This window comes from Abiotrophia sp. HMSC24B09, from assembly GCF_001815865.1.
GTDB lineage: Bacteria > Bacillota > Bacilli > Lactobacillales > Aerococcaceae > Abiotrophia.
Genome location: NZ_KV822203.1, coordinates 69,773 through 125,314, shown reverse-complemented (window position 1 = coordinate 125,314; position 55,542 = coordinate 69,773). Strand labels below are relative to the sequence as shown.

Here is a 55,542-nt window from a genome sequence, read left to right as displayed (position 1 = left end):
CTGTATTGGAAATTACTCACTACACCGGATAAGATGGATGTTAAGGATTATGAGGTTTTGCTTTCTCTAGGTACGTATTTTGTTGGACGAGAGAATGAACATATTCGTAAATTGGGATATAGACTTTTTCTTTTATATAGTAAACAGACTAAAGACTATAAGCCACTTTATGAATTGAGCCTAAATAAAGGTCTTATCCCAATCTCGCAGTTTATTTATGAGAATATGCGATATGGTGAAGACTTTGGTAACTTGCATACTGAGATTAATACCGCAGTTAATAAAGAATATAAAGTTGGAGATCAATACAAAACAGTGGGTCAAAGTGAATTGCAAGGAGCGGTTATGGCTTGTAGGCATAGTTCTTATATCGTAGTAGCACCAACCTCTTACGGTAAAACTGAATTAATCTTGTCATTTCTCGATACCTCTAAGCATCAAAATATTTGCATAGTAACACCAACTAAATCACTTTTAGCTCAAACTAAGAAACGTATTCTAAACCATATAGGCACTCGGAAAATAATCACGCAACCTGAAATGTATTCAGAAGGCGAGACTAATATTATAGCTGTGTTAACACAAGAAAGGCTTTTGAGATTGTTGCAAAACAATCCAAATTTAAAATTTGACATTCTAGTAATTGATGAGGCGCATAATTTACTGGATAAATTCTCTAAAAGTAGTTCTCGTAGCATCTTGCTTGCTTCTGTTATTATAATATGTCATACAAGAAATGATCATCTATCTTGTAGATATCTAACCCCTTTTTTGAGTTCGAGAGATAGCATTATTTTAAAGTATATAGCTGAACAACCGGAATGGTTTACTGTATCTGAGACTATGAAATCTGAAATGTTCTATGTACATGATCTTGATGACAGCACATTTGGTGTACTTGATCAATTCTCAGGGGACAAAGAGAAAATAGTATATAAAGAGAAAAAGAGAATATACTCAAAAGATGCCGAAATAGTTATTGATTATGCAGATAAAAAGAATATTATATATTTAAATACGCCTAAAAAGATTGAGAGTTTTGCGAATGAGTTAACTAGTAATCTAGATATTTCTATGAACGACAAAATAAAGAAAGCTGTCTCTGATTTAAGGGAATTTATCCATGAAGATTATGAGTTGGCAAACAACTTAGAACGAGGGGTTATTTATCACCACGGATCAGTGCCAGAATTCGTTAGATATTACATAGAGAATTTATATTCTTATGTGCCAGAAATTCGTTATATTATAGCTAACTCTACTTTACTGGAGGGAGTAAATATTCCTGCTACTAAGATGTTTATTTTAGATCCTAAAAGAGGTAATGGAAACTTAAAATCTTCTGATTTTAAGAACTTAATTGGGCGAGTTTGTCGTTTTGGTGATATTTTTAATCCTGAAACAGGGAGTTTAGATTACTTACTTCCGGAAATCCATATAATTAAAGGGAGGTATTGTAGTAAGAACTTCAATGTATTGAAATTCTTTAAAAGTAGACATGTTTTAGCCGAAAATGAAGATGATATAAAAGATGAGATTTTCAATCCTTTATTAAAGAATCACATGCAGATTGATAAAGATGTTATCGAGCAGGCAGAAGTAATGCTCGAGAATTTCTCAGATGATAATATTTTAACGGAGAAAACAGTTGCAACGCCGAAGAGTCTAATAGGAAGGCTGTGTTTTCAAAATAATGTGAGGATATTCAATGTTTTACTTGTTGAAGAAAAACTAAATGCTCAGCTTGCAGGAATGCAACAAGCGCACAAACTAGAAAATGTTTTTAGTCTAATGAAGTCTCTTTTCTTTGATTATATAACAGAAGATGAGAACTCATCGAACAACATAAAACGTTTAAAAGAACAACGTGCTCAACAATTTTATATGATGCTTATCAATTGGCGCATGAGCGGAATAACTTTAAAGGAAATGATTACTCGAATCGTGGCCTACTGGAATAGGCTAAATAAGCAGCAATCTAAATTTGTCTATGTTGGAAATTGGGGAGACAAAACTAGAGGAACAAACAGTCACCAAAAATACTGGACGGACATAGGCGAAAAAAGTAATCAGGAAAAAGTAAATTTAGCGATAGTGAGACTCAAAGAGGAATTTGATTTTATTGATAATGAAATTATCAAGTACATAGAAATACTATATTCTCTTGAATTGATTGAGGGAAAGCTATACCTTAAACTCAAATATGGGACGAGTAATAAAGATAAAATAGCATTGCTAAACTGTGGAATTAGTAATACCTTGACGAATATTCTTTTTGATAAATACAAGGAGTTTTATGAGGTAAATACCCTAAATAATGAAGTATTTTTTAAAAAGAAACTAATCGAGACTATGGAAAGCAATGGTGAAAATGGTATTCTAATATCAGAACTTTCTATAAATTTGCCAATTAACTAGCGCTGTTTGTTATAAAATATAGTGAAATCATAGGTGAATTTGAGTTTTGTATTCTCAATGACTAGCATATAAGAGGTTAGGAATAAATGGTGTCACCTTATGAGCATAAGCTCAGATGTAGAGAGGAAAATAGTTGCTGATAAATCACTTGCATTCCCCGCCAAGTAAGCGTATACTAAAGGTAATTCACCAAGGAGGTACTTGTGCCGATGAAAGTTAACTAAAATTGTCAATTACTAAATAAAGGATCAAGATGGTTTTATTTAGTGCGGTCAATTTTAGTGAAGAGGTACAAGCAGCTAGGGCAGGCGCCCCTTATATGAGGGCGCAGACTCTTTCTTTGGCTTATTCCATTTGCTTCCAACAGGGACCGACGCTAGATAGGGCATCGGTCCCTCTTTATATAGGAGGTAGCAGATGTTACACGTTGAAAATTTTACCATGACCCATCAACAAGACCTCAAGGTCTTAATTCCTTCCCTGTCCTTTGACTTGAAGCCAGGCGACAAGCTAGCCCTGATTGGCGAAGAAGGCTGCGGCAAGTCCTCGCTCTTGAACTGGCTCAGGCAGCCGGATGCGCCCCTGCCTTATGTCGAGGTGACGGGCACTTGTTCTAATTCCTTTGGCCGGACGGTCTGGATTGGCCAGACTTTCCCAGCCCAAGATGAAGGTTTGACCATCGAGGCTTATTGCTTTGATCCGGTCTTGGCCGAGCAAATAGACTATGGTTACTTCTATCAGCTAGTCAGCCAATTAGGCTTTGACCCCGATCGTCTCACCAGCCAGCAGCTCATGGGGACGCTGTCAGGGGGAGAAAAGCTCAAATTGCAGTTGGCACGGACCCTGGCCTTGGAGCCGGACTGTCTGCTCTTGGATGAGCCTTCCAATGACTTGGACTTGGCCACACTGGACTGGCTCAGTCGGACCCTGGCTAGTTTGCCGGCAGCGGTCCTCTTTATTTCCCATGATGAGGCCTTCCTGACTCAAGTGGCCAATCGCATTCTGCATATTGAGACAATTCATAACCACAAGGCCAGCCGGGTTCATCTGGTCAATCTGGACTATGAGACCTATCGCAGTCAACGGGAGGCCCAGTTCCAGCGTCAGGGCCAGCTGGCCCGCAAGCAGCAGGAGGAGCAGGCCAAGCAGGAGGCCCGACATCGGCAAATGCACGACAAGGTCCAACACCAATTACGTCAGGCCCATGATTCTAGCCTGGGTCGTCTCTTGGCTAAGAAAATGCGCAACGTTAAGTCTGTTGGCCGGCGCTTGGAGCGTCAGGCTGAGGACATGCTGGAGATTCCCATTCAAGAGGATGCCATCTTGGTCAAAGTGCCCTGCCCCCATCCCTTGCCCGCCAGCAAATGGCTAATCAACGAGCCGGACTATGTGGTCCGCCTAGAGGGGCGCGCTCTGACTCAACCCCTGACCCTGGAGTGGCGAGGCCAGGAGAAAATTGGACTGGTGGGCCCCAATGGGGTGGGCAAATCCACCTTGTTGAAGCAAGTCCGTGACTGGCTGACCGACCGGCCGGGCATTCGTCTGGGCTATATGCCCCAAGATTATCGCCAGGTCCTGCCTCAGGATCAGACGCCCTTGGACTTTCTCCAGGAATCGGGTAGCCAGGAGGAGAAGACTAAGCTCATGACCTATCTGGGTAGCCTACGCTTCGACCCTGATGAGATGCGTCACCCCATTAGCCAACTGTCTGGGGGCCAGCAGGCCAAGTTGCTCCTGCTCAAGTTGAATCTGATGGAGGTCAATGTCTTGTTACTGGACGAGCCTAGCCGTAATTTCTCGCCCTTGTCTCAGGCTGAAGTAAGGCAAATTTTTAGCGACTTCCTCGGGGCCATTCTGGCGGTTTCCCATGACCAACTCTTCCTGGATCAAGTCTGTGACCGGCGTTTGGCTTTGGAACCGGCTGAGAAGCAATAGCGGGCTTGCCTTGTTGAGGGCTAGGTCTTTGTGATAAAATGAATAGGCATTGAACTTGAGAGGAGTAAAGCAATGAAAGAGCCTAAAGGAATCCTGCTAGCCATTTGGATTGGCTTACTCAGTAGCCTGGCGGGGGCAGTCAATGTGACCACTCTGTGGCTGGTAGCCACGCCATCGACCCACATGACGGGCAACCTGTCCCAACTAGTCCTAGCCTTAGTGCGGGGTGATGGGGAAACGACCAGCCGTCTGGCCTTGACCTTGCTGGCCTTTATGGCTGGGAGCATTTTAAGCGGCCTCTTATTCTCTGATAAATCCTTTCGCCTGGCCAACCGTTACGGCGTTTTGCTGATTAGCTTTGGCCTCTTATTGGGCTTAAGCTATGCCCTCAACTGGCAGGCTAGCTGGCTCTATCTCCTGGCCTTCGGTATGGGGACCCAAAACGGTATGTTCATCTACTATCGCGGCATGATTGTCCGCAGTTCGCATTTTACGGGTTACTTGACAGATACGGGCTTTGCGCTAGGACGTTACTTGCGGGGCTATAAGGAAGATGGCCACAAGATTATCTTCTACATGGCAAGCATTGCCTGCTTCCTAGTAGGAGGGCTCCTGACCTATATCTGGCTTAATCATTCTGCTATCAGTATGATTTTGGTCTTGGCCATGGCCTATCTGGTGACGGGGACCTATTACTTTATCCTCCGCCACTGTTATCAAGCAGCCTAAGCAAAATCCCCTTATATCATATAGGATATAAGGGGATTTTTTATGTGGTGAAAAAAGAAGCTGAGACTATGTCTCAGCTTTTTGCTTCTAGTTGAACTTTTTTCTGGGCCTTGGCCTTGAGTAGATAGACTAGAATCAGAATGGCTAGGACTTCGATGATCAGGCAGTAGAGACCACCTTCTAGTCCAAAGTCGCCACCAGTCCAGAGCTTAGGGCCTTGTAGGCGGGTGTGCCAGATAGGATAAGGCAGGCTCATGCCTGATACCTGGATGCCCAGAACAGGGCCTTGCACGAAGTTCCAAGCCGAATGGGCCGCTCCCACAAACCAGATATTTTCCGTATAGGCGAAGAGGAGGGAGAAGGTCAGGCCTGCTAGGGTCAGGTTGACTAGGGCTAGGGATGAGACATTAGGGTTGCCCAGATGCATGGCCGCGAAAATCAGGGAGTTGGCCAGGACTGCTAGCCGGGTTGGAAAGCGTAAGGCCAGGCCATTCATGAGATAGCCCCGGCAGATAACTTCTTCGCTCAGGCCCTGAACCAGGAAGCCGGCTAGGTAGAGTAGGGTAACTAAGGCGGGCGTCTGGCTAATGCGCTCTAGCGATAAGTGGCCTAGCAGGGCGGGGATGATGAGACAGGCCAGCAATTGTAGTCCACCTAGGATAAAGCCCAGCAGATAAGGTCTTATCAAGGGGCGCTTGAAGCCCATGGATTGCCAGGACCGTCGGCCCAGGGTCCAACCGTAGAGGGCGAAGCCCAAGAGAGGAATCAAGGTCGAAAAGAGAGCCATGACGTTTACGAGTGGGGCCACCAAGTCGGGGTGGGTCCAATTGAGGATTTGGAAGCGGGGGTGTGTGATGCCCCATAGGGTGGCCTTGGTCTGCCAGTCCTGAAGGTAGTGAAACAAGAGGGGGAAGGCCAGCATGGAAAGCATCCAGCCCCAACCGGATGCTTGGCTTGATTTAGCTTTGATAAATGGCATTGAGCCACCTCCTTTTCTTCTAGTATAAGGCTATTGGCAGGTCAAGGCAAATGTAAAAAATCAGCCAATCTCGGAATCAGTTCCATACTTTTCTTGATTTTTCGGCCATTTCCTAAGCTTAGGAAATAACTTTAGCGATTAGATGGCACATAAAATGTTATAATAGAATTGAGAGAAAGCGATGTCACAGCCTAGGAGGAGGGCGCTTATGCAGACACGACAGGAACAGCTCATGGTCATTTTGGCCCAGTCACAAGGCTGGCTCAAGGGACGGGACCTAGCGGCTTTGTTGGGCGTCTCCGACCGGACCATTCGCTCTGATATGAACAAGTTAAAGCAAGACTATCCAGGGGCCATCCAGACTCATCACCACAAGGGTTATCGGCTAGTGGCCCAAGCCCTGGAAGACTCCAATCAGCCCAGCCCTCTGGGCCTGCCACAGAGTCAGGAAGAAAGGCTACATTATATACTCAAACTCCTATTGGCTGACAGTCAGCCTCAGACCCTCAAGGAGCTGAGCCAAGACCTCTATGTCAGCCCCCAAACCCTAACCATGGATTTGCATCAAGTCGGTCAGTTGGTGGGGGCCTACCCGGACTTAGACCTAGAACATGATGCCAAGGGCTGGCAGCTTAAGGGCCCTGAATTCCAGAAGCGCCGGTTCTATCGGGAGCTCCTGACCTCAGAGCTTCAGGGTGATTTCTTGAATCTGGATAAGGTCTTAGCTATTTATGAAGAATTCGATATGGTCTGGGTGGCCCACTACTTTCAAGGCCTGCTTAAGCAGGCAGACTATCAGCTTCGGCCTGCCAGTTTACCGATCTTACTCCTACACGTCGGGATCGCGGTTCAGCGTATGCTGGCCGGTCAATTTCTCTATCATCGTCAGGATCTACCGCCTTTGGCGGCTAAGGAAGAAGCCTTAGCTCGCAAGTTCTTGCAGGGGGTGGGTAAGCAATATAAGTGTCGGATTCCAGCCTCTGAAGCCTATAGTATTGGCCGCCTGCTAGAAGCTTATCAGGCCATGCATGAGCTAGCCTCACAGGTCATCTATCAGGGCCGGCCCCTGGATTTGACCCGCTTGGTCCAAGACTTGGGCCAGCACCTACAAGACTTGGTGGGCTTGGATTTTCTTAGTGATGCCGACTTTAAGGATCGCTTCCATCTCCACCTACAAGGCTTGATTGAACGGCTCCATTATCAGGTGGAGCTGCCCAATCTCTTCCTACAAGATATGAAACGCCAGTATCCCCTGGTCTTCGACCTGGCGGTAACGGTCAGTACCTGGTTGGGCGCCCGCCTAGGGGTCGTCTTATCCGAAGCCGAAATCGGGCTGATTGCCGTCCATATCGGTAGCTCCTATTCTCGCCTGGAGCGACCATGGAAGGCGCGAGCCATTTTGTTGGCGCCCCAGCACTATCCCCTTATGCAATCCTCAATCAACCGGCTCAAGGCTAGCTTCGGCCACCGGCTGGAAATTCTAGCCCAATATGATTATGTCAGTGAAGCCCAGCTCCTGCATCAGCCTGTCGACTTAGTCATTAGTTTTATGCCTCTGGCTCAGAGTTTGGGCCTCCCGACCTTGCAGGTCTCTACCTTCTTCAATGAGGAAGATGAGCTAGCCTTGGTCAGTCTGCTCAACCAAGTAGAACAGCGTCAAACAGCCATCCAGCTGGCCCTACAATTGGGGGACTTTCTGGAGTCACGCTTCTTCTATCAAGACTTGCAGGCCAGCAGCCCCGAGCAAGTCCTGACCCTCATGGCCCAGGATTTGGCTCAAGCCGGTTATGTGACGCCGGACTTTCTGCCTTCGGTCTTGGAGCGCGAAGCCCTGTCGTCGACGGATTTTGACTATGCCTTGGCCATTCCCCATCCCCTGCAAGCCCACAGTCACCAGTCGGTCCTGGCCATTGCTAATCTAGCCAGTCCCATTGAGTGGGGCCGCTACCCTGTTAAACTGGTCATTCTCTTGGCGCTTAAAGACAGCGACTGGGCCTTCACCCAAGTCTTCTTCAAATGGCTAGGCCAGTGCCTAGCCCATCCGCGTCAGCTCAAGTCCCTCTTAGCCGCTAGCAGTCGCGACGACTTCTTGGCCGCTATTGTGGGCGAATTTCCCCATCCATCTCGTTAGCAAGTTTATTTTATAGGAAAGGAGGTAATGGTATGGATGACTTAGAGTTGGTATTCTTCAAGATGATTTCTTCCTTGGGATCCGCCCGATCTTCCTTCATGGAAGCCATGGCGCTAGCCCGGACAGGCGACTTCGCCCAAGCCCAGGCGGCCATTGAGCAAGGGGAGAGCCAACGGATTGCCGGTCATGATCAGCATTTCGACCTCTTGCAGGCGGATGCGGCAGGGGACCATCCACCTTTCTCGCTCTTGTTAGTTCATGCCGAAGATCAACTCATGAGTGCTGAACTGCTTAAGGTGACAGCCGAAGAAGTTCTGGCCCTCTATCAACGTTTGGACCAGCTCACCACCTAGATTAGGAGGAAATACCATGAAACGTGTCTATTTATTCTGTAGTGCCGGCATGTCGACCAGCCTGGTTGCCAGCCGTATGCAGGCCGTGGCGGACGACCACAACCTGCCCATTGAAGTCAAGGCCTTCTCAGATTCTAAGCTCGATATCATCGTGGAACAGTATCATCCTGATGTCATCTTGTTAGGGCCTCAAGTCAAATACAAATTCAATGCCACCCGGGACAAATACGAGCCCCAGGGCATTCCTGTTGAAGTTATGAACCTAGACGATTATGGTAACGTCAATGGCGAACGCATTCTCAAGCGCGCCATTCAATTACTCAAGCAGAACAAGCAAGGCTAAGTACAGATCTCATTATAAGAAAAGAGGTAAGTCACATGTTTGCAAATCTTGAAAAAGTCATGGGCGGGACAGCCGAGAAACTCAGCAATAATAAGGTATTAATTGCTATTCGTGATGGTTTCTTGGTGACCACGCCACTCATTATTGTCGCTTCCTTCTTCATTTTGGCCGGTAACTTCCCAATTGAAGGTTATACCGACTTTATGGCCCAATTCTTCGGCCAAGGTTGGGAAAACCACATGGATGCTGTGATTGATTCCACCTTTAGTGTCATCGCCCTCTTAGGGGCTATCGGGATTGGTTATGCCTATGCCCGTCAACTGGAATCAGACCCTATTGCTGGGGCAGCCATTTCCGTCGTCTGCTTCTTGATTCTGACACCTAAATCCCACCCAGCCTTCACCAACGAAGCCGGCAAGGTCTTCAATGGTTTGGCTAATGCTAATATGGGGTCCGCCGGCATGTTCGTGGCCATGATTACAGCCATTGTTTCGGTCCGCATCTTCGTAGCCATTGAACGTAAGGGTTGGGTCATCAAGATGCCTGACGGGGTGCCACCAGCAGTTTCTCAATCCTTCGCGGCTTTGATTCCTTCGCTCTTTGCCATGTTAACCTTCTTCTTGGTTTACCTTGGCTTCTCGCTCACAGATTATCACTATGCTCATACCTTTATCTATACCAACCTGCAAGCACCTCTCTTAGGGATTGGACGCAGCGTCTTTCTAGAACCTCTGACCCAGTTCCTGTCCACCTTCTTCTGGTTCTTCGGGATTAATGGGCCAGCCGTTACCAATACGGTCTTCGCGCCAATTGGTCTGGCTCTGACCACTGAAAACTTGGAAGCCTTCAAGAATGGCTTGCCATTGCCTAACATCTTCACCAACGGTTTCAGTAACTTCTTCACCAACTTCGGGGGTGGGGGTTCTACCTTGGCTTTGGTCTTCCTCATGGTGGGGATTGCCAAGTCCAAACGTATGAAGACCTTGGGTCGTTTGGCCATTGTACCTGGGATTTTCGGGATTAACGAAATGATTATCTTCGGGCTACCAGTCGTACTCAACCCAATTATGTTGGTGCCATTCCTTGCAACACCACTGGTTAACACCATTTTATCCATTATCGCAACAGTTATCGGTATTCTGCCACGAACTACCGGGGTCAGCATCCCATGGACAACCCCATTCTTCTTCTCTGGTTGGTTGGCCACTGGGCACCTGATTGCCGGCTTCTGGCAAATTATCTTAATTGTCATCGACTGCCTAATCTACTATCCATTCTTCAAGGTAATGGACCGTCAATTCTTGGCTGAAGAAGAGAAACCAGTTCAAGACCTTAAAGACGATTTAGATGATATTTCCTTGGACGACTTGTCCTTCGATGATTTATAGACAACTGAAGAGTTCAGCCCTATCCTGCTGAACTCTTTTTGCTGAGGAGGGAATAAGGATGAAAGTAATCCTATTATTCGACCAAATTCAGGCCGGTTATGGGGGCAAGGAACGCCCCAACACGCCACTGGGATTGGAAAAGGGCGGGATTGGCTCTTATCTCATGTTTAAGGACGTCTTCGCGGCCCACGACCTCAAGGTCCTGGCGACCGTCTACTGCGGGCCTGATTATTTTCAGGCTAATAAGGAAGAAGTCTTACACAAGATTGCCAATCTCATGAAGAAGGCGCAACCTGATGTCCTCTTGTGTGGCCCTTGCTTCAACTACGACACCTACGCTCAAATGGCGGCCGAAGTCGCGGCCAATATTCAAGACCAGACGCCTGTCCGCACCTATGTGGCTTGCTCCGCCGAAAATGAGGCCGTGGTCGACCGCTACAAGGACCAGGTTAAAATGATCCAGATGCCTAAGAAGGGCGGGGTAGGGCTGACGGATGCCCTGCACCATATTGCTGAAATTCTCAGTGGCCCAGCAGAGGCCGATTGGCCTTACTTCTTCCACTAGGAGGTGCCTTATGGATTGGAAAGCCTTCTATGATTTACCCGCCTTGTCGGGAGATGAATTCGACCTGCATCAAGCCCTGGCCCAAGCCCTGACCGACCAAGGGCTCAGTCTCTATCGGGATCAACTGGGCTCTGTCTTGGGCCTCAAGCCAAGGGAGCAGGCGCCCTTTCGGGTCATGCTGACCACTAATCTGGATGAAAATGGCGGTCTGATTCAAGCCGTTCGTCCGGATGGGCTCTTGGACTTTGTGGCCCTAGGCCGCTATCAGAAGACCGACTATGTCAACCAAGTGGTCCGCCTCTTAAGCCGGGACCATGTGCCTCATGTGGGCTATGGGGTCCTGGTAGAGGGCCAACCCTATCTAGCGCTAGGCGCGGCCTCAGCCCAGCAAGTGGCTGACTTGGGCATCCAGGTGGGCGACAGCTTTGTCTTAGACTTTTCCCGTCGGCAAATAGGTGGGGGTGCCTGGCTAGGTCGTAACTTGGCCAATCGGGCCAGCCTCGAGCTGATACTGGATATGAGTCGCCAACTTCAAGATAAGATTAGCTATGAGTTGGCTGTGGGTGGCATTAGCCAGTCCCTAGTGGGGACCCGGGGGGCCATTACCGCCACCAATCTTATTCAACCAGACTTGGCCCTGGTGCTGGATGCCAGTCCGGTTCCTGCTTCTGACTATGACCCTAAGTGTCTCTATTTGCGTTATTTTGATAAGACCCTCTTACCTAACACGGCCTTGTTGGAAGCCATTCGCCAAGTGGCCCAGGAGCTGGGTTACCAAGTCAAGGGCCAGGTTCAAGAGGCCGGGACCGATGGGGCCTTTATCCATAAGACAGGGGTGGGGGCACCGACCTTGGTTATTGCCCTGCCACTCCTCCAGTCGCCAGGCCTTTATCAGTGTCTAGATCCAGCTAGTTTCGAGCCCGTGCGAGACACCCTGGTGGCCTTCTTGAGCCAACTGACCCCAGCCCAAGTCCGAGACTTTGGCTTTGGCAGTCGGGGAGGTGGCCCTCATGACCACTGAAGCTCAAGGTCAGGTGGACTGGCAAGTCCTGTCAGATTTATGCTGCTTACCCGGAGTGTCGGGCCATGAGGCCGGCATTCGGGCCTACTTGGACCGGCAGCTGACCATGTGCCAGCAAGGCACCGACTCCTTGGGGTCTGGCCTCTACAGCCTAGCAGGTCAGTCCCAGTCACCCTTGTCCTTGCTCTTTTCCACCCACATGGATGAAATCGGATGGGTGGTGCGGGCCATTGATGAGGCCGGCTATGTCTTCATTCAGGAAGTGGGGCGCTCCTGGTCCCATACCCTCTTGCAACAAGAGGCCCAGGTCTTCACCCAGGACGGCCGGGTCTACACGGGGATTCTGGCTGGACCGCAGGTTCATAGTCTTAGCCCTGAGCAGCGCCAGCAAGTGGTGCCCATGGACCGGGTCTATCTGGATCTGGGGGTGGACGATCGCGACCAAGTCCGAGCTCTGGGCATTGAGGTGGGCGACTGGGTTTGCCCGGTGACCACTTTCCAGGCCTTAGCCAATCCTGACTATTTGGCCGCCAAGGCCTTCGATAATCGGGTCAGTGTGGCTCTGGGAGTCTGGACCATGCAGGCCCTAGCCCAGGGTTCTTGTCCCAACAAGGTGACCCTGGGGGCGACCGTTCAAGAAGAAGTGGGCTTGCGGGGGGCGCGAACCGTGGCCCAAGCCGTCAAGCCGCACATTGCCCTAGCAGTGGATACCTGCCTAGCAGGCGATACGCCAGCTGACCACAATCCTATTAAGCTAGGCAAGGGTGTCTCCCTAACGGTGGCCGATAATATGACTGTAACCCACCGGGGCCTCTTGCGTTACTTGGAAGGCATCTGCCAGCGGGAGGGGATTCCTTACCAACTGGGCTGCTTCCTAGACGGGGGGACAGATGCGGGCAATATCCATAAATCCCAAACCGGGATTTTAGCGACGACCCTGTCCATTCCTATGCGCTATATGCATACCCACCGGGGTATCTTGCATCGGGCTGATGTCCTAGCGGCCTACCGCCTCATGGTGGCCGTGGCGCGGGACTTGACGCCGGCTATCTACCAGCAGCTGCTGGACCAAAATTATCATTATCAAGTATAGAATCAATGACAGAAAGAAGGTGACAGCCATGTGGGGAATCATTGCGACCTGGCGCATGGCCCTAGAAGGAGTCCAGGCCACCCTGCCTAGCTTGGCAGGCGGTGGCTCTGCGGGTGACGCCATTGAGCAAGCCATCAAGGCCGTCGAAGACTTTCCTTATTATAAATCCGTCGGTTACGGCGGTCTGCCTAACCGCCAAGGCCAGGTAGAATTAGATGCCGCCTATATGGACGGCAGTCGCCTAGACTTTGGGGCCGTTTGCGGGATTCAGGATATTGCCAACCCTATTGGGGTGGCGCGCCGCCTCAGCCAGGAACCGGTCAATAATGTCTTGGTCGCCCAAGGTGCCTGCCAATATGCCCTAGACCATGGCTTTGAAGCCAAAGGAATGCTGACAGACCGGGCTCAAATCCACTACCACAATCGCCAGGTGGAGCTAGCTCAAGAACAAGGCCTAGCTGCCTACGACGGCCATGACACCGTGGGCATGGTGGCCCTAGATGCACATAATCACATGGTGGCTGGGACCTCGACCAGTGGCCTCTTCATGAAGCATCCCGGTCGAGTAGGCGACTCGCCTATTATTGGCTCGGGTCTCTATGTGGACTCCCAGATTGGGGGCGCCACCGCTACTGGCCTAGGGGAAGATTTGATGAAAGGGGTCCTGTCTTACGTCATCGTTGGTCTGATGGCTGCGGGTTACCATCCCCAAGAGGCCTGCGAAAAGGCTGTTCATGACCTGGACAGACGTCTGAGAGCTCAACGCGGCCAAGCCGGCGATTTGTCGGTAGTGGCCATGAACGCCAAGGGCCAGTGGGGGGCCGCAACCAATATTGACAACTTCTCCTTCGTGGTGGCCAGCAAGACCACCCCTTTGACCGTCTACCGTCTTCATCCGCTGGCTTCTGGCCAGATGGAATTGGAACGGGCGAGTCAGGAATGGCTAGACGACTATGTGCGTCAACGCATGCGGCCCCTGGAGGTGAAGTAGGCATGACCCTCAAGCAAATTCAAGCACTCAATGCCTTGCTGGAAGACTTGCTACCCCAATACTGGCAGGACCTAGCCCAACTGGTAGCCATTCCCAGTGTGCAGGGCCCGGCGGAGCAAGACGCTCCCTATGGTCCTGGACCTAAGGCTGCCCTGGACTGGGTGCTAGACCGGGCCAAAGCTATGGGCTTTGAGACGGTCAATCTAGACCATAAGGTTGGCTATGCCCAGTGGTCGCCTGACCCTAACCAGGCGACCTCAGGTGCTGGCTATTATGGGATTTTCGGGCATGTGGATGTGGTGCCGGCCGGTCAAGGCTGGCGGCAGGATCCCTGGACCCTAACCAAGAATCAAGCACAAGGTCGCTACCAAGGGCGTGGCGTCCTAGACAATAAGGGGCCCATTCTGGCCAATCTCTATGCCCTTTATGCTCTCAAATGCCTAGGCTATCACTTCCGTCATCCCATTCGGGTGGTATTTGGGACCAATGAGGAGACAGGCTTTGGCTGCATCCAGCATTATCTGTCCCAGGAAGCAGCACCCCTCTTCGGTTGGACGCCAGATTGCAAATGGCCGGTCGTCTATGGCGAGCGAGGGCGTTTGCGGGTAGCCCTTAGCGTGGATTCGGATCAAGTGGCCAGCCTCTTTGACTTTGTTAATGCCTATCTGCTGACCGGCACCAAGGATGGTCGGGAGCTGGGCATTGCTTATGAGGACCAGGACTTTGGCCGCATGATGCTAAGGGGCTACCAGCTGGGGCTAACTCAGGGACGGCCTTGGGTGGCTTGGTCCATGGCCTATCCAGGAACCTGCAGTCAGGAAGAGATTCTGGCCCAAATTAAGTCGCGCCTGCCGGAAACAGGCCAAATAGAGGTCCTCAGCCATTGGGCGCCTGTCCTCAAGGACAAGCAGTCGCCTTATATTGAGGCCTTGCAGCAGGTCTACAACCAGGTGGCCGGCCAAGCCCTTGAGCCCGTCACAACCACTGGGGGTACCTATGCCAAGTTTGTGCCTAATATCGTCGCTTACGGGCCTTCTTTCCCGGGCCAACGGGACATCGCCCATTTGCCTCATGAATGGCTAGGCATTGAGGATTTAGAGACGGATCTAAAAATTTATAGCCAGGCCTTACTGGCCTTATGGCAGCTAGAACAAGAAGTGGAGGAGGCAAGTCCATGACCCTAATTGAGTTGTGTGCCGGCAGTGTCAGAGATTGTCTGATTGCCCAAGAAGCTGGCCTGGACCGGATTGAGCTCAACAGTGGCCTGGCCCTGGGGGGGCTGACGCCAACGGTGGCCTGTCTGGAATTAGCCAAAGCTAATGGCGTGACCCTGCCAATCATCTGCATGGTCCGACCACGTGGCGGTGGCTTCGCCTATGATAAGCTGGAAATCAGGCAAATGTTGGCAGAAGGCCAAGCCTTGTTGAGAGCAGGTGCCCGTGGCTTGGCCTTTGGCTGTCTAACTGAGACTGGTCAGCTTAATTGGGAGGCAAACCAGGCCCTGATTGAGCTCTGTCAGACCTATGGCGCCCAATCAGTCTTCCACCGGGCCATTGATGTGGTGGCCCAGCCTGACCAAGCCATTGAAGGCTTGATTAAGCTAGGTTGCCAGCGGATTTTGACCAGTGGGGGAGCCAAGAGCATCGAGGAAGGGCGAGAACGACTGGCTCATTATCAAGCCCAATATGGGGCAGACATTGAATTTGTCATGGGGGCCGGTCTGAATTTGGCTAATGCGGAGGACCTGGTGGCCTATACAGGCATTCAACAAGTCCACGGCAGCTTCAAGACCTGGTACCAAGACCCTACGACCCAGCAAGGCTCTGTTTCATTTGCTTACGATCCTCGAGGAGCCTATGAAGGGGCAGACCGGGACCTAGCGCGCGCGCTAGGCCAAGCACTAGGAAAGAAGGAGTAATATGGTAAGACGTGTATTAGAATGCCTGCCCAGCGACTACGCTGGCTACAGTGCAGAAGAACTCAAGCAAGCCATCTGGGCCGCTGAAGGCCGGACCGTTTGTTGTGAAATGGTGGCACCTGTGCCTGCCTATATCAGCAACTTGACCAATGCGGAAATCGCTAAGGCCTTCGGGGCAGACCTCATGCTCTTGAATGGGCTAGATGTCCTTAATCCTGTCATTTGTGGCTTGGATCAAGGGACAGAGGATCCCATTCGCCGTCTAAAAGCCCTATCAGGCCGCCCAATTGGGGCCAACCTAGAGCCAGTTGATGCTGACGCCATTATGGTGGAGGCGCGTAATGTTCTGCCTAAAGGCCGGACCTGCTCGGTTGAGACCCTAGAAGCGGCCGACCGCCTAGGTTTAGACTTCATTTGTTTGACCGGGAACCCTGGCACGGGGGTAACCAACAAGGAAATCGCCCACTATGTCAAGGTAGCCAAGCAACATTTCTCTGGTCTGGTTATTGCCGGTAAAATGCATGGGGCTGGGTCCAAGGAGCCAGTGGCCAGCATTGAGACTGCCAAGGACTTCATAGAGGCCGGGACCGACATTCTCCTAGTGCCGGCCGTGGGAACAGTGCCGGGCTTTACCGATGATGAGCTGGTGGCCATTGTCAAGTACGCCCATGCTCACGATGTCCTAGTCCTATCTGCTATCGGGACCAGCCAGGAATCCAGCAGCCCGCGGGTGGTGGAAGACATTGCTATTCGCAATAAGGTGGCTGGCGTGGATATTCAACATATTGGCGACGCAGGCTTTGGCGGCTTGGCCAATGTGGAAAATATCTTCGCCTTATCAGTGGCCATACGGGGCATGCGGCATACGGTGAGCCGTGTGGCCGGCTCCGCCATTCGTTAATGCAGCAAAAGTAAACAAAGAAAGCCAGGTAGTTGAGCTACCTGGCTTATTTTAGTCTGGGCTGACCACTGATTGGATGATGGTAAGGACCACTTGGCTGGCCTTTTCCATGCTTTCTAAGCTGACAAATTCATACTGGCCATGAAGGTTCTCGGCGCCCGTGAAGAGGTTAGGCGTCGGGATGCCCTTATAGGTGATGATGCAGCCGTCTGTCCCGCCCCGGAAAGGCTTGATAAGAGGTTCAATGCCGCAGGCCTTGTAGGCGGCAATGGCTACCTCAACCGGCGTCATGTCTTGCTTGAGGATATCGTACATATTGTAGTACTCGTCGTAAATTTGGCATTGGATACGGGGCCGGTCGTAGCCTGCATTCTGTTGGGCCACAATCTGACGGAAGAAGTCCTTGCGAGCCTGGAAACTTTCCTTGTCATGGTCGCGAATAATGTAGGTAGCCTGAGCTTGGCCAATGTCGCCACTTTGGCTGGACAGCATATAATAGCCCTCGTGTCCCTCGGTCAGTTCGGGCACCTGGTCTTGAGGCAGGCGAGCGAAGAGTTTGGCAGCTTCAGCCAGGGCATTGACCATGAGGCCCTTGGCGGTCCCGGGATGGACACTAGTCCCGTCGATGGTCAACATGACCCGGGCGGCATTGAAAGTCTCGTATTCCAACTTGCCCACTTGGCCGCTATCCAGCGTATAGGCAAAGTCTGCCGGGAAGTCTTGGGCTTGGAAGCGGTGGGCGCCTTTGCCGATTTCTTCGTCGGGTCCGAAGGCTAGCCAAATATCGCCATGAGGTAGGTCAGGATGGGCTAGGAGGTGGATGACCGCCTCTAGGATGCTGACCAGACCTGCCTTGTCGTCGGCCCCCAGCAGGGTGGTGCCATCCGTAGTAATCAGGGTCTGGCCCACATAGTGCTTCAAGTTAGGAAATTCAGACACCCGCATGACAATGCCCAAGTCAGGATTCAAGACAATATCCTGGCCGTCATAGTCTGCATGGACCTGGGGCTGGATATTTTCAGCATTGAAGTCGGCCGTATCCACATGGGCGATAAAGCCAATAGATGGTGCCTTTTGATGGGCCGGCAGGTTGCTTGGCAAGAGGGCGGTGACAAAGGCGTCTACTGGATTGAAGCGGACTTGACTGAGGCCGAGGTCTCTGAGTTCGCTCTCCAACATGCGGAGGAAGTCCAGTTGGCCGGGTGTGGTCGGCACGGCATCCGAGTGCAAGTCGGACCGGGTGTTGATTTTAGCATAGCGGATAAAGCGTTGGAGCATGGATTCCATGGCGGAGCCTTCTTTCTCTTAATTGTCTAGGTCTAGTATAGCACTATGACGAGCCAGACCCAAGTTAGACCTTGTTGGCAAGGACGGGGATTTGTGATAGACTGGGGGCACAGTAAGGCATAGAGCAGAGGAGGAAGCCATATGCGGATTAGACAGACAGAGAATCAGGATTTGCCTGCTTTGATGACTTTATACGAACAAGCCCGGGCCTTTATGCGGGCCCAGGGCAATCCCAATCAGTGGCCAGACGGCTATCCGCCCCTAAGTCTCCTAGAAGCCGATATAGCGCAAGGCCATTCCTATGTCCTAGAGGACGAGGACGGCCAGCTAGTGGGCACCTTCGCCTTGATAGGTGGAGAGGACCCGACCTATGGCCAGATTGACGGCCTAGGTTGGCGCAGTACTAGTTCTTATGTGACCATTCACCGCCTGGCAGCCAATGGCAAGGCCCGGGGCGTGGCGCGGGCAGCTTTCGACTTCGCTAAGTCCGTCTGCCCCCACATCCGGATTGACACCCACGCCCAAAACCTGCCTATGCAGCAGGCCATCCTGGCCTACGGCTTCCAGGAGCGAGGCACCATCTATCTCCAAGACGGCTCGCCCCGGCAGGCCTATGACTATCTAAGCCAATAAGTAAGTGAGGACTGGAAAGGACTTTCCGGTCCTTATTTTTGTCTAGGGCTATTTTTGAGCTTGAATCTTGATGTGGACTTTGATAAGATAAGGATAAGAAACAGGTGTTTCCTAATAAGGAGGGAAGACAAATGCCGCCTAGCTATAAATTTACCCGCCAGGAAATGATTGAAGCTGGACTGAAGATTGTTCGAGAGCAAGGATTGGCTGCCTTGACAGCTCGTTCGCTAGCTCAGGCTCTTGAAGCTAGTCCTAAAGTGATTTTTGGTCATTTTAATAATATGGAGGACTTTAGTCAGCAGGTCATTGAAGCTGGTAAGCAAGTCTTTGTTGACCGCGTGACGGTCGCTTTACAGGGGCCGTATGCCTTTCGTAATGTGGGGCTGGAGTATATTCGTTTCGCGGCTCAAGAGCCTAAACTATTTCAAATCCTCTTCCTAGATGAAAGGGAGCCAGTGACGCATTTCAGTCAATTTCTACCGCTCAAAGACTATTCTTATGAGGGGATGTTGGCTGCTATTGAAAGAGAGTACGACTTGGAGCCGGCTCAAGCAGCCACCATTTATCAGCATCTCTTCATCTATAGTCACGGTATTGCCAGCATGATAGCGACCGGTATTTACCGCTTCAGTCCGCAAGAGATTGAGGAGCGGATGATTCAACTATTTACAAGTCTTATTATGACGATAAAAAAAGGAGCCTAGCCATGATACAAGTGACGGATATTTCTAAATCTTATGGTCCCAATCCCGTCTTAAAGGGCCTCTCTCTGAACCTAGAAGAGGGTGATTTTCTAGTCTTATTAGGAGCTTCGGGCTCTGGTAAATCGACTCTACTAAACATTATGTCGGGTTTAGAAACCCCAGATTCAGGGGCTGTCTACTACGACCAAATCAACTTAGCTGACCTATCAGAAGCTGAGCGTACTGCCTTCCGCAAAGACCAGGTAGGATTTATTTTCCAACAATACTATCTTTTGCCACAACTAACAGTGGAACAAAATATCAAGGTGGGGGCCTATTTAGCTGGCAATCAAGACTTTGAGGACTTGATTCAGGCCCTAGGTCTGGAGGAAATTCGCTATCATTACCCTGCGAGCCTGTCTGGTGGTCAGCAACAGCGCGTTGCGATTGCCCGTGCCTTGGCTAAGAAACCTCGTGTGCTCTTTCTAGATGAACCAACAGGAGCTTTGGATGAGACGACTGGTCGCCAGATCTTAGGCTATATTAGCCAGCTCCAAAGCCAGACAGGCGTGACTTTGGTCATGGTGACCCATAATGAGCATATCGCGCAGATGGCCAATAGAGTGGTTCGCATGAACAGTGGTCAGATTCAATCCATCACTTATAACGAGACGCGCTTGTCCGCTGATGAGATTGGGTGGTAGGCATGGTTCAGATTATCCAACTTAAACAGCTTAAGCAACTCAGTGTGGTGGCGGTCATTTGTGCTTGCGCTAGCTTTGTTGCCACGCTTTTCTTGAATTTTTGGTTAGACTTACGCCTGCTAGACTTCGATCAGCTTTCGCTCTTGGGCCAGGCCTACTACCGAGTCCAAGAGAAGATTTCCCAAGTGGTAGCAGGCGTATCGGGGCTAGTCTTGGTCGCAACTGCCCTGGCTATGGTACTTTTTTACATACATCAATTTATTGAAGACCATCAGACAGACCTAGGGATTCTCAAAGCCATGGGCTATGCGCGGGGACAATTGGCGCGCCAGTTCTGGATTTTTGGGCTCTATGGCTTGCTTGGAACGCTTCTTGGTGGTCTGGCAGCATATACTTTTCTGCCTCATTTCTACACAACACGCAACTCTGCGGGGCTTTTGACAGGGCTCAGCCTGCACTTGCACTGGGGCTTGATCCTGACCATGGTCTTGCTTACTAGCTTGCTCTTGACAGCTATGGCGGTGGGCTATGCCTATCATGTACTAGCGCGACCAAGTCTAGTGCTCTTAAAAGGCAGTCAGACCTTGCGGCCTCCTAGGAAGAAAGGGCCACAAGAAGGGCGGGAGAACTTCCTCAGTGACTTGAGAGCCAGTCTTTTCTGGCGCCACAGATTCTTAATTTTCCTGGTTGGTTTTGCAGCCTTTTGTTTCGCTGCTATGTTACAACTCGCGCTAAGCTTACAAGATATGATGGATGTTGCCCTACAAGTGATGATGATCGGTATTGGCCTCATCTTGTCCCTGTCTATCTTCTACCTCGCGCTCCTGACCTTACTCAGCCGTCATAAGGATAGCGTGGCGATTTTGAAGGCCATGGGCTATAGCCAAAGGGATTGTCTGTCTGTTACTTTGCGTCCATATTATGGCGTGGTCATGTTAGGCTTTCTGCTGGGTTCAGCCTATCAGTTTGGCATTATGCGCCTGATTCTTTGGCTTGTCGTCGGTCAAGGTAGTCAAATGGTCGATAGTGGCTTCAACTGGGTAAACTTTGTCCTGGCAGGATTCTTGCTAGTCATTGTATACACCGGCTTCAATGTCTACTTCAGCCGGCGTCTAGCTCAAGTGCCTATTAAGGCTATTTTGCTGTCTGAATAAGCAACCCCACATCCAAGAAGCAGGGATTTGGTCCCAGCTTCTTTTTTGTTGTATAATAGCAAGGTTACGAAAGGAGAATGTGACATGTCACTCATTCGCAAATTAGGCTGGTTCTTCAAGTTGGAAGCCCGCCGCTATATGATTGGGATTCTGGCCTTATCCTTGGTCAGCGTCTTCAACCTCATTCCGCCACGCATTATCGGGCAGGTTATTGATGCCATTGCTGGTGGCAATCTGACCCCTAGCGATCTGGCCATCAATCTAAGCTGGCTAGTGGGAGCCGCCCTCATAATGTATGCCCTCCGCTATGTCTGGCGGCTCTTTATTTTAGGGACAGCCAATAGCCTGGGCCGGATTCTACGGACTCGCTTGTTTAAACACTTTACCCGCATGGCGCCGTCCTTCTATACTCGTTATCGGACCGGGGACCTGATGGCCCATGCAACCAACGATGTCCAAACCTTGGTCATGACGGCAGGGGGCGGGGTCATGTCGGCCGTGGATGCCTCGATTACCGCCCTAGTTACCCTGGCTACCATGTTCTGGATTCTGGATTGGCGCCTGACCCTGGTGGCTATTTTGCCTCTGCCAGTTCTGGCCTGGGGGACTAGTCGCCTGGGACGCATCAACCATGAAGGTTTTAAACAGGCCCAGGAGGCCTTCTCTGAGCTTAACAACTCGGTTCAGGAATCGGTCTCCGGTATTAAGGTGACCAAGTCCTTTGGTTATGGGGCCCAGGAAACAGCTAAGTTTCAGGCCACCAACCAGATGGTCTGGGCTAAGAACCTGCGAGCTGCCAAGTACAATGAGCTCTTCCAACCCATGGTCTTGATTTTCGTGGGGGCGTCCTATCTGATTAGCCTGCTCTACGGGGGCTATTTGATTAGTCAGGGCCAGTTCACCGTCGGGGAAATGGTTACCTTCATGACCTATCTGGATATGCTGGTCTGGCCCCTGCAAGCCATCGGTTGGCTCTTCAACATTATGCAAAGGGGCTCGGTCTCCCTAGATCGGATTGATAAACTGCTGCATGAGGAAAGCCCAGTCCGTGAGACGGAACATCCTCTGCCTAGCATTCAAAATGGCCGCTTGGACTATGATATTGAATCCTTCGCCTATCAAGATTTGACCACCTTAGAGGATGTCCACTTTAGCTTGGAGGCCGGTCAAACCCTGGGCATTGTCGGGACCACGGGGTCTGGTAAGACCAGTCTCTTGCGCCTACTCTTGCGGGAGCAGGATGTCAATGTGGGCAGCATTCAGTTAGATGGCCACGACATCCGCGACTACCGCCTCAGCGACTTGCGGAGCTTGATGGGCTATGTACCTCAAGACCAGCTGCTCTTCGCCATGAGTATTCGGGACAATGTCCGCTTCGGTCAGACTGACCTGGATGATGCGGCCGTTGTCAGAGCCACCCAACTCTGTGGTGTCTACCAGGATATTCAGGCCATGCCTGAAGGGTTAGATACCCTGATTGGGGAACGGGGCGTCTCCCTGTCCGGTGGTCAGAAGCAACGTTTGGCCATGAGCCGGGCCCTGATTTTGGATCCAGACATTCTGATTCTGGACGATTCGCTATCAGCCGTGGATGCCAAGACTGAGCATTTGATTTTGGAAAATCTTAAGTCGGAACGTCAAGGCAAGACCACCATTATTACGGCCCACCGTCTGTCAGCCGTCGTCCATGCCGACCTGATTCTGGTTATGGAAGAGGGCCGCATTAAGGAGCGGGGTAATCACCAAGAATTGCTGGCGCAAAATGGCTGGTATGCGACCACCTACCGTAGTCAGCAACTGGCTCATAGTTTGGAAGGAGGGGACTTAGATGCCTAATCGTGCTAAAACTTTTGGCCGCCTCATGGCCTATATGTGGCGTTACAAGGGGACTGCCCTGATGGCCCTGGTCTTCATCTTCCTGACATCGGCCGTGACGACTGCCATTCCACTCCTGGCCCGGTATTATATCGACCACTTTATTGGGGGTGGCTTGGTGGCCCAAGGAGGCTTAATCCTCCTGGCCTACTACAGCCTCTTCCTGGTGCGAGTGGCCTTTACCTTCTTAGGTAACTACACCTTCGCCCGCGTGGCCCAAAGCGTGGTCCGCGACTTGCGCCAAGAGTCCTTCGACAAGCTGCAAAGCCTGTCCATGCGTTACTTCGACCAGACGCCAGCCGGGGCCATCGTGTCCCGCCTGACCAATGATACTCAGGCAGTGGCCGATATGTTTAGCGCCATCTTCTCCAGCTTCCTCAGCTCCTTGGTCATTGTGGCCGTCACTATTGGGACCATGCTTAGTCTCAATGTGCCCCTGACCCTGCTCATGCTGGTCTTTATTCCCATTATGTTTGGCTCTATTGCCCTCTACAACAGTAAGTCGCGCGATTTGATTGCCATGACCCGGGCTAAGCTCAGCGACTTGAACGTTAAGCTGTCGGAAAGCATTGAGGGCATGCGGATTGTCCAAGCCTTTGGCCAGGAAGGCCGTCTCTTGGCGGAGTTTGAGGCCATTAATGCAGACCATGTGGCCTATTCCAATAAATCCCTCAATGTCAACAGCCTCTTCCTACGGCCGGCCATGTCCTTACTTAAGCTCTTGGCCTATGCCGTTATCCTAGCCTATTTCGGGGTCACCTGGCAGGTGGCTGGTGTGACCGCGGGGCTTATGTATGCCTTCATTCAATACTCCAACCAGCTCTTCAACCCGCTGATTGAAGTCACCCAGAACTTTTCCATTCTGCAAACTTCCATGATTGCGGCCGACCGGGTCTTTGCCTTGATTGACCAGGAGGACTATGAACCAGCCCAAAGCGGTCAAGTCACAGAAATCGGGGCGGGCAGTATCGAGTTCAAAGATGTCAGCTTCTCCTATGATGGTAAGCGGGATGTCCTCAAGCATATTAGTTTTAAGGTGGAAGCCGGCCAGACGGTGGCCTTTGTAGGTGCGACCGGGTCTGGTAAGTCTTCTATTATGAACCTCTTCTTGCGCTTCTATGAATTTGATCGCGGCCAGATTCTGATTGATGGTCAGGATATTAAGTCTTATTCGGCTGATGCCTTGCGGTCGGCGGTGGGCTTGGTTCTGCAGGATCCTTTCCTCTTCCACGGGACCATTGCCTCCAATATTCGCATGTATCAAGAGGGCTTGACGGATGAAGCCATGCGCGAGGCAGCGCGCTTTGTCGATGCGGCTGACTTTATTGAGAGTCTACCAGCGGACTACGACAGTCCGGTGACGGAGCGGGGGGCTACTTTCTCAAGTGGCCAACGCCAGTTGCTGGCCTTTGCCCGGACCATGGCCACCCAGCCTAAGATTTTGATTCTGGATGAGGCCACGGCCAATATTGATTCGGAGACCGAGGAAGTCATTCAAGCCTCGCTAGCCAAGATGCGAAAGGGGCGGACGACCTTGGCCATCGCCCATCGTCTGTCGACCATTCAGGATGCGGACTGTATCTATGTCCTGGACCAAGGGCAGATTGTCGAGTCGGGCAACCACCAGGAGCTACTGGCTCAAGGTGGACTCTACTACCGCATGTATCAGCTCCAAGCGGGCATGATGAACTAAATAAGACAAGCTTGAGGCTGGGACGGATGTCCTAGCCTCATTTTTGTGGCAAAGGCGTGACTAAGGCGCGACACGCTAGTCAAAAGTCAGGTCCGTGAGGTGGGACCGGCTGCAGCCTCCCTGCGGGAGTCTTCCGCCTTGCCTAGCTATGGAATCTCTAGGTCGCTGGCGCTCCCAGAGCTTCTCATGCGCTTGGCATCCTTTGGCACCACACGGACCTGATTTTGACCGTGTCGCGTCTTAGTCACGGGCTTGAGAGCTTAAACAAGTACCTATCAAAAGTATAGAATAGGGCCTGCCCTTTTGAAGTCCAAGACAGGCTTTGTTATAATGAGAAAGTAAGCGAAAGGGGGCGACCGTATGACCATTACAGCACAGGAGATTTTGGCGCAAAGGCTCTATCATCAGGCTTTGCTTGAGTCTAAGTTGACGGGGGCAGAGGTCTTGGCCAAGAGTCTGGGGATTCAGTCTCAGTATGTGACCCATGGCATCTATAATTACTTCAACCGTCTGGCTGATCCCAAGGCGGATAGTTATGAGGACTTAACAGAACAAGGTATTCTGGCTTGGGGCCAGCGGGGGACCTACCACTTCTATGATCGGCCGACTTGGGAAGCCTTGTCACTGCTTCTGTCGGAGACGGTCTCCTGGCCCTGGCATCATTTGGCTGAACAAGGGGTGGAGGTGGCGGCCCAATTAGAGCGCCTGGCGGGCTATCTGGCTGACGGTCCTCTGACGCGTGAGGCCCTCAAGGAACGCTATGGTCAGGAAGAGTGGCGCCAACTCTTCCGCTGGGGTGGGCTCTTCTTGGCGGCTTCGCGTCAGGGCCAGCTCTATCAGACCCTGAGTCAGGGTGACCGGCAAGTTCATTGGCAGCCAGCGCCAGAAGGCCAGGACTTGCAGCTCCTTAAGCATCAGCTGCTGGCGTCTTATTTCTCTTTCTATGGTCCGGCGACTCTGGCGGATGCGGCCCATTTCTTCGGGTGCCCCAGGCCTTCTTCAGTCAGGTGGACCTGTCTGACTGGCCAAGTTGTCGTTATGACAAGCAGACCTTTTATTATGAAAGCTGGCAGGATGCGGCCAAGTTGCCGACTGTCTTAGTCCTGGGCAAATTCGATGCCCTCTTGGTTTCTTACAAATCTAAGGACATCCTAGTCGAAAAGGACCGCCACCATACCATTTGGCGCAAAGCCGGCCAGATTCCTGCCCTGATTCTGATTCGGGGCCAGGTCAAGGGCGAGTGGAACTTGCGCCAGCAAGGCGACCAAGTCAGCTTCCAAGTAACCAGTCCCCAGCCTTTGGCTAAGGCTCACCAGGCCACCATCCGCGCCCGCTTCAAGGCCTTTGCCCGTTGGTGGGGCAAGAAGATCAAGGCCATTGACTTTGTGGTAGAATCCTAGCCCCTGTTTTCTGCCAGCCAATCTGCTATAATATAGAAGTACAAAGAATTTACACAACGAAGGAAGATAGAATGAAACTGATCTCATGGAACATCGATTCACTCAATGCGGCCCTAACTAGCGACTCGGCCCGGGCCCAACTCTCCAAGGCAGTCCTAGACCAGCTAGCACAAGCAGGAGCAGACATTATTGCTATTCAAGAAACCAAATTATCGCCAACAGGTCCAACCAAGAAGCATGAAGAAATCTTGGCCGAATACTTCCCGGGTTATGCCCACACTTGGCGGTCCTCTCAGGAGCCAGCCCGCAAGGGATATGCTGGGACTCTCTTCCTCTATCGGGATAGCTTGAAGCCTAAGGTGACCTTCCCTGAAATCGGGGCGCCGTCGACCATGGACTTAGAAGGCCGGATTATTACCCTAGAATTTGACGACTGCTATGTGACCCAGGTTTACACGCCTAATGCGGGGGATGGCCTCAAACGTCTGGCTGAACGTCAGGTCTGGGATGCTAAATACGCCGACTACCTGGTTAGTCTGGATGCTAAGAAGCCAGTCTTGGCGACTGGGGACTTCAACGTTGCCCATCAGGAAATCGACCTAGCCAACCCAGGAGCTAACCGCCAATCTGCAGGCTTTACTGATGAAGAACGGGCTGGCTTTACCCATTTGCTCAGCCGGGGCTTTACCGATAGTTTCCGCCACCTACATGGGGACGTGCCGCATCAATATACTTGGTGGGCCCAACGCAGCCGGACCAGCAAGATTAACAATACGGGTTGGCGCATTGACTACTGGTTGGTATCTGATCGACTTGCAGACAAGGTGACCAAGTCCGAGATGTTGGATTCAGGGGCGCGCCAAGACCATACGCCGATACTGTTAGAAATTAATTTATAAGAGGAGGCAGTTCGATGACACACTATCCTGTGGAAAGCACAGAGCTCATGCCGGAAGATTTCTATGAGAGAGTCTTCACTCATGGCTATGAGACCTACTTCAATCAGCCTAAGCCTGAAGGCTTGGACCAGTCCTTCATCTGGCAGATGAAAGACGGGGAGCGCTTGGTGGCAGCTATGAATGGCAAGCTTCGTTATCAGGCCATGGAAATCGAGAACCTAGCTATCGACCCGGACTATCAGGGGCAGCGTTTGGGCAGCCAGTTTATAGACTATGCCAAGGATTATGCCCGTCAAGTCGGGGTGACCAGCATTCTCTTAACCACGCGGACCTATCAGGCCAAGGACTTCTATCTCAAACACGGCTTTGAGGTCTATGGCTTCTTGGAAGATGTCCCAATGCCAGGGGTCGGAGTCTACTATATGATTTATCGACTTAAATAAGCAAGCTGAGGTCGGGAAGGGATTCCCGGCCTTTTTTGCTATCACCTCTATCTATAATTAATATCATTAAATAATACAATCTTGACGATAAATATTATTGACAATCTAAATTAGAGAAGCTATAATAAGGATGTAAAGTAAATTGATTATAAATAAGAGGTGAGATCATGAAATGCTTAAAATACAATAAACGAATTATTGAGACCGTGCTCTGTCTGGGCTTTATCCTATTGGGACTAGTCTTTTTAGAAAGTCAACCTGTCTGGGGACAGGCAAGTTTTATTCTAGCTTTCTTGATTGGAGGCTATGAGCCAGCCCTGGAAGGCTGGAAGGAGTTAGTGGAGGAACGTCACCTTAATGTCGATGTCCTCATGGTCTTGGCTGCCTTGGGTGCGGGCATTATTGGTTACTGGCTGGAAGGGGCCTTGCTGATTTTTATCTTTGCCCTGTCAGGGACTTTGGAAGAATTAGCTATGAAGAAGAGCCAGGATGCCATTACAGCCCTCATGGCCCTACGGCCAGACAAGGCTTGGCGCATTCTGTCCGACGGTCAGTTGGAAGAAGTAGAAACCGGCGAGCTCATGATTGGCGACCGTCTGCGGGTCAAAAAAGGCCAGGCAGTGCCAATCGATGGTAAGTTAATCAGCGACTGGGCTAGTTTAGATGAAGCCATGGTGACAGGGGAGCCAATCCCAGCGGACAAGGCAGCGGGCGACCTAGTATTAGGCGGGACCCTCAATGTGGGCGCAGAATTGGACATGGTAGTCACCGTAGCCCAAGAAGATACCCTCTTCGCTAAAATCGTAGCCCTGGTCAAACAAGCCCAAGGCCAAAAGAGCCGGGTGTCTAGCCTGATTGAAAACTTAGAAGATACTTATGTTAAGGCGGTCCTTTTCCTGGTTCCGACCTTTATCGTGGCGGTCCACTTCTTGCTGGGCTGGTCCTGGTTGGATAGCTTCTACCGTGGCATGATTCTCTTGACCGTGGCTTCTCCTTGCGCCTTGGTGGCTAGCTCCACTCCAGCCGTTTTAGCGGCTATTAGCCGAGCTGCTCGTATGGGCGTCATGGTCAAAGGCGGTCAAATTATGGACCAAATAGGTGACATCAACCTAGTGGTCATGGATAAGACCGGAACCTTGACCCAGGGCCAACCCCAGGTGGAAGAAGCCTGGTTTGCGGAAGAGGCGACTGGCTTGAATGCCTTGGTGGCAACGGCTGAAGCGACCTCTACCCATCCTGTGGCTCAAGCCATCTTGAACTATGTGGGCGACTATCAAGCGGTGAATTTGGGTCAGCTTGAGGACGTGACCGGCCGAGGTTTTACCTGTGCCTATCAAGGGCATGACTGGCGGATTGGTAAGGCTGATTTCGTCTTAGAAGTAGTGGGGCAAGTACCTGCTGACTTAGAACAAGTCCTAGCCAAGCAAGAAGCAGCCGGCAAGACCTTGGTCTTGGTGTCTCGTGACCAAGCATTAGTGGCTTGGTATGCGCTCTTTGACCGAGTGAAGGCAGAGAGTAAGGCCACAGTGGAATTGCTACATGAATTAGGAGTCCAAGTGGTCATGATGACGGGGGACCACCAGGCAGCGGCCCAAACCATTGCTAATGATTTAGGTATTGACCAAGTGCAAGCCAACTGCTTGCCGGATGACAAGGCCCGTTTGGTGGCTGACTACAAGGCCCAAGGCTATTGTGTGGCCATGGTGGGGGACGGCATCAATGATGCGCCTGCCTTGGCTCAGGCTGATGTCAGCTTTGCCATTGGCTCAGGGACTGACATTGCCATGGAAACAGCGGACTGCGTCATTATGGACGATTTGACTCGGGTGCCTCAGGCCATTCGGCTCTCTCGTCGCATGAAGACCATTATTATGCAAAATATTATCTTCGCCTTGGCCGTCATTGTCTGCCTGATTGCAGCCAATGTCTTCCAAGTGGTCAGTCTACCGCTTGGCGTGGTAGGCCATGAAGGTTCTACGATTTTAGTTATTCTCAACGGCTTACGTCTCTTGGGTTTTCGGCATAACCCATCAGACCTTAAGTCAGTCCAAGCGGCACAAGTAGCCCAATAGGTAAGAGGCTGCGCCACTTGGAGGTGCTTTTCAGATGACTGGCTCACACTGCGTGTGGGGCCAGTCATTTTTTGTAAGCTTTTCCTTAGGCTCAGAATATGCTATAGTAAGGGAAAGCAAGAAGGAGGGCGTCACATGAGATTATGGCATCAAGCCTTGATTGATAAGTTGCCAAGACAACAGCTGCTAGGTCAGCATCGGGAGTGTGCGGCCTTGCGGGGCAAGGGTTGGGGCAAGCCCCACAGTGTGGTTAACTATGTCTTTGAACATTCGCCCTACAAGCTCTATGCCTACCACCGCCTGATTATGGAGGAAATGGTTCGCCGGGGCTATCGGCCGGACGACCAGTGGTGGGAGCCCAGCTATCGTGGCAAAGTTATGCCAGCCTATGAAGCTAGCCAAGTCCAAGCTCAGCCAATAGGCTCTCCTATTTATGTGGAGCATGACGCGACTTATCTGGCTGAGTGCTTAGCTAATTTGCGAGCTAAGGGCATTGAATTAGAACCGGAAAACTAGAAGGGAGATTTAAATGATGATTAAAGAATGGAAGAAACTAGGGCTTTTAAGCCTGACTGCAACTATGTTATTGGGGGTCGGTGCACCGAGTGTGCAGGCTCAAGACCTGACCACTGATGAGCTGGTAAACCGGGTCATTAAGACTAGCCTCCAAAGCAAAAGCGTCCACACTAAGGTCAAATTTTCCATGACTCACAGTGATCTTGAAGAGAAAAATACACAGACCGTGCTAGATGGCGAGTTAGATGCTAGCCTTGACTTAGATAAAATGGCGGGCAAGGCTGAGTTTGGCTTGGCTAAGTTTCCCGGGGCAAGCAAAGTCAAGTTAGCTTTACTAGATGGCTACTTATATGGTAAGGCAGACGGTAAGGAGTTGGATCCAATTGACCTCAAGTCTCAAGTGCCAAGTTGGAAGTCAGACTTGGAGTCTATGCGTCAGGTGGAAACTTGGCTGTCGCCTCAAGACAGCGGGGAGCTAGCTAAGTATATCCAGAGTGTCCAAGAAGATCAGGGTTACCTCTTGCAATTATCAGAAACCATTGATGGTAAGCAGCTCTATCGTGACTATCAGGAGTTATGGGACCAGGTCAAGCAAGAGGCCTTGCACCAATTGCTGCTGGAGATTAGTAACCCTACCATCTATGGCGATTTTGCGAGCTTTATTGACTATGTCTTAAATGAAGAGGCCTTTGGTGCTTTCATGGCCCGTAAGCCAAAGATTCTGGTGCAGACGGACAAGGATTTCCGTGTAACCCATGTTACGATTGATTTTCAGTTTAGTATTGACCAGGGGATGGATCTATTCTCTGGCTTAACAGGAATCTTCCATGTCAAATTGGAAGCGGACTTGGACCAATATGACCAAGCTGTGTCAGTAGAAAAGCCTTAGGGCATTTGAGGAGGAAAGTAGATGAAATGGTTTAAAAAATTAAGCCTGCTAGCCATGGCCGGTGGCCTTTTGGCTGGTGGGGTGGCGCCAGCAAGCGTTAGTGCGCAAGCTCCGTCCCTGGACCAATTACTGAATGGGACCATGAAGAAGATGGTCAACACCCAGACGGTGCATACTAAGGGTGAGTGGAAGATAAGCAATACGCTCCCAAGCCAGGAGGAAGGTATCCTCATAGGCGGCCATTTTGAAGCAAATGTAGATTTGGACCAAGCGTCCGGATTCGGCTCCTTTGATTTGGGCAGTTTCTTGGGCGACTACCACTTAATTGCCTCTGTCAAAGACGGGCAGCTTCATGGCAAGGAGAACCATGAAGAAGAGGTCAGAAGTCTAGATATCAAGACTGAAGTTCAAGAATTTCAAGACTCGCTTAAGCATTTACGTAGCTTGGATCAATTCTATACGCCTGAAGAAATCGCCTTATATTCAGAGATTTACGAGGTTAAGGAGCTAGAGAATGGCTACGAGTTGCGTCTGAGAGAGGATGTAGATGGTAAGAAGGTTTACCGCGACCACGAAGCTGCGTGGAATCTATTAAGTGCAGCTGCGGTTTATGGGGCTTATCAATCGGACCACCCAACCGACTCCAAAGAGATTAGCACGGAACTCATTCGCTACATCTTTAACGAGGATGCTTTCGAAGCTTTCTTTGCCAGCAAGCCTAAGTTTAATTACCAAGTAGATAAGGACTTCCGACTTCAGAGCCTTGAAGTGGACATGGTCTTTACTGTTGAAGAGGGCAAAACGCGTCACTTGAACTATTTAGCAGGCACCTACCGTATTCAAGGTAAAATCACCTTTGACCAATACAACGAACCGGTTCAAAGTCCAAGACCTTAAGCCATCTAGCCCCCTGCATGAATCTGTAAGAATTTTTCATATTGAAAATAATCAAAAATGTGGAAATATAAGTGATTTCTAGAAGATGCTTGGAGCGTTATTAAATATAATTATTTCAAAATGGGCCAAAAGTAGGGCAAAGAACCATACAGATTCTATACTGTATGGTTCTTCTTTTTTATCTAACCAAGAAAGGTTAAAACCCATTAAAATAAATCCCAGTCAGATGTTGAATATTTTCTAGTCTGGGTCATGTAAAAATGAACAAAAATGAATTTCTATGATTAAGGCTAAGAGGATTATTTGCTAGAACAGCAGCCTGAAAGAGTCCAATTCTGATATAGAAGAAGCATGTCACGCATTACGCTGTTGCTCGTAGTGTCAATAAAATAAATAGACAATTTGGAAGTTTCAGTCTGGTTCGCAAAAAGAAAAGGAGTTTTCACTCCTTTTCACACGTTATATTTCGCTTTGCTTTTCTTTCTTTTGCAATCATATAGGTGCCAAGAATGACGAGTACGCCGAAAATGATACTTCCCAAAGTGATGTTCATAAAAGCAATTTTTTGAGGACTATCGGCTGTTCCGTACTCTTTCATCATCATACCAGACAACGGTATGATGGAATCCTTCTTTGGTATTCTTAAGTCTGAGATGTTTTATGGTTATGAGAAAACATTTAAATCACTTAACCAATTGGAACAAGCTATTGTTGACTACAATGAGTACTACAACAACAAACGAATTAAGGTAAAACTAAAAAGGGCTTAGTCCTGTGCAATACAGAACTAAATCCTTCACTTAAATTATTTGTCTAACTTTTTGGGGTCAGTACAAACAGTGCTTTTTTTGTTGAAATCGCAAAAAATCCAAGCTTTCTTTTTGCAGATAACATTCGCTCTTTTATTTTCGGTATGATTGAGTCGATGCCCCGTTCTCGACCGGTTATTATTGCAGATTATCGAATGCCAGAGCGCTATGCCATCACTTTTTGGAAGAATACTTGGAGCAATTCTACGCAGAATGGGATGCGAAAAAGTGATAGTTAAAGAGACGAAAAAGCTGAGAATATGATTTCCCAGCTTTTTTGAATGCGATAGAAATAGCAACTAGACTATTTACGAAAGGCCTCAATAATGTAGGTGAAGCCAGTAACTAAAAATGCAAAGGCATTGACATAAACGACAAAGACACCTGTAGCCACTGGATTGAACAGAATCACTAGACCTAGTAAAAATTCAAGCAAGGCTACCCACGTGATATTGCTACCAATAATAGGGAAAATCAATCTTAGACGATTGCCTTTAAAGAAAGCAATAATGGCTTCTACAATTAACCAAATTCCTACAATGGTCGGAATGACGACCGGCAGGGTCACAAAGCCATAAGTAACGAGGTAAAGAGCTAAGAGAAGACTAACAAATCCTTGGAAAAGATAAACAGGTGAGCGAAGCTCTTTTGGTTCAAAGAAATAGCCTAAAATAGCTGCTATAGAAGAAACCAGTAAACCAAATGCAATCCACCAGCTGTAAGCAACAAGATTAGCTACTGGGTTTGTAAATAGGAAAAGTCCTAAAAGGGCAAAAACAACTCCTGCAAGGAATAGCAGTAAACGATTAGAAAATTTCATTTCAATACCTCCGATATAGTATAGTTTGATATTAAAGTTATTGTACCTCTTTTTATAAAAAATGTCAATAAAATAAATAGACAACTTGGAAGTTTCAGTCTGGATCGCAAAAAGAAAAGGTGTTTTCGCTCCTTTTCACACTTTATATATTTCGCTTTGCTTTTCACGCTTTTGAAATCATATAGGTACCAAGGATGACAAGTACGCCGAAAATGACACTTCCCAAAGTGATGTTCATAAAAGCAATTTTTTGGGGACTATCAGCTGTTCCATACTCTTTCATCATCATGATTTGCAAGAATCGGTAGTAAAGCAGCTGTTGCAAAAAATATTCCACCTTATGCTATCGCAGTCGGAAATCCAGTGCGTGTTATCAAGTACCGCTTTGACGAAGAGACGATTGCTTTTTTGGAAAAACTTAAATGGTGGGATTTTTCAGAAGAACAGCTCGACGCTGCTATTCCGTACTTGACGAGTGTGCATTTAGAAGAGGCAAAGGAAGAGTTGATGAGAATTAAGCAAGAAATGAAATGATACGAAGATAGTGTATTATCAGAAAGGATTCGTTAAAAATGCGATAAACTCGCAACAAATTTACTTTGGAAAAGTAAAAAAGCCTTTAAATAAAGGCTTTCAGAGTGAGGACAAGGTCCTTATAAAAGTGTCTTCTAAAGATTTTAACTCCAATCTGAAGCGAGGTTATCCTCGCTTTTTCTATTTATCAAACAATTCCTTATTTTCAATCAAGAGTTCTAGTGGAGATTTTTCTCTTGCTACAATAAAATCGGGTTCATATTGGGTATGAAATGTTCTGTTCTGAGAAGTTGGATCAATATACAACTCTTCTCCATCTTCTGTGTATAGTTGGTTGCCCCGTGTTAGATAGAGTAAATCTTCTAAGTGCTGTCCATCAGTTGGAGGAGCGCCATGTCGTGTTGGGGCTCCAACGCGACGTGGTGGAGGCGATGAACTTGGTTTTTGAGCGAAAAAGGAGCCAAAAGGTGCAGCCACGTCGCATTGGAGGAGGGCGATGTCGTGTTGGGGCTCCAACACGACGTGACTGCGGGCACCCGCCCCATTTGTCACGCAAAAAGATAGGGCGCCTATCCAAACTTGTGTTATAATGAAGGTGTAAACAATTTTCAAGGGGGCATTAGGATGAATCCAACCTTAAGTTATCTGCAAGAACTTCTAGCTATCGCGTCGCCAACGGGTTACACGAGTGGCGTTCAGGACTATTTGGTATCGACTCTGGAAAAAATGGGCTACCAACCGGTACGCACTTCCAAAGGACTGGTACATGTGACGGTGCCGGGCCAGGACGATGACCACCACCGCATCGTGACGGCTCACGTTGACACCTTGGGGGCCATGGTGCGCGCGGTCAAAGGCGACGGCCGGCTCAAGCTGGACAAGGTGGGCGGCTTTCCTTGGAATATGATCGAAGGGGAGAACTGTACCGTCCATGTGGCGGCCACCGGCAAAACTGTATCTGGGACAATTCTCATTCACCAGACTTCTACCCACGTCTACCGTGATGCGGGGACGGCTGAGCGGACTCAAGACAACATGGAAGTCCGCTTAGATGCCAAGGTTACCAACGAGGAAGAAACCCGCGCCCTAGGTATTGAAGTGGGTGACTTTGTCTCCTTCAACCCACGAACCACCATCACCGACACAGGCTTCATCAAGTCTCGCTTCCTCGATGACAAGGTGTCTGCCGCTATCCTGCTTAACTTGTTGCGCCGTTATAAGGAAGAGGACATCACCCTGCCGGTGACGACCCAATTTGCCTTCTCGGTCTTCGAGGAAGTAGGGCACGGGGCTAACTCTAGCCTGTCGGACAAAGCGGTGGAGTATCTGGCGGTTGACATGGGCGCCATGGGTGACGACCAGCAGACCGACGAGTACACCGTCTCCATCTGTGTCAAGGATGCCAGCGGCCCCTACCACTATGAATTCCGCCAACACCTGGTGGAGCTGGCTAAGGCCAAGGACATTCCTTACAAATTAGACATCTACCCATTCTATGGATCCGACGCTTCGGCCGCTATGTCAGCGGGTGCCGAAGTCAAGCACGCCCTCTGCGGTGCCGGCATCGAGTCCAGCCATTCCTATGAGCGGACCCATGTGGACTCTGTGGAGGCGACCGAGCGCTTGGTGGATGCCTATCTCTTGAGTGATTTAGTCAAGTAAGATGACAGGGAAGTGACGAGTGTGACCATTAACTTTAGAGAGATAACAAGCGACAACTACTCCCAAGTCTTAAATCTCAAGATTACTCCTGCGCAAGAAGCAGCCAAATTTGTGTCTCCTGTTGTCCGATCCTTGGCAGATGCTTGGTTTTACCGTGAAGAAGGCATTACCTATCCCAAAGCCATTTATGCAGATGAGGATTTAGTTGGCTTCATTATGTATGAATTGGATCCAGAGGAGCAGCATGTCTTTGTTTGGCGCTTCCTAATTGACCAAGCCTTCCAAGGCAGAGGCTACGGCCGACAAACCATTGAAGCAGTAGTTGAAATGGCCAAACAGCAAACTCAGATGACCAAGGTAGTGGCCGACTATGTTGATGGGAACGAGCCCATGAAGAAGATTTTGCTAGGTCTAGGCTTTGAAGAGACTGGCTTTGACCCAGACATCAATGAACACATTATGGTCTATCAATTATAATAAGAACAGGCCCCCTTATGATCAGATAAGGGGGCCTTTTGCTATAAATGACTATATATGTGTCTAAATTTATGGTATAATATAGCCATCAAAAGGAGGTGGCGTTGATGAAAATTATTCCCATGCGCGATTTAAAAAACACAGTGGCAGTTGAAGCGTATTGCCAAGAGGAACAAGGCCCAGTCTTCGTCACTAAGAATGGCTACGGGCGACTAGTTGTGATGGACATTGAATACTATGAGAAGACCCTCCGCCAAATGGAAGAAGCAAAATTTCTATTTCAAGGGCTGGAAGATATTCGAGAGCAGCGTCTAAGAGACGGTGAGTCCCTTATCGCGGATATGAGGGAGCGTTATGACCTATAGTTATGAGTTCACTCAGAAGGCAGAAGAAGATTTAGAAGTGATTCTGGACTATCTGACCAAAGAACTTAAGAATCAGCGAGCTGCCAAAAAGTTTCTTGACGCACTCCATGAGTGTTTGAAAAACTTGCTAGTTTTCCCAGAAAGCGGGGAGCGGGTGCGCAATCCCTATTTGCCAGCTGTAGGCATTCGACGGAAAATCATTGGTCACTATATTATCTACTATGCGCCATACCCCAAAGAACAAAAGCTGCGGATTATCCGCCTAGGACATGGTCTTCAGGATCAAGCCCATTTGTTTATGGACCTTAAGTCGCATTAAACCAAGCAAACGCCATGGCTAGGTAATCATACCGAGCCATGGCGTTTTGTTTATTCTTAATCCTCCATATCAAACAACAACTTATACTTATCCAAGATAAGCTTCAATTCTTCTTGGGATAGTCTTTCCTCTACCTTAGCAACACCTCGTGCCGCCAAGTCTAGGGCGATGGTCTGGTCCAGCATGACCTTGCCCTGAATGGTGCGGGTGCTAGTCAGCTCATGATAGGTGGGAAAGTTTCGACTAGTGGTGGTGATGGGGGCCACGATGGTCAAGCCACTGAACTTAGTCAGGAGGCTATGGCTTAGAGCGAGAGCCGGGCGACGATGATTCTGCTCGTGTCCCTTGCTGGGGTTGAAGTCAACGTAGAAAATATCGCCTTGTCTGATTACCATTCTAGTTCCTGACCTTTCGCCTGACCCCAATCAAGTTCGCCATCGCGAAGGCCGTCTTGATCCCATTCAGCAAACAACTCATGGATGGTGGAAGCTTGCTTGTGCTCAGGACTTAGGCGAATGCTGTTATCCTCGACAGAGATCAGAAGGGTTTGATTGTCCAATAGATTTAACTTTTTGAGAATGGAAGCAGGTAGGCGCACGGCCTTAGAATTGCCCCATTGGGATAGTGTGGTCCGGTATTGTGCTTGTGACTCCATAAGATCACCTCTTTTAATGTATATACCAAGTATATACCTATCTAGAGTACCAGTCAAGTCTCCTCTCCAAGTTGAAATTTCCTTACAATCCGATTATAATTAATTTGTAAAGGGTTACAGATAACCCTGCGCATTCGCATCGCAACTTATGCAAGATTATGTCAGACCAGGAAAGGAGGTAGCCAGGCCAGGAAGGGCCGCGAGTCCCTGGGAAGAAGGGACCAAAGGAGTGAGTCAGGAGGATTCCGATGCGAGACTTCTGAAGCACCTAACAATCAAAGGAGGTCTTTGTACCATGTTTAAGTTGTTACAAAAAATCGGGAAAGCCTTTATGCTGCCGATCGCCATTCTGCCGGCAGCCGGGCTATTGCTGGGAATTGGGGGCGCCTTGTCTAATCCGACCACGGTGGCGACCTATCCCCTATTGAATAATCCAAGCCTACAAGCTATTTTCCAAGTCATGAGTTCGGCCGGCGAAATTGTCTTCGCCAACCTGTCCCTCCTGCTCTGTGTGGGCCTCTGTATCGGCCTTGCCAAGCGCGACAAGGGGACGGCAGCCCTAGCTGGGGTGACCGGTTACCTGGTCATGAAAGCCACCATCGGTGCCTTAGTCAAACTCTACATGGCGGAGGGTTCTGCCATCGACACCGGGGTGATTGGCGCCATTGCGGTCGGTGCCTGTGCCGTTTGGCTCCATAATCGCTATCATAATATTCAACTGCCACAGGTCTTGGGCTTCTTCGGGGGCTCCCGCTTCGTGCCTATCGTGACATCCTTTGCCTCAATCTTCTTAGGGGGTGTCTTCTTCCTAATCTGGCCTCCATTCCAACAATGGCTAGTATCAACTGGGGATTACATTTCCCAAGCAGGACCGCTGGGGACCTTCCTCTACGGCTTCCTCATGCGTCTCTGCGGGGCGGTCGGCTTGCACCACATGATCTACCCAATGTTCTGGTACACTGAATTGGGTGGGGTGGCTCAAGTTGCGGGCCAAACCGTAGCCGGGGCACAAAAAATCTTCTTCGCCCAATTGGCAGATCCAAACCACACTGGTCTCTTCACCGAAGGAACTCGCTTCTTCGCTGGGCGTTTCTCAACTATGATGTTCGGTTTGCCAGCTGCCTGCTTGGCTATGTACCACTTGGTGCCAAAAGACCGTCGTAAGAAATACGCAGGGCTCTTCTTCGGGGTAGCCTTGACCAGCTTCATCACCGGGATTACGGAACCAATCGAGTACATGTTCCTCTTCGTGAGCCCTTTCCTCTATGTGATTCACTCCTTCCTAGATGGGGTCAGCTTCTTCATCGCCGACATCCTCAACATTTCCATCGGGAACACCTTCTCTGGTGGGGTCATCGACTTCTCCCTCTTCGGGATCCTGCAAGGGAATGACAAGACCAACTGGCTCTTACAAATTCCATTTGGCTTAATCTGGGCCGGCCTCTACTATGTGGTCTTCCGCTGGTTCATCACCAAATTCAATGTGCCAACGCCAGGCCGTCTGGAAGAGGACTTGGACGAGGATGCCAAGCCAGTGGTCGACACCAAGGACAGCCTCAAGCAAGACTCCGTTAGAATCATTGAAGCCCTAGGTGGTCCTGAGAATATTGAAGAAGTCGACGCCTGCATCACCCGCTTGCGTGTATCAGTCAAAGATTCAGGCAAGGTCGACAAGCCAACCCTCAAGGCCATCGGCGCCGTCGATGTCTTGGAAGTCCAAGGCGGCATCCAAGCAGTCTATGGGGCTAAGGCTATTCTCTACAAGAACAATATCAACGAGATTCTGGGTGTGGATGACTAGGGAATTTATCAAATTAGTAAGGCCAGCTATTTAGGTAGCTGGCCTTAATCTTATTCTTCTTATCTATTGACCTAGTCCTGTTCAAGTGGTAGGGTAAGCATGTGAGCATAAGTGGAGGAGGCTAAGTGATGAGATTTTGGCAAGGTCTAAGAAAACTATTTGTTTACCTAGTTTTAGCCTTAGTATTAGTTACTTCAGGTGTCTATCTTAATCATCGTCTTGCCTTATCCAGAGAAGCTAATGATTTATCGCCGATTGGTAATCGTGTTGAGGTTGAGGGTAAGCAGTTAAATGTCTTTGTGACAGGTTCAGGTAGCAAGACACTAGTTTTGTTGGCTGGAGGGGGCACAACATCGCCTATTTTGGACTTTAAGGCGTTGACGACGCAATTAGCGTCGGATTATCGCATTGTCATAGTCGAGCGTCTCGGTTATGGCTTTAGTGATGATGGGGAGAGTCCTAGAGATTTAGAGACCGTGAATAGACAGACACGTCAAGCACTAGAAGCGTCTGGTATTCAAGGCCCTTATGTTCTAGTGGCTCATTCCATGGCTGGCTTGGAGGCTCTCTACTGGGCCCAAGAGCATCCAGCAGAAGTTTCGGCTATTATCGGCCTCGATATGGCTATGCCTCAGAGCTATGACAAAGTCAGGGTTCCAACTTTTGCAGTCAAAATTGGGCAAATTTTACTTGAACTAGGCTATGGTCGTTTCCTTTATCCTGCAGAGAAGGCAGCTCCTGCCCTTGAATCAGGCCATCTGACGCAAGCAGAAATAGCGAATTACAAGGCACTTTTTTATAAGCAGGCCTTGACTACTGCTATTGGCAATGAACTTAAAATGTCAGCAAGCAATGCTAAGCAAGTTTTAGACAAACCACTGCCAAGCGTCCCTATTTTACTCTATGTGTCTAATGCAAGTGGGACCAGCTTCTCTAGTGAGGCTTGGTACCAAATGACGCAAGATAGCTTTGGGCAAGTGCCTAATGCGACCATTAAACGCTTGGATGTGGGGCATTATGTGCATGATTATGCGCCCGAAGAAATTGCAGCAGGGATAGGCGAATTTTTGAAGGCTAACAACTAAGTTGTCACTAGCTTCTATAAGTCTCAAAACATGGTTCTATTGATTAGGAGGTTGTCATGAGCAATAAAGACTACTACCATAAAGATATACTTAGTCATTCAGACCAGCTAAATCAGCAAGCGCCTCAGGATTTAAGCCGACAAGACAAGTCGCTAACTGCTCAAGCAATCGACGAAAGCAGACGCATTGCGCATGATCCATCGGTAGCAAGCTACTCCACAATCCAATCCTTGAGAGAAGCCTTAGACCAATAAAATTTTATTCAGCCTTGCTGTACGTATACTTAAGACCAAGACACCCACCCGGGTGTCTTTCTTTATGCCGGCTTGAGAATTTGTTATAATAAGGAAGCAAAATAGGCTGGCTGACGCCCACTTTAACACCCCAACACCCCCAGCCAGCAGACAAGGAGGTCCGGCTTATGCAATGGACAGAGCTTTTATCTACTGCCCGTCTATCGGGAAGCGCGACCCAGCATCGTAATGAATTTGATGATGACTACAAACGAATTGTGACCAGTCCGTCTTTCCGACGGCTGCAGGACAAGACCCAGGTCTTTCCCTTGGAGCGGATGGATTTTATTCATACGCGCCTGACCCATTCCCTGGAAGTAGCAATGATTGGTCGGACCCTGGTCTCGGAGATTGCTCTCAGTCTGGCGGATCAACTGGAAGGCGTGGCAGATTCAGAGCTGGCAGTCAGCCAGCAGGAATTCATTGTCCGTCAGGCCGACATCGCTCGTATTGTCGAGTGCGCTAGTCTCCTGCACGATATTGGCAATCCGCCTTATGGGCACTTTGGTGAGGATATTATCCGTCAGTGGTTCAAGAAGCGCCTGCCAGCCATTCTGAGTGAGCAGTTGGATCCCCAACTGGCCCAGGACTTCCTGGCTAGTGACTATGTTCATGACCTCTATCATTTTGAGGGTAATGCCCAGGCCCTGCGGATTGCGGCCAAGCTCCACGACTTCAAGGGTAGCTTCGTTGGCCTGGATTTAACCGTGGCCACCCTCAATACCATTCTCAAATACACGCGGGCTTCCCACCAGCCTAAGACCGGCGCCATCACCCATAAGAAAGTGGGCTACTTCCATGCGGAGGTCGACCTCTTCCAAGCCATTACTAGCCGAACGGGGGCGGGCAGCCAACGCCATCCGCTGACCTTTATCCTAGAAGCAGCTGATGATATTGCCTATCTGGTGGCCGATATGGAAGACGCCCTGGGCAAGGGGGTGCTGACCTTCGCCATGGTCAAGTCGGACTTGCTAGCCAGCCTTAAGCAGTCAGCCCAGGACAGCCAGGCTTCGCGTCAGGTGGTTTACATTCTGGAAACCATTGATGAAGAAATCTTCAGCATCAACCGTTTCTTCGAGCACCTGCGCAATGTCCTGATTGCCGGTGCCACCCAGTCCTTCGTGAGCCATTATGCTGACTTGATGGCCGGGACCTACGACTTTGACCTTTTCAAAGATTCGGATGTGGCGCCGCTCTATCATCAACTGCGGTCTATTTCTGAAGAGCGAATCTATGACCACAAGTCCATTCTGCGCCTAGAAATAGCGGGCTATTCGACCCTGACCTATCTGCTGGATAGCTTCGTGCCGCCTTTGGTGGCCTATGATACAGCGCGTCGACTAGACTATGTGGACCTTAAGAAGATTGGCATTATTTCCGAGAGCCAGAAACGGTCCTACCATTATTTTGCGCAAGGTAAGTCGGAATTAGAGAAGCTCTATCTGCGCCTACTCTTGGCCACGGACTTCATCTCAGGCATGACCGACAGCTATGCCCACCAACTCTACTTAGATATGGTAGGTATTTCCTAATCTTATCACCCAGCTCCCTCATAGCAGGGGGCTTTTTTGATGCTGGCACACTATTTAACAAGTAGTGCAATATTTTTTCATTAGACTATTGACAATCATTACGATTCGGTGTAAGATGCTAAACGTAAGAATTACCATTATATATAAAGGAGTCATCATTCATGACTAAAAAACGCATCCTATTATGGGGGATTAATGGCGCCATTCTTTTAAGCGCCGGGGCCGGTTTGTGGGGCCTTAACCAAGATCTCAGTCAATCTCAAGCCCGTTTGCAAGAGGCCCAAACGGCCATGTCCCAGGCCGAAAGCGACAAGGGCCAATTATCTAGCGATTTGGCCGCAGCCCAAGCTCGAGAGGAATCTCTGGCTTTGGATAAGCTGGAGCTAGAATTCAAGGAAAAAATGGGTAAGCAAAAGGTCATCGTGGGTAAGGTCTTTTCCAATGGTTACCTTAAGAAACACGGCAACCACTATCACTTTGTCTATGGTAAGCCACCAGTGGACGCCATCTACGAAGACCAGGCACAAGCAGGGGCTAACGGGTCAAGAAGGGGTGGGGACGATAATTATGTCTTTAACCCAGCCGATATTGTCGAAGAGAATGCGGATGGTTATGTAGTCCGTCACGGCGACCATTTCCACTTTATCTCCAAACGGGACTTGGCCAATGCGCCAACTGTACCTAATGCCCACACACCAGGGGGCTGCCGCCTAGTGCGGATTCCTCACGGCGACCATTTCCACGATGTGCTGGATTGTGGTCAAGGCCTGGGCAATCTGTCCTTCGATGATGAGCCAGTCAGCCCAAGACCAAATGGTCCAGTCGCTAGCCGGCCAGCCAGCCCAAGCCAACCTGTTTCGCCAAGTCATCCAGCCGATCAATTGACTCGACCAAGTCAACCTGTCACACCAAGTCTGCCAGTGGATCAGCCAGCTAGTCCAAGCCCGGCTCCGAGTCAGCCAGAACAACCAAGCACGCCACAAGGGCCGACTTCCCTCTTGACCTTAGATTCTCCTGAGATTCAAGGGCATCTGGATTACATCAGCTATGCCTATGGGGTAGAGCGGGACACTATCAAGTTGCAGGCCGTCTATGATGATGCAGGCAACTATCGGGGTCAAGTCTTTGCCTTCCAAAATACGGAACAAGGCCAAGATAAGTCTCACATCCATCCTTGGGTAGTGCCACTCTGGACCTTGGAAGTGCCTAGTCAGGATCCAAGCATTGACCCTGAGTTACGCTTTGCCCGCGAATTAGAAGGCCTTGCTAAACGAATGGGGATTCCTCAGCGCATTATTCGCATTCGCGATGGCTACTTCGAGGTGCCACATGGCGACCACAGCCACAATATCCGCATCCGCAATGTGGAAGGGGCCAAGGCTTATGTAGCCAATAAATTAGCCAGCCTGCCAAGCATCCATGTGCCAGGGGATTTGGATGAAGCGACAGTCAAAGCCTACATCGCCACCCTGCGCCAAGTCGCTAGCCAACGTTTGGCTGGCCAAGAAGTAGCTCTAGCCCGGATTGAAGCTGGCTTGCAAGACATTGAAGAAAGCCTCAAGGACAAGGGTAATTCGACCCAAGGCTTCCTCCAACTCTTAGACCGCTTTGCGGCCCGCTATATCTTCCAAATTGAAGACAATAGTGACAAATTGTCCGAACGTCTGGCCAAATTGAATGCCCAACATGAGAGCATCCTCAAGGCCATTAGCGAGCTTAACTTGACCAACTATGGAGTGACCGCTGACCAATTGCGGGAACAAGCCAACAAGGCCATCGAAGCACAAGACGCGGTGGGCTTAAGCCGCTTAGCAGCCTATGTGGCCGCCCTCAAGGACGCCAACGACCGTCCTGGGGTTGAAGCCATGAAGCATCTCTACTTCTTGACCCAACACGTCCAAGACAAGCCATTGTCTTATGACTTGCGGGAACAAGTGTCGGATCTCATTGCCCGCCTATCCAAGACCAATGCCGTCTTCGGTGGGGATGACCCAGCAGAACCGCTCTTCTCGCCAGCTATCTTGGCTAAGCAGGCCATCGAGCTAGCGCATGCCCAGTTTAATGGTAAGGTCGACACTCGCGTAGGCGACAAGTATAAGGCCATTACCCAAGCCGGGGAAGATGGTGGCCCAAGCATCTTGGAAAGTAACAAATCCTTTACTTCCGAAGTCTTAGAAGACGCTGACAAGGACAAGAGCCTGCCAGTAACTAACTTTGAAGAGGACAAGGCAAGCGAGGCCTCCTCATCCTCAGACCAAAGCTCATCCCAGTCTTCATCCAGCTCAAAAGCTGATGCAGCAAGCGATCAGAAAGACGAAACGACTGCAAGCAACTAAGTCTAAGCCTCTATTAAAAAACCACCCACCATCAGCGGCCGAACTGATGGTGGGTGTTTTTTAGGTTAGGTGGCTAAGTGATAGAAAATATAAAATAGTTATTTTGTCATCGGTCAACCTCTCAAAAACCCAGCCCTTATCCTGTTCTCAAGCCGGGAGAGGGGCTGGATTTTTCATTTATTGAAGATGGCAAAAATTTATTTCACAATTTCATATCAACTTCACACAGGGGTTGCATACTATAGTTAGTTCTTAATCAGCAGAAAGGAAGTGACTCGTATGAAATGGTATCAGCGTGCTTGGGCCTATGTCAGCCGTAAGCGAGTCAGAGTAGGGCTGCTTTTCCTCATCTTATCTCTGATCACGACCGCTGTCTTAGCTGTTTTCGCGATTCAGATTAGTACCCAACAAGTTCAAGATAAACTCCTGTCCCTCTCCAATGCGGGATTCCAGCTCCAAGGTCAGGGCTTGCAGGCAGGTATGAAAGAGTCGGACATCAGTCAAGTGGCTCAAGTAGAAGGGGTAGCAGACGTTCAGTATCAATCAGAAGGGTTGGCCAAGTTTGAGTCCGGCCAAGTCATTCAGGCCCAACAAGCCGTGCAACGTGACCAAGGCGACGATATCTTTAATCAGCTCTTATCCATTCAAGGTCGCCAAGACAGTCAAACCGATTTAGATTTTGCTAGCGGGGCCTTGACCCTTAGCCAAGGGCGCCACTTGACGCCAGATGACAAAGACAAGGTCATGGTCCACGAGGCCTTTGCAGAAGCCAACAAGCTCCAGCTAGGCGATAAGATTAGCCTCAAGGGCACCCAGCTAACCGAAGGTGGGGAAGCCAAGGATGGGGAAGCCAAGGAATTTGAGATTGTCGGGATTTATAGCGGGAAACGCAGTGAAACCTTCACTGGGCTCAGCTCCGATTTGACCGAAAACCGGCTCTACACCGACTACGCTAGCAGTCAAGCCCTCTACGGGCGGCAAGCAGACGACTATCAAGTGCGTCTGGCTCAGTATCGGGTGAAAAATCCCAAGGAACTAGACCAAGTTATTAGCCGCGTTAAGGCCTTGTCGCTGGATTGGGACCAAACCCAATTGACAGCCAACAGTCAAGCCTTTGAACAGGTGGCAGCGCCTATCGCTAGCTTCAAGTCCCTCATGACCCTCATGACCGGCGCGGTCTTAGTGGTCAGTGTGATTACTCTCTTCCTAGTCTTGCTCTTCTGCTTGCGGGAACGGGTGCATGAATTCGGCATTCTGCTCTCGATTGGGATTTCCAAGGGCCAAATCATTGGCCAAATCCTGCTAGAGCTCTGGGGCCTATCCATTGGGGCCTGGGCCATCGCAGCCGCAGTAGCTTATCCACTGGCTAACAGTTTCTTCTCCAGTCTCTTAGTCTCCAATGACCTGCCAGACCAGGTCCGCAAACTCTTCGCGGCCGCTGCCCCAACTTGGCAGGCCGGCCTAGTCGCAACAAGTTATGGCGTGGTCCTCATTATTATAGTAGTGGCGGTCATGGCTTGTGCCGGCTTAATTCTCACCAAAAAACCTAAGGAAATCCTAGGACAACTCAGTTAAGGAAGTGATCATGATGACATTATTGAAATTAGACAACATTTACTATCGTTATGAAGGGGCACAAGAGAGTGTCCTCAAGGAATTAGACGCAAAATTTGATGCTGGCACCTTCTATGCCGTTGTGGGTAAATCTGGGGCCGGTAAGTCGACCTTCTTATCCCTCTTGGCAGGCTTAGATAGCCCAACCAAAGGTAAAGTCCTCTTCCAAGGCAAGGACATTGCCCAAGAGTCCTATAGCGCCCACCGCCGCCACAATATTTGCTTGGTCTTCCAAAACTACAACCTGATTGACTACTTGACGCCACTAGAAAATGTGCGCCTAGCCAATGCGGAAGCTAGCGAAGACTTGCTCTTACAACTAGGCTTGGGCCAAGACTTAATTCATCGTAACGTCCTCAAGTTATCTGGGGGCCAACAACAACGGGTGGCTATCGCCCGGGCTTTGGCTAGCGAGGCGCCAATCATCTTAGCGGATGAACCAACCGGTAACTTGGACGAAGGGACCGCCCAAGAAATCATCGACATTTTACGTCAAGCAGCCCATGAACGAGGCAAATGTGTCATCGTCGTGACGCACAGCCCACAAGTGGCAGAGGCAGCCGATACGGTTCTAGAACTCAGTCATGGTAAGCTGAAAGCTGCTAACGGACATAAAGTCAAGTAGAGAGGGGGAAGCACAATGCGTTTATTGAATAATGCTTGGGCCTATGTCTGGCGTAAAAAATTTAAGACTCTGATTATCTTCCTCATTCTCTTAGTCATGTCCACTGTTTCCTTAAGTAGTTTGGCTGTTAAGCGGGCAACCGACGTGGCCTCCAAAGAAACCTTCAAGGGCATCAGCTCTTCCTTCTCTATGGAAATCGATCGCCGTAACAACCAAGGGACCAACCGCGGGAGTGGGAACTTGCGAGGTAAGGACATCGCGGCCATTCAAGGCCTAGATGGCATTAGCCAAGTAGTCAAACGTATGGGGATTGTGGCCGACTTAGTCGACAAGGAACTGGTTTCCCAAGACGGTCTGCCACGAATTGATGCCGACCGTCAACGTCGCTTCGGTAAGGCAGCCATGTTGACAGGGACCAATGACTCTTCCTTGGACGATCGCTTTAGTGCCGAAACCTTCAAGCTAGTTGAAGGCCGTCACATTAAGCCTGAAGACAAGAACGTGGCCTTGGTCCACGAAGAATTTGCTAAGAAGAACGGCCTCAAGGTAGGGGACACGCTCAAGCTCAAGTCCAACATCTATGATGCCGATAATGAAAAGCAAGCCAACGAAACGACTGAAGTCACCATCGTGGGGACCTTCAGCGGGAAAAACAAGGGTGGGGTAACGGCCATCCAAGAGCTCTACCAAAACAACCTGCTGACCGACTTAGGGACCACACAAAAGCTCTATGGATATACCGACGAAACGGCTATCTATCAAGATGCTAGCTTCTTCGTCGACGGTAACCATGACTTAGACAAGATTATGTCTGAAGCTAAGAAGTTGTCCATTAACTGGCGGGCATACAGCTTGGTTAAGAGCAGCCAAAACTTCCCATCCTTGCAAAAATCAATTGGTTTAGTCTATGGCATGACCGACAAGCTACTCTTGGGTAGCCTGATCTTCTCAGGTGTCGTCCTCATGTTGATCCTCTTCCTCTGGATGAACGGTCGTCGTAAGGAAATGGGGATTCGTCTCTCCCTAGGTATGACCAAGCCACAAATCTTGGCTCAATTCCTAGTTGAAGTCCTCATGGTCAGTCTAGCAAGCTTTGTGGGTGCCTTCCTCCTAGGTGGACCTGTCAGTCAATGGGTAGGGAATACCATTCTGGGCAGTGTCAACCAAAGCATCGGTCAACAATTGGCAGCTGAAGCCAAGAATACCACGCTTGGGGGCGGGGCAGCGATTGATAGCTTCAACAAGACCTTGACCGAATTATCCGTCCAAGTACAAGGCATGGACATGGTTTGGGTAGTAGCCTTAGGCTTAGTGGTCATCCTGGTAGCTGTACTCCTGGCTTCCATTACCCTCATGCGTAAGCAACCTAAATCACTCTTGGCCGACCATCAATAGGCCAATAAGTGGGTGAGTTCTCGTCATCGAGAACTCCTCATAGACCGGCCAAGTCGCCGTCATTGTCACTTACATACTCTCGTCACTCAGTCCAAGCAATGACGCCTTGACCGGCCTATGAGGGGTTCTAGATACCCCTTTATTCTCCACCTAAGGACTTCCATTTGTAGATAATGTTCAGAATTTGGTTCAAGTGTAGGCTAGGAAGTCCATAATATTTTTTACCATGGAAAGTAGGGTTTGCGCAGGCTAATCCTACTTTCTATGGTATAATTGACTTAAGATATTAATCAGAAAGGAAGTGCGCCCATGAATCTGATGATTGTAGAAGACGAAGCAGCCATCCGCGAAGGAGTCAGCGAATTTCTCCGCAGTCAAGGCTACTATGTCTGGGAGGCGGCTGATGGCCAAGAAGCCCTGGACCTCTTTGGGGAGGTATCCGTGGATCTGGTCCTCTTAGATATTATGATGCCTAAGAAAAATGGCTTTGAAGTCTTAGCAGAAATCCGTAAAACCAGTACTGTGCCGGTCCTCATGCTGACAGCGGTGGCGGATGAAGAAGCCCAAATTAAGACCTTCGACTTGCTGGTGGATGGCTATATTCAGAAGCCTTTCTCCCTAGCCCTACTGGCTAAGCGCATCGAAGCCTTGCTTAAGCGCCATTACGGCGAGTTTGATATCTGGGAATACAAGGACAGTAAGGTCAACTTCTCCAGCTATGAAGCGACTTATAAGGGGGAAGTGGCAGATACCAAGCCTAAGGAACTGGCAGTTCTCAAGCTCTTGCTGGACCACCAAGGCCAAGTCCTCAGTCGGGCGCAGATTCTCGACCATGTCTGGGCCAACCAGGATGATCCACCCTTTGACCGAGTGGTGGATGTCTATATCAAGCAATTGCGCAAGAACTTAGGCTTAGATTGTATTGTCACGGTCAAAAATGTGGGCTATAAATTGGAGCTAAAATGAAACGACTAAGTTTATTTCCGAAAATTTTTATCTGGACCATCTCCATCTTGCTAGCCTTGGTGGCAGTGGCCCATCTCTCCATTTATTTGGTCTTTCCCCATTTCTATCTCAACGATCGCCAGACCGACTTGAGCCACAAGGCCGATGCCATGGTCCAAAACCTGGCCGAAGTCGATGAAGAAGAAGTGGAGACAGCCCTGGAAGTCTATGCTAAGAACGAGGGTATTACGGCCTTTATGCAGCCCCAAGGTTCTAGCTATACCAAGACACTCGGCCGTAACCTCAACTATAATCAGGACAGTGACCAGAACTCGGTCATTATCGAAGAGCGGGAAGTGGTGACGCGGGATAAGAAACGCCTGCTAGTGCAGTTTGTTGCCACTACCGAAGTGGTCCGCCAAGCCACGCGGGTGACCCTGACCTTACTGCCTATGTCCCTAGGGGGCTCGGTGGCTTTGGCAGTGCTGGTAGCCTATGTCTACGCCCGCAGCCTGTCCCGACCTCTCAGCCGCATGGCGGCCATGACCGGGCGCATGAAGCAGTTGGATCGGACGGCCTTCTTTGCGAATATCCGCCAGGATGAGCTGGGCATGATGGAGCGACAAATCAACGAGCTCTACGGCCATCTCCTAGCCGTTATTGATGAATTGGAAGAGAAGAACCAGCGCATGGTGGAGTTGGAGAAGCTCAAGGTCGACTTCCTGCGCAGTGCTTCCCATGAACTTAAGACCCCCTTGGCGGGTCTGCGTATTATGCTAGAAAATATGCGCTGGAAGGTAGGCAAGTATGCCGACCGGGATACCTATTTAGATGAGGCCATGCTCAAGGTCGACCAATTATCTGGCCTAGTAAAGGAAATTCTGGAACTCTCCAAGCTGCAAGAATGGCAGGCCGAGACAGGACCACTGGATGTGGCGGCCATTGTGCCTCAGGTGCTGGCTGACTATGAAGTCCTGGCCCAGGCTCAGCACTTGCAGATTGACTATCAACTCGACCAGGCCACCCTAGCTATGAGTGAGTCTGCCTTCCGCAAGGTCTTCTCCAACCTCATGAGCAATGCGGTCCGCTACTCCACACCAGGCGGCACCATCCGCATCTATCGTGAGGGGCAGAAGCTAAGAATTGAGAATCCTTGCCAGCCTATGTCTGACCAAGCCCTTCAGTCAGCCTATGACATTTTCAGTCACCAGTACAGCGACCAGCAGGGCAATAAGGGGACCGGCTTGGGTCTCTATATGGTTCATAACCTGCTGGAAAACTACCATATTGTCCATGACTTCTATGCCATCGAAGGCGGCATGCGCTTTGAGCTGGAAGTGCTGGAGGATTAGAAGAGAAAAGCGCCTTAGGGCGCTTTTTTGAATGGGAGAGTGACTTATGCTATAATCGGGTCAAAGCAATAGTGCAGTAAAGGAGTCCAGACCATGTGTTTAATTTGTCAACGAATTGAGATGATTAAGGAAGGCAGCAATCCTTACCTAGTCAAGGAACTGTCTACTGGCTATGTGGTCTTGGGTGACCACCAATACTTCAAGGGCTACACGCTCTTCCTAGCCAAGCAGCATGTGCGGGAGCTACATGACTTAGACCCTGAAACTAGGTTAGCCTTCCTGGCTGAAATGAGTCAGGTCCAAGAAGCGGTGGCCAAGGCCTTTGAGGCAGAGAAGATGAATGTCGAATTGCTAGGCAATGGCGATGCTCACCTACACTGGCATCTATTTCCACGTCGCGCTGGCGATATGGGGACCTACGGCCACCAGGGGCGCGGGCCCGTCTGGTGGGTGCCCTTTGAGGAAATGACGGATGAGGCAGTGCGACTGCAGGAGCCCGAGCTGACCCAGATGCGGCAAATACTGCTAGAGGCCTTAGAAGGGTAGACGAAAAAATACAGGCATCATGACAGAGATGCCTGTATTTTTGATTTTATGGGGTTAATTGGTCAATCATCTTGGCTAGAAAGAGGGCCAGAAACCCTACAAATCTTGAATTTAAGGCCTAAAAATGCTATATTGAGACTATCCAAAATTAAAGGAGTGGATCCAACTATGGCAACACGGACAGTGCTCTCTCGTGACGCGGCGCGTAACCTACGTGAGGGAGTTTATACAGATGGCGAGTTACAAGGTGTGATTCTAGAATTAGCAGAGGTGCAGGCGCGCCTAGACAAGAACTTCAAGTGGGTCATTATTATTCTGGCGGTCCTGTTTGCAGCGGCAGGGGTTTTATACTTTAGCAAGCCGGGTGTCGAATTTTGGTCTGTCCTCTCATCACTTGGTGGCTTGGCCGGTGCACTGCTTATAGCGCTCTTCTACATTCATTTCCGTTATACGACGCCGGTCAAACGGGCTTTCCTGCGTAACTTGCGCAAGGGCTATCCGGATCAATATGATCACTATGCGTCTCTCTTCCATAGCTATGTGGAAGAAGCTAAACAGAATTAAGAGACTTAGGGCTGGAATTCAAATTCCAGCCCTTTTGATGTGTATTACAAAAGAAAAAGCAGTTCACTCGCTATATTTGAACTCCGTTCTTTTTTCTTCAAAAAATACCTTGCACTTCTTCACTTCTTCATCATAAGCAGCAAAGAGTTCCTCTATTTCCCAATCACTATAACTATAGTTTGATTTGTTGCTTAGATTTGAGAGTAGGTTCATTAATGAAAAAATCTTCTCCACTCTGGCAATTGATAGTTTCTTAAAAGATACTTCCTTACTGTTATTTGTGTCAGAAGTGGAATACTTGAATTCCTGTTTTAGATTAGCTGCTTTTATAGTAAAAGGACTAGTAAACAGTTCCTTTATTTCTTCGCCTTTTTGTTCTAATGCGCCAAAAAGTTCTTCAATATCTGATTTTGAAAAACTGTATTTTGATTTATCGCTTTGATTTCTCAGTATATTTAATATTGAAAAGACCTTTGTCATTCGAGCCGCAGACAATCTTCTAAATTTATCATTTCTAGTTTCCATAAATCCTCCAGTCATTCTTGTCTATTTCTCTTTATTATATTTTATAACATAGAGAGATATTTTTCAAATATTGCATTTAACTGTTGACCTGTATATTTACATGTAGTATAATACATAATATAGAGGCATATAAAGCATATGTAATATTATGTAAGGAGGTGATGTTATGTACAATGAACTTGTTTATTTTCTCAGTATACCGACAGTCGAACAACGCAAAGCTTTTCGGAGAAAAGCTAACCAAGTAACAGGAAATGTGACAATCTACGAAGATGTCACACCTATTATAGAACCCCTGAAAAATACTTATAACTTAAGGCAGCCTAAAGAGTTCGCGCAAGGAGAATATATCCTATATATAATATTCTATAAGGAGGAGATGTTATGTTCAATGAACTTGTTTATTTTATTAGTGTAGCGACAGTCGAACAACACAAAGCTTTTCGGAGAATAGCTAACCAACTAACTGGAGATGTGACAATCGACGAAGATGTCGAGCATATTATAGAAGCTTTGAAAAAACACAGAGGAATTAAGACAGCCCAAAGAGTTTATGCACGTAGACTTGCATACGCTTCTAAACGACGACATTATAAAGATGGTACAACAATTATGGAAGATATTTTAGCTGGCAAGATAAATCGTCCAGCTAGTGAGTATATCTAAGTAAGAGGGAGGTGGATGCCTCCCTCTTATCTTTAATGAACTTCAAAGAGATTCGGTAGTCATGATAATACCTATCTAGGTATCATAGATGGTAGGGGATGACCTTTATGCATTGGTACTAGGTTAGTAGATGCCTGCGATTCGCGAGTGAAGGGAAGCTTTCTATTTTTTTGATGAGCTCACTTCTATCTTTGACAGTGGTGGAACTAATAAATAAGTCCACTGGTTGCCAGCTCACTAAACTGTGAAAGTTATGACACCAAGCCCTTTCCAAGTTTGGCGCTTACAATTCACGAATAATAGGCAAGCACCTCTTGGTCAAGCCTAGCTCCCACTACAAGCCGGGGGCTTTTTTTGTTATAATAGAGAAGACAAAGTGATGAAAGGAGTCCCCGTATTATATGAAAGAAATCCAATGTCCCCATTGCGGGACCCACTTTACCATTAATGAAACCCAATATAGCGAGTTGCTAGCCCAGGTGCGGACGGCCGAATTCGACGCCGAAGTGCAGGCTCGCCTCCATCAGGCCCTAGACTTGGCCGAGCAACGCTATCAGAACCAGGAGCAGGCTTTGCGGGCCCAGAAGGACCAGGAACTAAGCCAGCTGCAACATCAAATCCAACAATTTGAGACTGAGAAGTCCCTGATTCAAAAGGAAACCGAGACCGCCCTCCAGGGCCAGTTGACGGCCAAGGACCAGGCCATTCAAGCCCTGGAATTCCAACTCAAGCAGGCACAGTTGGAGCACCAACAAGCCCTGCAAACGGCCAAGACCCAGTTGGAGAAGGAGCGCGATGCGGTTGCCAACCAGCTGGCCTTACAGGAGAAGGAAGCCCAGCTGTCCCGCAAGGCGGATCAAGAGAAGTACGAATTGGAGCTACGTAAGAAGGACGAAACCATTGAGTTTTACAAGGACTTCAAGGCCAAGCAGTCCACCAAGATGATTGGCGAGAGCCTGGAGCAGCACTGCGAGTACGAATTCAACCGCAACCGCATGGGCATGTTTCCCAAGGCCCAGTTCGGCAAGGACAATGATGCCCGGATGGGTTCCAAGGGAGACTATATCTACCGCGAGTATGACGACCAGGGTGTCGAAATCCTCTCCATTATGTTTGAGATGAAGAACGAAGGCGACGAGACCGCCAGCAAGAAGAAGAATGAACAATTCTTCAAGGAGTTAGACAAGGACCGGCGGGAGAAGGGCTGCGAGTATGCCATTTTGGTCAGCCTGCTTGAAGCCGACAATGAGCTCTATAATAGCGGAATCGTGGATGTGTCCTATGTCTACGACAAGATGTATGTCATTCGGCCCCAATTCTTCCTGCCTATGATTACCCTCCTGCGCAATGCGGCCATGAATGCCCTCCATTACAAGCAGGAACTGGCCCAGATGCGGGAGCAGAATATTGACATTACCCATTTTGAAGAGGACCTTAACGCCTTCAAACTAGCCTTCGCTAAAAACTATAACTCAGCCAGCAACAACTTCGCCAAAGCCATCGAGGAAATCGACAAGGCTATCAAGCGCATGGAGGCCGTGAAGACGGCTTTGCTGACCAGCGAGAACCAGCTGCGTCTGGCCAATAACAAGCTGGACGATGTCAGCGTTAAGAAGCTGACCCGCAAGAACCCAACCATGAAGGCTAAATTCCAGGCCTTGGAACAAGCCAAGAATCAGACAGAGGAGGGATAAGGTGTTAGAAGGACTCAGAAGTTTGGGGGCAGTCAAGATTGACCTAGCTACTATCGCCGAAGATAGCGTGGAACTACGGCTCTTGCCCCATTTAGTGCCAGACAGCCGGCAGGTCAGCCAGGACTATCTGGACCAAATCCTCAACCAACTCTATAAGGTCGGCGACTGGTATGCTTATGCCCAGACCGTCCTCCAGTCCGAGGATGCCACTTACGGCTATCTCAAGACCCTCTACATCGCCTGGGCACCGGGAGAAGAGCCTGGCCGTCTAGGTTTGGCCTTCCAAGTCCCAAGCGACCCGGCCGGACGAGGAATGGTCTTGACGACTGAGCCCCTGGACCTAGAAGCCTATGGCAACCTGACCTACCTTAAGGACTATCTGAAGGGAGGGGACTAAGATGGCCACCAGTCCGGATTATCTAGCCTTTATCTTAGACCTTTGCCAGTATGACCAGCGGGTCACCAGCCGGGCCATGATGGGCGAGTACCTACTCTACTATCAAGGCAAATTAGTGGGCGGTCTCTACGATAACCGCCTGCTAGTCAAGCCGGTGCCTGCTGCGCTCTCTTATCTAGCCAAAGAAGCCAATGTCCTTCCTTATCCGGGTGCCAAGCCCATGATTGAGGTGGAGGACCTAGAGCAATCAGGCTATGTCCTGGCTTTGTTTGAAGCCATGTGGCCTGAATTACCGGCACCCAAGCCTAAGAAAAAGCCAAAGGGGGACAAGACATGATTCAATTAGTGCAAGCAGGTCAAGACCGCTCACAACTAGTGGCGAAGGTCTTAGCCGACCTGCCTGAATGGTTTGGTCTGCCAGACTCCACCCAGGAATACATTGACCAGGCCAGCGACCGTGTCTGCTTTCAAGCAGGGGAGGGCTGGGGCTTTATCACCCTTCAAGAAACTTCGCCTGTCTGCCTAGAAATCCACTGCATGGGCGTCCTCAAAGCCCATCAAGGCCAGGGCCTAGGCCACCAACTCATGGCTGCGGCTGAAGACTATGCAATCAGCCGGGGC

General features: G+C 49.6%; 59 protein-coding genes and 1 pseudogene (1 of these 60 running past the window's edge). 51 read left to right on the top strand and 9 right to left on the bottom strand.

The window, feature by feature from the left end; all coding sequences use genetic code 11:
* The 3 genes from HMPREF3093_RS05370 to HMPREF3093_RS05360 all read left to right on the top strand — a co-directional run.
* Positions 1-2,418: the 3' portion of a DEAD/DEAH box helicase gene (locus HMPREF3093_RS05370; RefSeq protein WP_070755994.1), read on the top strand. Its footprint begins 48 nt before the window's first position; the window shows 2,418 of its 2,466 coding nt (coding positions 49-2,466); its start codon lies off the left edge, out of view; the stop codon is at positions 2,416-2,418.
* A 417-nt stretch (positions 2,419-2,835) separates the two neighbouring features.
* Positions 2,836-4,353, top strand: coding sequence for an ATP-binding cassette domain-containing protein (locus tag HMPREF3093_RS05365; RefSeq protein ID WP_070755992.1), 1,518 nt, complete (start codon positions 2,836-2,838; stop codon positions 4,351-4,353).
* Between the two features lie 72 nt (positions 4,354-4,425).
* Positions 4,426-5,082, top strand: a complete 657-nt coding sequence (locus tag HMPREF3093_RS05360; RefSeq protein WP_070755990.1) for a YoaK family protein — start codon at positions 4,426-4,428, stop codon at positions 5,080-5,082.
* Between the two features lie 73 nt (positions 5,083-5,155).
* Here the strand turns inward: HMPREF3093_RS05360 and HMPREF3093_RS05355 are convergent, their stop codons facing one another.
* Positions 5,156-6,061 carry a CPBP family intramembrane glutamic endopeptidase gene (locus HMPREF3093_RS05355; RefSeq protein WP_070755988.1) on the bottom strand — a complete coding sequence of 302 codons (906 nt, stop codon included), beginning with the start codon at positions 6,059-6,061 and terminating at the stop codon, positions 5,156-5,158.
* A gap of 208 nt (positions 6,062-6,269) precedes the next feature.
* On the opposite strand from HMPREF3093_RS05355, the gene HMPREF3093_RS05350 reads away from it, so the two are divergent.
* Genes HMPREF3093_RS05350 through HMPREF3093_RS05300 form a run of 11 tightly spaced genes read left to right on the top strand, consistent with a single transcriptional unit; the run spans position 6,270 to position 16,765 of the window.
* Positions 6,270-8,192: a BglG family transcription antiterminator gene (locus tag HMPREF3093_RS05350; protein WP_070755986.1), complete on the top strand. Its 1,923-nt coding sequence runs from the start codon at positions 6,270-6,272 to the stop codon at positions 8,190-8,192.
* Between the two features lie 32 nt (positions 8,193-8,224).
* Entirely contained in the window at positions 8,225-8,545 is a 321-nt protein-coding gene (locus HMPREF3093_RS05345) for a PTS lactose/cellobiose transporter subunit IIA (protein WP_023391653.1), read from the top strand.
* A gap of 16 nt (positions 8,546-8,561) precedes the next feature.
* Complete coding sequence (locus HMPREF3093_RS05340) at positions 8,562-8,888, top strand: PTS sugar transporter subunit IIB (RefSeq protein WP_023391654.1); 327 nt, start codon at positions 8,562-8,564, stop codon at positions 8,886-8,888.
* Positions 8,889-8,923: 35 nt separating this feature from the next.
* Positions 8,924-10,276 carry a PTS sugar transporter subunit IIC gene (locus HMPREF3093_RS05335; RefSeq protein WP_070755984.1) on the top strand — a complete coding sequence of 451 codons (1,353 nt, stop codon included), beginning with the start codon at positions 8,924-8,926 and terminating at the stop codon, positions 10,274-10,276.
* 58 nt (positions 10,277-10,334) lie between these two features.
* A complete protein-coding gene (locus HMPREF3093_RS05330; RefSeq protein WP_070755982.1) occupies positions 10,335-10,841 on the top strand; it encodes a GrdB-related putative oxidoreductase in 507 nt (168 codons plus the stop codon).
* Between the two features lie 10 nt (positions 10,842-10,851).
* Positions 10,852-11,862: a hypothetical protein gene (locus HMPREF3093_RS05325; RefSeq protein WP_070755980.1), complete on the top strand. Its 1,011-nt coding sequence runs from the start codon at positions 10,852-10,854 to the stop codon at positions 11,860-11,862.
* Entirely contained in the window at positions 11,852-12,955 is a 1,104-nt protein-coding gene (locus HMPREF3093_RS05320) for a M42 family metallopeptidase (protein ID WP_070755978.1), read from the top strand. Before HMPREF3093_RS05325 ends, HMPREF3093_RS05320 begins: the two co-directional genes overlap by 11 nt.
* A 28-nt stretch (positions 12,956-12,983) precedes the next feature.
* Positions 12,984-13,946 (top strand): glycosylasparaginase, encoded by a 963-nt coding sequence (locus tag HMPREF3093_RS05315; protein ID WP_070755976.1) that lies wholly within the window; start codon positions 12,984-12,986, stop codon positions 13,944-13,946.
* Positions 13,947-13,948: 2 nt separating this feature from the next.
* Complete coding sequence (locus HMPREF3093_RS05310; protein ID WP_070755974.1) at positions 13,949-15,124, top strand: M20/M25/M40 family metallo-hydrolase; 1,176 nt, start codon at positions 13,949-13,951, stop codon at positions 15,122-15,124.
* The gene (locus HMPREF3093_RS05305; protein ID WP_070755972.1) at positions 15,121-15,864 is read left to right on the top strand and encodes a copper homeostasis protein CutC; all 744 of its coding nucleotides are present in this window, start codon (positions 15,121-15,123) and stop codon (positions 15,862-15,864) included. Before HMPREF3093_RS05310 ends, HMPREF3093_RS05305 begins: the two co-directional genes overlap by 4 nt.
* Position 15,865: 1 nt before the next feature.
* Positions 15,866-16,765, top strand: coding sequence for a DUF7916 family protein (locus HMPREF3093_RS05300; RefSeq protein WP_070755970.1), 900 nt, complete (start codon positions 15,866-15,868; stop codon positions 16,763-16,765).
* A gap of 51 nt (positions 16,766-16,816) precedes the next feature.
* Here the strand turns inward: HMPREF3093_RS05300 and pepT are convergent, their stop codons facing one another.
* Positions 16,817-18,052: a peptidase T gene (gene pepT, locus HMPREF3093_RS05295; protein WP_070755968.1), complete on the bottom strand. Its 1,236-nt coding sequence runs from the start codon at positions 18,050-18,052 to the stop codon at positions 16,817-16,819.
* A 141-nt stretch (positions 18,053-18,193) separates the two neighbouring features.
* Here pepT and HMPREF3093_RS05290 point away from each other — a divergent pair, with 141 nt between their 5' ends.
* The 14 genes from HMPREF3093_RS05290 to HMPREF3093_RS05230 all read left to right on the top strand — a co-directional run bounded on the left by HMPREF3093_RS05290 (position 18,194) and on the right by HMPREF3093_RS05230 (position 31,910).
* Positions 18,194-18,685, top strand: coding sequence for a GNAT family N-acetyltransferase (locus HMPREF3093_RS05290; protein ID WP_070755966.1), 492 nt, complete (start codon positions 18,194-18,196; stop codon positions 18,683-18,685).
* A 131-nt stretch (positions 18,686-18,816) separates the two neighbouring features.
* On the top strand, positions 18,817-19,389 hold the full coding sequence (locus HMPREF3093_RS05285; RefSeq protein ID WP_070755964.1) for a TetR/AcrR family transcriptional regulator: 573 nt from the start codon (positions 18,817-18,819) through the stop codon (positions 19,387-19,389).
* A 2-nt stretch (positions 19,390-19,391) separates the two neighbouring features.
* Positions 19,392-20,072, top strand: a complete 681-nt coding sequence (locus HMPREF3093_RS05280) for an ABC transporter ATP-binding protein (RefSeq protein ID WP_070755962.1) — start codon at positions 19,392-19,394, stop codon at positions 20,070-20,072.
* 2 nt (positions 20,073-20,074) lie between these two features.
* Positions 20,075-21,226, top strand: coding sequence for an FtsX-like permease family protein (locus HMPREF3093_RS05275; RefSeq protein WP_070755960.1), 1,152 nt, complete (start codon positions 20,075-20,077; stop codon positions 21,224-21,226).
* An 84-nt stretch (positions 21,227-21,310) separates the two neighbouring features.
* Positions 21,311-23,062 (top strand): ABC transporter ATP-binding protein, encoded by a 1,752-nt coding sequence (locus HMPREF3093_RS05270; RefSeq protein ID WP_070755958.1) that lies wholly within the window; start codon positions 21,311-21,313, stop codon positions 23,060-23,062.
* Positions 23,055-24,794 (top strand): ABC transporter ATP-binding protein, encoded by a 1,740-nt coding sequence (locus HMPREF3093_RS05265; RefSeq protein ID WP_070755956.1) that lies wholly within the window; start codon positions 23,055-23,057, stop codon positions 24,792-24,794. The genes HMPREF3093_RS05270 and HMPREF3093_RS05265 overlap by 8 nt, the downstream gene beginning before the upstream one ends.
* 360 nt (positions 24,795-25,154) lie before the next feature.
* Positions 25,155-25,895 carry a DNA glycosylase AlkZ-like family protein gene (locus HMPREF3093_RS05260; RefSeq protein WP_083316284.1) on the top strand — a complete coding sequence of 247 codons (741 nt, stop codon included), beginning with the start codon at positions 25,155-25,157 and terminating at the stop codon, positions 25,893-25,895.
* Entirely contained in the window at positions 25,880-26,194 is a 315-nt protein-coding gene (locus HMPREF3093_RS09595) for a DNA glycosylase AlkZ-like family protein (protein ID WP_373880577.1), read from the top strand. The genes HMPREF3093_RS05260 and HMPREF3093_RS09595 overlap by 16 nt, the downstream gene beginning before the upstream one ends.
* 71 nt (positions 26,195-26,265) lie before the next feature.
* Positions 26,266-27,093: an exodeoxyribonuclease III gene (locus HMPREF3093_RS05255; RefSeq protein WP_070755954.1), complete on the top strand. Its 828-nt coding sequence runs from the start codon at positions 26,266-26,268 to the stop codon at positions 27,091-27,093.
* A 14-nt stretch (positions 27,094-27,107) separates the two neighbouring features.
* The gene (locus tag HMPREF3093_RS05250; protein WP_070755953.1) at positions 27,108-27,536 is read left to right on the top strand and encodes a GNAT family N-acetyltransferase; all 429 of its coding nucleotides are present in this window, start codon (positions 27,108-27,110) and stop codon (positions 27,534-27,536) included.
* A 167-nt stretch (positions 27,537-27,703) separates the two neighbouring features.
* Complete coding sequence (locus HMPREF3093_RS05245) at positions 27,704-29,608, top strand: heavy metal translocating P-type ATPase (protein ID WP_070755951.1); 1,905 nt, start codon at positions 27,704-27,706, stop codon at positions 29,606-29,608.
* Positions 29,609-29,743: 135 nt separating this feature from the next.
* On the top strand, positions 29,744-30,124 hold the full coding sequence (locus HMPREF3093_RS05240; protein ID WP_070755949.1) for a TIGR02328 family protein: 381 nt from the start codon (positions 29,744-29,746) through the stop codon (positions 30,122-30,124).
* A 13-nt stretch (positions 30,125-30,137) separates the two neighbouring features.
* A complete protein-coding gene (locus HMPREF3093_RS05235) occupies positions 30,138-31,013 on the top strand; it encodes a hypothetical protein (protein WP_070755947.1) in 876 nt (291 codons plus the stop codon).
* Between the two features lie 21 nt (positions 31,014-31,034).
* Complete coding sequence (locus tag HMPREF3093_RS05230) at positions 31,035-31,910, top strand: hypothetical protein (RefSeq protein WP_070755946.1); 876 nt, start codon at positions 31,035-31,037, stop codon at positions 31,908-31,910.
* Between the two features lie 442 nt (positions 31,911-32,352).
* Here HMPREF3093_RS05230 and HMPREF3093_RS09810 read toward each other — a convergent pair whose 3' ends face one another.
* Positions 32,353-32,514 carry a hypothetical protein gene (locus HMPREF3093_RS09810; protein ID WP_180363273.1) on the bottom strand — a complete coding sequence of 54 codons (162 nt, stop codon included), beginning with the start codon at positions 32,512-32,514 and terminating at the stop codon, positions 32,353-32,355.
* Position 32,515: 1 nt separating this feature from the next.
* Between HMPREF3093_RS09810 and HMPREF3093_RS09590 the strand changes: the two are divergent.
* Positions 32,516-32,714, top strand: a pseudogene (locus HMPREF3093_RS09590) (IS3 family transposase); the annotation flags it as partial.
* A gap of 309 nt (positions 32,715-33,023) precedes the next feature.
* Here the strand turns inward: HMPREF3093_RS09590 and HMPREF3093_RS05225 are convergent.
* Positions 33,024-33,539 (bottom strand): HdeD family acid-resistance protein, encoded by a 516-nt coding sequence (locus HMPREF3093_RS05225; protein WP_070755945.1) that lies wholly within the window; start codon positions 33,537-33,539, stop codon positions 33,024-33,026.
* Positions 33,540-33,702: 163 nt separating this feature from the next.
* Positions 33,703-33,864: a hypothetical protein gene (locus tag HMPREF3093_RS09805; protein ID WP_180363272.1), complete on the bottom strand. Its 162-nt coding sequence runs from the start codon at positions 33,862-33,864 to the stop codon at positions 33,703-33,705.
* Positions 33,865-33,902: 38 nt separating this feature from the next.
* On the opposite strand from HMPREF3093_RS09805, the gene HMPREF3093_RS09800 reads away from it, so the two are divergent.
* Positions 33,903-34,073: a hypothetical protein gene (locus HMPREF3093_RS09800; RefSeq protein ID WP_023391680.1), complete on the top strand. Its 171-nt coding sequence runs from the start codon at positions 33,903-33,905 to the stop codon at positions 34,071-34,073.
* A 180-nt stretch (positions 34,074-34,253) separates the two neighbouring features.
* Here the strand turns inward: HMPREF3093_RS09800 and HMPREF3093_RS09995 are convergent, their stop codons facing one another.
* Positions 34,254-34,685: a hypothetical protein gene (locus HMPREF3093_RS09995; RefSeq protein WP_306806860.1), complete on the bottom strand. Its 432-nt coding sequence runs from the start codon at positions 34,683-34,685 to the stop codon at positions 34,254-34,256.
* 12 nt (positions 34,686-34,697) lie between these two features.
* On the opposite strand from HMPREF3093_RS09995, the gene HMPREF3093_RS05220 reads away from it, so the two are divergent.
* The 4 genes from HMPREF3093_RS05220 (at position 34,698) to HMPREF3093_RS05205 (ending at position 36,896) form a co-directional block, all read left to right on the top strand.
* Positions 34,698-35,735, top strand: coding sequence for a M42 family metallopeptidase (locus tag HMPREF3093_RS05220; RefSeq protein WP_070755944.1), 1,038 nt, complete (start codon positions 34,698-34,700; stop codon positions 35,733-35,735).
* A gap of 21 nt (positions 35,736-35,756) precedes the next feature.
* On the top strand, positions 35,757-36,212 hold the full coding sequence (locus tag HMPREF3093_RS05215; protein WP_257244535.1) for a GNAT family N-acetyltransferase: 456 nt from the start codon (positions 35,757-35,759) through the stop codon (positions 36,210-36,212).
* A 107-nt stretch (positions 36,213-36,319) separates the two neighbouring features.
* The gene (locus tag HMPREF3093_RS05210; RefSeq protein ID WP_070755943.1) at positions 36,320-36,577 is read left to right on the top strand and encodes a type II toxin-antitoxin system Phd/YefM family antitoxin; all 258 of its coding nucleotides are present in this window, start codon (positions 36,320-36,322) and stop codon (positions 36,575-36,577) included.
* Positions 36,567-36,896 carry a type II toxin-antitoxin system RelE/ParE family toxin gene (locus HMPREF3093_RS05205; RefSeq protein ID WP_070755941.1) on the top strand — a complete coding sequence of 110 codons (330 nt, stop codon included), beginning with the start codon at positions 36,567-36,569 and terminating at the stop codon, positions 36,894-36,896. Before HMPREF3093_RS05210 ends, HMPREF3093_RS05205 begins: the two co-directional genes overlap by 11 nt.
* 56 nt (positions 36,897-36,952) lie before the next feature.
* Here the strand turns inward: HMPREF3093_RS05205 and HMPREF3093_RS05200 are convergent, their stop codons facing one another.
* Positions 36,953-37,291 carry a type II toxin-antitoxin system PemK/MazF family toxin gene (locus HMPREF3093_RS05200; RefSeq protein ID WP_070755939.1) on the bottom strand — a complete coding sequence of 113 codons (339 nt, stop codon included), beginning with the start codon at positions 37,289-37,291 and terminating at the stop codon, positions 36,953-36,955.
* On the bottom strand, positions 37,285-37,551 hold the full coding sequence (locus tag HMPREF3093_RS05195; protein WP_070755938.1) for an AbrB/MazE/SpoVT family DNA-binding domain-containing protein: 267 nt from the start codon (positions 37,549-37,551) through the stop codon (positions 37,285-37,287). Before HMPREF3093_RS05195 ends, HMPREF3093_RS05200 begins: the two co-directional genes overlap by 7 nt.
* Positions 37,552-37,846: 295 nt before the next feature.
* Between HMPREF3093_RS05195 and HMPREF3093_RS05190 the strand changes: the two genes are divergently transcribed.
* From HMPREF3093_RS05190 to HMPREF3093_RS05135, 12 genes are all read left to right on the top strand, one after another.
* Positions 37,847-39,352 carry a PTS transporter subunit EIIC gene (locus tag HMPREF3093_RS05190; RefSeq protein ID WP_070755936.1) on the top strand — a complete coding sequence of 502 codons (1,506 nt, stop codon included), beginning with the start codon at positions 37,847-37,849 and terminating at the stop codon, positions 39,350-39,352.
* 128 nt (positions 39,353-39,480) lie between these two features.
* A complete protein-coding gene (locus HMPREF3093_RS05185; protein WP_070755935.1) occupies positions 39,481-40,437 on the top strand; it encodes an alpha/beta fold hydrolase in 957 nt (318 codons plus the stop codon).
* 56 nt (positions 40,438-40,493) lie between these two features.
* The gene (locus HMPREF3093_RS05180) at positions 40,494-40,691 is read left to right on the top strand and encodes a hypothetical protein (protein WP_070755933.1); all 198 of its coding nucleotides are present in this window, start codon (positions 40,494-40,496) and stop codon (positions 40,689-40,691) included.
* A 167-nt stretch (positions 40,692-40,858) separates the two neighbouring features.
* On the top strand, positions 40,859-42,262 hold the full coding sequence (gene dgt / locus HMPREF3093_RS05175; protein ID WP_070755931.1) for a dGTP triphosphohydrolase: 1,404 nt from the start codon (positions 40,859-40,861) through the stop codon (positions 42,260-42,262).
* A 161-nt stretch (positions 42,263-42,423) separates the two neighbouring features.
* Positions 42,424-44,598 (top strand): pneumococcal-type histidine triad protein, encoded by a 2,175-nt coding sequence (locus HMPREF3093_RS05170; RefSeq protein ID WP_070755929.1) that lies wholly within the window; start codon positions 42,424-42,426, stop codon positions 44,596-44,598.
* A gap of 279 nt (positions 44,599-44,877) precedes the next feature.
* A complete protein-coding gene (locus tag HMPREF3093_RS05165; RefSeq protein WP_070755928.1) occupies positions 44,878-46,173 on the top strand; it encodes an ABC transporter permease in 1,296 nt (431 codons plus the stop codon).
* Between the two features lie 13 nt (positions 46,174-46,186).
* On the top strand, positions 46,187-46,837 hold the full coding sequence (locus HMPREF3093_RS05160) for an ABC transporter ATP-binding protein (RefSeq protein WP_035364132.1): 651 nt from the start codon (positions 46,187-46,189) through the stop codon (positions 46,835-46,837).
* 15 nt (positions 46,838-46,852) lie between these two features.
* Positions 46,853-48,232, top strand: coding sequence for an ABC transporter permease (locus HMPREF3093_RS05155; RefSeq protein ID WP_070755926.1), 1,380 nt, complete (start codon positions 46,853-46,855; stop codon positions 48,230-48,232).
* A gap of 309 nt (positions 48,233-48,541) precedes the next feature.
* Positions 48,542-49,198, top strand: coding sequence for a response regulator transcription factor (locus HMPREF3093_RS05150; protein WP_070755925.1), 657 nt, complete (start codon positions 48,542-48,544; stop codon positions 49,196-49,198).
* Positions 49,195-50,529, top strand: a complete 1,335-nt coding sequence (locus HMPREF3093_RS05145) for a sensor histidine kinase (RefSeq protein WP_070755923.1) — start codon at positions 49,195-49,197, stop codon at positions 50,527-50,529. The genes HMPREF3093_RS05150 and HMPREF3093_RS05145 overlap by 4 nt, the downstream gene beginning before the upstream one ends.
* 93 nt (positions 50,530-50,622) lie before the next feature.
* Positions 50,623-51,075, top strand: a complete 453-nt coding sequence (locus tag HMPREF3093_RS05140) for an HIT family protein (protein ID WP_070755921.1) — start codon at positions 50,623-50,625, stop codon at positions 51,073-51,075.
* 168 nt (positions 51,076-51,243) lie between these two features.
* Positions 51,244-51,639: a hypothetical protein gene (locus HMPREF3093_RS05135; RefSeq protein ID WP_070755919.1), complete on the top strand. Its 396-nt coding sequence runs from the start codon at positions 51,244-51,246 to the stop codon at positions 51,637-51,639.
* Between the two features lie 63 nt (positions 51,640-51,702).
* On the opposite strand, the gene HMPREF3093_RS05130 is transcribed toward HMPREF3093_RS05135, so the two are convergent.
* The gene (locus HMPREF3093_RS05130; protein ID WP_070755918.1) at positions 51,703-52,164 is read right to left on the bottom strand and encodes a hypothetical protein; all 462 of its coding nucleotides are present in this window, start codon (positions 52,162-52,164) and stop codon (positions 51,703-51,705) included.
* Between the two features lie 384 nt (positions 52,165-52,548).
* Between HMPREF3093_RS05130 and HMPREF3093_RS05120 the strand changes: the two genes are divergently transcribed.
* The 5 genes from HMPREF3093_RS05120 to HMPREF3093_RS09795 all read left to right on the top strand — a co-directional run.
* A complete protein-coding gene (locus HMPREF3093_RS05120; protein WP_070755914.1) occupies positions 52,549-52,830 on the top strand; it encodes a hypothetical protein in 282 nt (93 codons plus the stop codon).
* 401 nt (positions 52,831-53,231) lie between these two features.
* Entirely contained in the window at positions 53,232-54,524 is a 1,293-nt protein-coding gene (locus HMPREF3093_RS05115; protein WP_070755912.1) for a DUF2130 domain-containing protein, read from the top strand.
* A gap of 1 nt (position 54,525) precedes the next feature.
* Complete coding sequence (locus HMPREF3093_RS05110) at positions 54,526-54,921, top strand: hypothetical protein (RefSeq protein ID WP_070755911.1); 396 nt, start codon at positions 54,526-54,528, stop codon at positions 54,919-54,921.
* A 1-nt stretch (position 54,922) separates the two neighbouring features.
* Complete coding sequence (locus tag HMPREF3093_RS05105; protein ID WP_070755910.1) at positions 54,923-55,258, top strand: competence protein TfoX; 336 nt, start codon at positions 54,923-54,925, stop codon at positions 55,256-55,258.
* Positions 55,255-55,542: GNAT family N-acetyltransferase (locus tag HMPREF3093_RS09795; protein WP_180363271.1), on the top strand; the 288-nt coding region annotated here is incomplete at its 3' end. The genes HMPREF3093_RS05105 and HMPREF3093_RS09795, both read left to right, overlap by 4 nt.

Coding starts and splice junctions, on each gene's coding strand:
- HMPREF3093_RS05365 (WP_070755992.1), top strand. CDS start 2,836: ATGTTACACGTTGAAAATTTTACCATGACCCATCAACAAGACCTCAAG.
- HMPREF3093_RS05360 (WP_070755990.1), top strand. CDS start 4,426: ATGAAAGAGCCTAAAGGAATCCTGCTAGCCATTTGGATTGGCTTACTC.
- HMPREF3093_RS05355 (WP_070755988.1), bottom strand. CDS start 6,061: ATGCCATTTATCAAAGCTAAATCAAGCCAAGCATCCGGTTGGGGCTGG.
- HMPREF3093_RS05350 (WP_070755986.1), top strand. CDS start 6,270: ATGCAGACACGACAGGAACAGCTCATGGTCATTTTGGCCCAGTCACAA.
- HMPREF3093_RS05345 (WP_023391653.1), top strand. CDS start 8,225: ATGGATGACTTAGAGTTGGTATTCTTCAAGATGATTTCTTCCTTGGGA.
- HMPREF3093_RS05340 (WP_023391654.1), top strand. CDS start 8,562: ATGAAACGTGTCTATTTATTCTGTAGTGCCGGCATGTCGACCAGCCTG.
- HMPREF3093_RS05335 (WP_070755984.1), top strand. CDS start 8,924: ATGTTTGCAAATCTTGAAAAAGTCATGGGCGGGACAGCCGAGAAACTC.
- HMPREF3093_RS05330 (WP_070755982.1), top strand. CDS start 10,335: ATGAAAGTAATCCTATTATTCGACCAAATTCAGGCCGGTTATGGGGGC.
- HMPREF3093_RS05325 (WP_070755980.1), top strand. CDS start 10,852: ATGGATTGGAAAGCCTTCTATGATTTACCCGCCTTGTCGGGAGATGAA.
- HMPREF3093_RS05320 (WP_070755978.1), top strand. CDS start 11,852: ATGACCACTGAAGCTCAAGGTCAGGTGGACTGGCAAGTCCTGTCAGAT.
- HMPREF3093_RS05315 (WP_070755976.1), top strand. CDS start 12,984: ATGTGGGGAATCATTGCGACCTGGCGCATGGCCCTAGAAGGAGTCCAG.
- HMPREF3093_RS05310 (WP_070755974.1), top strand. CDS start 13,949: ATGACCCTCAAGCAAATTCAAGCACTCAATGCCTTGCTGGAAGACTTG.
- HMPREF3093_RS05305 (WP_070755972.1), top strand. CDS start 15,121: ATGACCCTAATTGAGTTGTGTGCCGGCAGTGTCAGAGATTGTCTGATT.
- HMPREF3093_RS05300 (WP_070755970.1), top strand. CDS start 15,866: ATGGTAAGACGTGTATTAGAATGCCTGCCCAGCGACTACGCTGGCTAC.
- pepT (WP_070755968.1), bottom strand. CDS start 18,052: ATGGAATCCATGCTCCAACGCTTTATCCGCTATGCTAAAATCAACACC.
- HMPREF3093_RS05290 (WP_070755966.1), top strand. CDS start 18,194: ATGCGGATTAGACAGACAGAGAATCAGGATTTGCCTGCTTTGATGACT.
- HMPREF3093_RS05285 (WP_070755964.1), top strand. CDS start 18,817: ATGCCGCCTAGCTATAAATTTACCCGCCAGGAAATGATTGAAGCTGGA.
- HMPREF3093_RS05280 (WP_070755962.1), top strand. CDS start 19,392: ATGATACAAGTGACGGATATTTCTAAATCTTATGGTCCCAATCCCGTC.
- HMPREF3093_RS05275 (WP_070755960.1), top strand. CDS start 20,075: ATGGTTCAGATTATCCAACTTAAACAGCTTAAGCAACTCAGTGTGGTG.
- HMPREF3093_RS05270 (WP_070755958.1), top strand. CDS start 21,311: ATGTCACTCATTCGCAAATTAGGCTGGTTCTTCAAGTTGGAAGCCCGC.
- HMPREF3093_RS05265 (WP_070755956.1), top strand. CDS start 23,055: ATGCCTAATCGTGCTAAAACTTTTGGCCGCCTCATGGCCTATATGTGG.
- HMPREF3093_RS05260 (WP_083316284.1), top strand. CDS start 25,155: ATGACCATTACAGCACAGGAGATTTTGGCGCAAAGGCTCTATCATCAG.
- HMPREF3093_RS05255 (WP_070755954.1), top strand. CDS start 26,266: ATGAAACTGATCTCATGGAACATCGATTCACTCAATGCGGCCCTAACT.
- HMPREF3093_RS05250 (WP_070755953.1), top strand. CDS start 27,108: ATGACACACTATCCTGTGGAAAGCACAGAGCTCATGCCGGAAGATTTC.
- HMPREF3093_RS05245 (WP_070755951.1), top strand. CDS start 27,704: ATGAAATGCTTAAAATACAATAAACGAATTATTGAGACCGTGCTCTGT.
- HMPREF3093_RS05240 (WP_070755949.1), top strand. CDS start 29,744: ATGAGATTATGGCATCAAGCCTTGATTGATAAGTTGCCAAGACAACAG.
- HMPREF3093_RS05235 (WP_070755947.1), top strand. CDS start 30,138: ATGATGATTAAAGAATGGAAGAAACTAGGGCTTTTAAGCCTGACTGCA.
- HMPREF3093_RS05230 (WP_070755946.1), top strand. CDS start 31,035: ATGAAATGGTTTAAAAAATTAAGCCTGCTAGCCATGGCCGGTGGCCTT.
- HMPREF3093_RS09810 (WP_180363273.1), bottom strand. CDS start 32,514: ATGATGATGAAAGAGTACGGAACAGCCGATAGTCCTCAAAAAATTGCT.
- HMPREF3093_RS05225 (WP_070755945.1), bottom strand. CDS start 33,539: ATGAAATTTTCTAATCGTTTACTGCTATTCCTTGCAGGAGTTGTTTTT.
- HMPREF3093_RS05220 (WP_070755944.1), top strand. CDS start 34,698: ATGAATCCAACCTTAAGTTATCTGCAAGAACTTCTAGCTATCGCGTCG.
- HMPREF3093_RS05210 (WP_070755943.1), top strand. CDS start 36,320: ATGAAAATTATTCCCATGCGCGATTTAAAAAACACAGTGGCAGTTGAA.
- HMPREF3093_RS05205 (WP_070755941.1), top strand. CDS start 36,567: ATGACCTATAGTTATGAGTTCACTCAGAAGGCAGAAGAAGATTTAGAA.
- HMPREF3093_RS05200 (WP_070755939.1), bottom strand. CDS start 37,291: ATGGTAATCAGACAAGGCGATATTTTCTACGTTGACTTCAACCCCAGC.
- HMPREF3093_RS05195 (WP_070755938.1), bottom strand. CDS start 37,551: ATGGAGTCACAAGCACAATACCGGACCACACTATCCCAATGGGGCAAT.
- HMPREF3093_RS05190 (WP_070755936.1), top strand. CDS start 37,847: ATGTTTAAGTTGTTACAAAAAATCGGGAAAGCCTTTATGCTGCCGATC.
- HMPREF3093_RS05185 (WP_070755935.1), top strand. CDS start 39,481: ATGAGATTTTGGCAAGGTCTAAGAAAACTATTTGTTTACCTAGTTTTA.
- HMPREF3093_RS05180 (WP_070755933.1), top strand. CDS start 40,494: ATGAGCAATAAAGACTACTACCATAAAGATATACTTAGTCATTCAGAC.
- dgt (WP_070755931.1), top strand. CDS start 40,859: ATGCAATGGACAGAGCTTTTATCTACTGCCCGTCTATCGGGAAGCGCG.
- HMPREF3093_RS05170 (WP_070755929.1), top strand. CDS start 42,424: ATGACTAAAAAACGCATCCTATTATGGGGGATTAATGGCGCCATTCTT.
- HMPREF3093_RS05165 (WP_070755928.1), top strand. CDS start 44,878: ATGAAATGGTATCAGCGTGCTTGGGCCTATGTCAGCCGTAAGCGAGTC.
- HMPREF3093_RS05160 (WP_035364132.1), top strand. CDS start 46,187: ATGACATTATTGAAATTAGACAACATTTACTATCGTTATGAAGGGGCA.
- HMPREF3093_RS05155 (WP_070755926.1), top strand. CDS start 46,853: ATGCGTTTATTGAATAATGCTTGGGCCTATGTCTGGCGTAAAAAATTT.
- HMPREF3093_RS05150 (WP_070755925.1), top strand. CDS start 48,542: ATGAATCTGATGATTGTAGAAGACGAAGCAGCCATCCGCGAAGGAGTC.
- HMPREF3093_RS05145 (WP_070755923.1), top strand. CDS start 49,195: ATGAAACGACTAAGTTTATTTCCGAAAATTTTTATCTGGACCATCTCC.
- HMPREF3093_RS05140 (WP_070755921.1), top strand. CDS start 50,623: ATGTGTTTAATTTGTCAACGAATTGAGATGATTAAGGAAGGCAGCAAT.
- HMPREF3093_RS05135 (WP_070755919.1), top strand. CDS start 51,244: ATGGCAACACGGACAGTGCTCTCTCGTGACGCGGCGCGTAACCTACGT.
- HMPREF3093_RS05130 (WP_070755918.1), bottom strand. CDS start 52,164: ATGGAAACTAGAAATGATAAATTTAGAAGATTGTCTGCGGCTCGAATG.
- HMPREF3093_RS05120 (WP_070755914.1), top strand. CDS start 52,549: ATGTTCAATGAACTTGTTTATTTTATTAGTGTAGCGACAGTCGAACAA.
- HMPREF3093_RS05115 (WP_070755912.1), top strand. CDS start 53,232: ATGAAAGAAATCCAATGTCCCCATTGCGGGACCCACTTTACCATTAAT.
- HMPREF3093_RS05105 (WP_070755910.1), top strand. CDS start 54,923: ATGGCCACCAGTCCGGATTATCTAGCCTTTATCTTAGACCTTTGCCAG.